Below are 55,736 nucleotides of genomic sequence, written 5' to 3' on the forward strand. Positions count from 1 at the left end.
GGGTTGTTCTGGTAGTAGAGGTGGTAGACGCCGTCATGGAAAATCAGGCCGTTGGGGTCATTGAGCCAGGTGTTCCGGGCGGCATAATGCAGGGCCGGCCGGAAGGTCTCGGCTGTCGTGGCGGTCGAGGTGAGCGTATCCATGAAGTTCCTTTGACAGTCTGTTTTATTTGCTCGCGCCGGCCGTGAGGCCTTCGCGGAGGGTGCGTTGGCCGAAGATAAAGACGACCAGGGCGGGCAGCATGGACAGGATCACGCCGGCGAGAACCACGGATATGCTCCCGGTGCCGAGGTTGCCCTGGAGTGTGACCAGCCCGAGGGGAAGCGTGAAGTTCTGTTCGCTGATTGTGAGGATCAGTGGCCGGAAGAACTCGTTCCAGTGGAAGTTGAAGGCGAGGATCCCGACGATGGCCATACCCGGAACCGCCAACGGTGCATAAACGGAACGGAAGATCCGCCACGGTCCGGCACCATCCAGGGCGGCGGCCTCCGCAAAATCATTGGGAAGGCCCAGGAAGTATTGGCGCATCAGGAACGTGCCGAAGGCGGTGGGAATGGCCGGCAGGATCAAGGCGAGCAGGGTATCTGAGAGACCCATCCCGCGGATGAGCATGAACACCGGGACGATGGTGACCTGCGCCGGAACCATCATTGTGGCCAGCACCAACGAGAAGATGGCCTTCTTGCCACGGAAATCCAGGCGGGCGAAAGCGTAACCGGCCAGCGTGGCGGAAGCCATCTGGCCAAGCGCGATCAGCCCGGTCACCAGGGCGCTGTTCAGGACCAGGAGGCCGACGTTGATCTGCCTGAACACCTCCTGGTACGCGGTGATGTCCGGGTTGATGGGCAGGAAGGACGGCGGCAGGTTGAAGGATTCCGACGGCGTCCGCAGCGAGGTGGAAAGGGTCCACAGGACAGGGCCGAGGGTTAACGCAGCAGCCACCGCCAACGCCACATACCTGCCGACAGTTCCTGCCGCGGGCAGGCGGCGGCTGCGGTAGGGCTTGTGGGTGGTTGGCGTGCCGGTGGTGGAACCGGAATGCTCGCCGGTCCCGGTGTGCAGGGTCTGGCTGGACATGAGGGGCCTCACTGGTAGAAGACGAAGCGGCGGCTAAGGCGGAATTGCAGGGCGGTGACGGCAAGGATCAGCACGGTCAGTACCAGGCCGATGGCCGAGGCTTCGCCGAATTCCAGTTGTTGGAACGCGGATTCAAAGATCACCATGACTGCGGTGCGGGTTGAATCCCCCGGACCTCCGTTGGTCAGGACGTAGGGCTGGTCGAAGACCTGCAGTGCACTGATGATGGCCATGACAGAGGCGACGAGGACCGTGGGGCTGATCAGCGGAAGGGTGACGTTGCTGAACTGCTTCCAGCCTGTGGCACCGTCCAGGTTTGCTGCCTCGTGCAGTTCCTTGGGGACGTTGGTCAGGGCGCCGAGGAAGAGCAGGAAGGAGAATCCGAAGTTTTGCCAGACATAGACCAGGACGACGACGGCGGCGGAGGCCGTGGGACTGGTCAGCCAGGGCACTGCGGGAATGCCGACGAGTGACAGGAGCCAGTTCACCACGCCGAACTGCTCATTGAACATGTACCGCATGAAGATGGACACCGACGCGGCGGACAGCACCAGGGGGAAAAAGAAGGTGGAACGCAGGAACACCCTGAGCCAGGACGGCATCCTGGCCTGGAGCATGGAAGCCAGGCTGAGTGCGATGCCGAGTTCAAGGATGACGGCAACGACGACCAACACGATGGTGTTAAGGAACGACACGCGGACGGTGGGGTCCTGTGCCAGGGAGGCGAAATTGGCGAAACCGACGAACTGGGGTGCTGAAATGATGTCCCAGCGGAAGAAGGCCAGGATCAACGAGCCGACGATCGGCAGGAAGGTGAACAAGGCCATACCCAGCAGGGTGGGGGCAAGGAAAATCATCGCCAGCCACCGTTCGACAAATGATTTCCGCGCGGCCGGCGGCTTGACGGCTTGGCGTGCGGCCGTGGACGTGGTGGTCATGAGTTCCTCCTGAGGGCCAGTTCGAGGTCGCGCTGCAGGGTGCCCATCGCTGTCCGTACGCCGGCGGAGCTGCCGCTGACAGCAGTGGAAACGTTTTTCATCAGGGCAGTTTCGACGGCGGCCTGCTGCGGCGGCGCGGGGATCGGGCCGGACGTGGGGAACCTGTCGAGGGTGTCGTAGAAGACTTTCCAATGCCGGGGCCCGGTGGCGGCGTAAAAGGACTCGTTCACCATGGAACGGCGGGTGGGGGTGGTGTTTGGTTTGGGCATGGCCAGCTGCATCGCTTCGCGGCTGGAGCAGAACTTGACCCATTCCCAGGCTGCGTCCTTGTCCTTGGCTGTGCGCATGATCGCGTAGCCGGCAGCACCGAACTGATGCCGCTGTGTCCGCCAGCGGGGGAAGAACTGAACATCGAACTGGTCGGCGGTCATTCCGGCGTCGTGGAGGCCCTGCGCCCAGTAGCCGCCTGCCGGCGTGGTGCCGATGCGGTTGTTGCCGAACAGGCCGACCAGGGCGTTTCCACCCCCGGATTCAGGACGCACGCCCAGCCCTTCGGCCGCGAGTTCGCGCAGGTAGTCGAAGGTCTCGATCACTCTCCCGTCCTCGGCGTTGGGAGCGAGCCACTGATAGCCGCCTCCGCGCGTCGCCCGGGCAGGGTCCGTGGGATAAAAACCGTCCCACAGCCAGTCCCCGCCTGAAGCCTTGCTCTCGGTCAGGAAGCTGGTGTCGTTGGCGTACAGCCACGGCACTACTCCGCCGAAAAGCCTGTTGGTCCAGTAGTAAGGTGTGAAGTCGGCCGGGCGGGCTTTCCGCAGGGCGCGGAGGGTTGCACTGAAGTCATCCTGCGTCCAGTCGTCCTTCGGCCGGTCAAGGCCGGCCTGGGCAAAGGTGGTGGTGTTCAAGTACATGTTCGCCGCGTTCCAGTCCAGCGGGAGCTGGTACAGGCTTCCCTGGTACATGAAGGCTTCCAGCAGGCTCGGATGAACGTCATCGAAGTAATGGCTCATGTCGGCTGCGTCCCGGCGGACATAACCATCAAGCGGCTCGGCAAGCTTGTCGGCGAACAGCTGGGCGCCCTCGGTGGCCACGTAGACGACGTCCGGAGGTGTTCCGGCGGCCACCATGGTGAGGATTTTGGAAAAGAAGTCTTTCCAGTCCGCGCCCTGGATGGCCTGCACCTGGACCGGAATGTCAGGGTGGGCGGCGTTAAAGGCCTGAACCAGGCCCTGGCGGGCCGCGGCGTCCGCTGAGGTCCCAAGGATGGCGATGTTCAAGGCCTTACTGGCACGGCCGGGAATGTCAGTCCCGGTCAGTCGCGGCCAGGCTCCTACCGTAGCTCCCGCCACGGCGAGTCCCGTAAGGCCGAGCATGGAACGCCGCGTGAGTTGTGCAATTCCGCTGCCGGGCCGCGGCACAGCTGAGGGGGTTGGTTGCCCCGGTGTCTTCTCAGACGTCATTGTCGGCTCCTCCTAACACGTGTCCTGGTGCCGTGCGGCGGTTCCTGAAGGTTCCCGTTGAAGCTGCCGGAGTGCGAGCAGCGGAAACAGGAGTACCGAGAGCATTCCTGCTCCGACAAGTGCTGACGAGATTGCGCTGGAGATGAGCCCTTCGTTCCGGCCGATGGCTGTCACCGCCACGATGATCGGCAAGCCCGTGGCCCCAAACAGAATGATGGCCCGTTTATCGGCCCAGCTGGATCTGGCCGGCGCGGCGAGCAACGACGGCAGCCCGCGGATGACGAGCAGGAGGAGCAGGAACAGGGGGACCAGTGCCAGCGCGGCCGGGCTGGCGGTAAGCGCGCTCAGGTCGAAGTCGATGCCGGTGTCGATAAAGAAGACCGGCACCAGGAATCCGAACGCGATGGCGTCGACTTTCGCCTCGATGACGTGCCGGTCCTGCTCCGGAGCGCGTGCGATGGCGACCTTCCAGAGGACACCGGCGGCGAAGGCGCCCAGCAGCATATCGAGGCCCAGAACCATGCTGAGCACAACAAGCACGGTGAGGATGAACATGATGGACCGGACGGCGAACTGCCCGCTGGTGTGAAGGGTCCTCGTGACCTGGGAGTGGAAGAGGGAGTGGCGTGCCCGTGAGGCGAGATGAATCGCCAGCCCGGTCAGGAGAACAAACCCGAGAAGGACAGCCGTCGCAGGACCCAATTCCCTGCCGCTGAAGAACAGCGAGATCGCCACCAGGGGTCCAAACTCCCCGGCGGCACCAAGCGCTGTAACAGCGATACCCATTGGCGACTTCGATGTGCCGGCGTCGCGAAGGATGGGCAACAGCGCGCCCAGAGCTGTGGAGCATAAAGCGACGCCGATGATCACTGCGGCAGCCGGCGTCGGGCCCAGCACAAAGCCAGCGCCGATGCCGGCCGCCAGGGAGATGACCCAGCCAGCGGAGGCGCGGGTGATGGGCCGGCCGCGAATGGCTGCGAAATCGACCTCATTGCCGGCAACGAAGAAAAGCATGGCCAGCCCGAACTGGGCCAACGTGTCCACGAACTCGGTGGGTTGGATCCACCCCAGAATGCTGGGGCCGAGTACGATTCCCAGGACGATCTCGAACACCACGATGGGCACCTTGACCGCCCGGTCAAGGAAGCGGGCCGCAAGGGGCGCTACAACAGCCAGCAGAGCGATCAAAACCAATGACGTGGACAAGCCCTGCATCAGCGGTACCTCCGGTACCTCGGCTGCTTCAAAGGAAAAGTAATCCAAAGCTACCGCCAGCCTCAGCGACGGCGCCAGAACAGCTTTCGTCCCGGTGTTCGGCGCGCGGTGTTCGGTGCGCTGGGCAGCGCCACCTTGTGGTGGTAGGCCAAGAGGTCCCGTCGCGCTATCGTTTCCCGTAATGCGCGTACCCGGAAGAATTGCCACTGGCGGACGTTCTGCAGTGCAACGCCAGGAAAACTGCTTGCGAAAGGGGGCCGGATGAGTGCTGAGCTGACGAGTGGCGGGTTGGAGTGCCTGTTCACTGGCTCGGTATGGGCGGAGGGTCCCTTATGGGTGCCGTCGTCGCAGACGGTGCGCTGGAGCGACATCCCGAACAACCGCATTCTCGAGTTCAACCCCGCCATGGGGAAGACCCGTGAGTACGGACTCGGGGTCGAATTCACCAATGGCCGAACCCTCGACGCCGACGGAGCTGTGGTGCAGTGCAGCCACGGGCGCCGCCGGGTTGAGCGTGACCGCGGGGGAGCGGTGTCGGGACTGGTTGATTCCTTCCAGGGGCGCCGGCTGAACTCACCCAACGACGTCGTGATTGCACGCGACTCAAGCATCTGGTTCACGGACCCGCCGTACGGGATCCTTCCGGGCACCAAGGAAGGGCACGAGGGAGCGCAGGAGTACGGCGGCTGCTACGTTTTCCAATTCGAGCCCGCTTCGGGCATCGTCACTGCCGTGATCACGGACCTCGTGTATCCGAATGGGTTGGCGTTTTCACCGGACGAGTCGGTCCTATACGTTACGGACACAGCCGGTCCGGCTCACGGCGTGCCGTTGAGAATCGTTGCCTACGACGTGCTCGATGGCACCTGCCACCGCAACGGAACCCTCCTCGAGCTTGAAGAAGGCTATGCCGCTGACGGTTTGCGTGTGGATGCCCAAGGCAGGATCTGGACATCAGCCAGCCACACCGTACGAATCTATTCGCCGTCCTTCGATCTCCTGGGTGCCATCCCGGTGCCCGAAAAAGTATCAAACGTGTGCTTCGGAGGTCCGGACGGCCAAGACCTCTACATCACCGCAACCACGAGTCTGTACCGGATCCGCACTACCACCCGGGATGCTGCCGCGCGCAATTCTTGAGCGCGAGGACCACTGCCGCAGCGGCGCCCGTCGTTTCCACCTAGGCGCTGGGCACCAGCCGGTAGCGCACATGGGTCACCAGGCGCGTACCGCTTACTTCCGTCGGTTCAAGGCTGAGGTTTCCGACGCCGTCCAGCAGCCTCTCGCCCGCGCCCAGGATAAGCGGCGCGATGTGCAGCCGGAGCTCGTTGATCAGCCCGGCGGAGAGGAATTGCCGGGCAGTTTCTGCGCCCCCGGCGATGGCCACGTCCTTTCCGGCCGCAGCCTCCCGCGCCTGGGCCAGTGCCGACTCGATCCCGTTGTTCACGAAATGGAATGTTGTGCCGCCCTGCATCCGCACGGGAGGGCGCGGATGATGCGTGAGCACAAAAACGGGGGCGTGGTACGGCGGCTCTTCACCCCACCAGCCGCGCCAGCCCTCATCCCACGGGCCCGCCCAAGGACCGGCGAACATGTTGCGGCCCATGATGTACGCGCCCGCGGAGAGAATGCCCTTAAGCGCTCCTGCGTTGGCCTCGGGTTCTTCGAACTGCCACCGGTGCAGGTCCTCGCCGCCCTCACCTAACGGGTTGGAGGGACTTTGATGGGGGCCGGCGAGGAAGCCGTCAAGGGATACGGTGAGATCGCAGGTGACGCTGTTCATGACTTCCTTCTGTGGTGGGAGGGATGTTCAGAGCGTGGTTCGATAACGGCCATGCTAAGGGCGTTCGACGGCGGCGGGAAGGCCTGCGTCCGCCGTGCCTGAGCGGGCGGCAGGCAGGATCACGTCGGGAAGTTGGGCGCCGCGCGCTTCGACCAGGCGGACTCCCAGCCAGCGAGGCGGTCGGGTGGATTCGATTGCCTTCCAGGGGATAACCGGGCCACCCTTTCCCATCCATCCCGCGGGCCCTTGAAGGCCTGATCGCGGCGGGGATAGCATTGCCCGCACCTGCCATCAAAGGAGACGGTCATGGGTGAGACACCTTCCGAGGCGCCATCAAAACTGATGGTTGATTTCATCATTTCCCTGGACGGGTACGCCTCGGCCGAGGGATGGCCGGGCTGGTGGGGCCTGGAGGGGCCGGAATACCTGGCCTGGCTCGAGCAGGAAGGGAAGAAGGACTACACCCTGCTGATGGGGGCGAACACCTATCGGCTGATGTCCAGCATGTCTGAGGAGGCCGCGGCGGAAGGCTCGGAGTTTTCCGAGGAAGAGGGAGCCAGCCTCACCGGCCTTGCCGCCGTGCCGAAGGTGATCTTCTCGTCCACCCTGCAGGCGCCGCTGACGTGGCCGAACTCCGAACTGGTGACCGGGGACGCCGTTGAGGCTGTGAAGGAGATGAAGCGGACCGGGACCGGGCCGTTGAGCACTCTCGGCAGCGTCAGCCTGTGCAGGTCGCTGCTGGCGGCCGGCCTCGTGGACAGGTTCCGGCTGGTCGTGTTCCCGGTGATCACAGGCCGCACCGGGCAGGAGCGGATCTACGACGGCTATCCTGACGTTTCGCTGGAGATGGTGGAGAGCAGGACGTTCGACGGCCGGCTCCAGTTGCTCGAGTACGTCCCCAGAGTACTCAGCGGTCCGCCTGGCGTTAGTCCGGCCTGAAGCAAGGCAGAAGAGTGAGCCCTGCCGCGTAGAAGATCGTCCATATGCTCGCGCGCTTATGCCATGGGAACAGGCCAGGGAACTTCATAGGCTTGCACCGTGATGGATGCAAACGAACACAAGAGCCACATAGTCCTGCCCGACGCGCCGCCGGATCAGCAGGCCGTTCTGGAGACAGGTGGCGTTGCCTGCTGGTCCGAACCAGTGTCAATTGACACGTACGCTCCCGGGCAACCGGACCGCTACCCGCTGTTCCTGGACCGGCGCGTGTACCAGGGTTCCAGCGGCAAGGTGTACCCGATGCCTTTCATCGACAGCATCGCGGCGACGAAGGAACCCCGTCTTTGGCAGGCCATTCACCTGGAGAACGAGTTTGTACGACTGATGCTGCTTCCGGAGATTGGGGGCCGCATCCACATTGGGTTCGACAAGACGGCCGGGTATGACTTCTTCTACCGGAACAACGTGATCAAACCCGGCCTGGTGGGGCTGGCGGGCCCGTGGATTTCCGGCGGCGTGGAGTTCAACTGGCCCCAGCACCACCGCCCCGCGACGTTCCTGCCCGTGGAAACCTCCGTGGACAGGAGCGGCGACGGCAAGGTTACCGTGTGGCACAGCGACCTGGACCCCCTGCAACGCATGCGGGGCTCCCATGGAGTGCGCCTTCGCCCGGGCAGTTCCCTGATTGAGGTCGAAGCGCGGCTGTACAACCGGACTGATGAACCACAGACCTTCCTGTGGTGGGCAAACGTTGCAGCCCGCGCCCATGAAAAGTACCAGTCATTCTTTCCCACCGACGTCAACTTCGTTGCCGACCATGCCCGTCGCGCCATCACCGCCTTCCCGGAGGCTGATCGGCCCTACTACGGGGTGGACTACCCGGCGTTGGCTGGAGAGGGCGGGCATCAGGGCGCGGACCGCATCGATTTCTACGCCAACGTCCCGGTCCCCACCTCGTACATGATCACCGACACGAAAGACAGCTTTTTTGGCGGCTACGATCATCAAGCCGGTGCCGGGTTTGTCCACTGGGCTGACCGCAGCATTTCCCCCGGCAAAAAGCAGTGGACGTGGGGGAACGGCCCTGCGGGCAAGGCTTGGGACGCGCACTTAACCGACGACGACGGGCCGTACGTCGAGCTGATGTCCGGCGTCTTTACGGACAACCAGCCGGACTTCAGCTACCTGGCTCCCGGGGAGACCCGCACCTTCAGTGAGTTTTGGTACCCCATCCGGCAGATGGGCCCGGCGCACCAGGCGAACCTCGAGGTCGCCGTGTCGCTTCAGCTGGACAGTACGGGGCGCACGGTCACTGTGGGCGTTTCCAGTACGGCGGATCGGGAGGATGCAAAGGTTGTTCTCAAGCACCGGGACGCAACAGTGCGGGAATGGGCTGCCCGGATCTCGCCGGCCCATCCCTTCACCGAAGCCTTTGAGCTGCCCGAACCGGCAGATGAATCCCACCTCACGCTGCAGGTCGTCCTGGACGGGGACCGGGAACTAATTCTCTGGACTCCGAGGGAACCGCAGGAATGCCGTGAGGAGCCGTGGGTTGCCACTGAACCCGAACCCGCCGCCGGCATGGCAAGCATGGACGAGCTTTTTGTCACCGGAACCCATTTGACGCAGAACCGGCACCCCACACGTTCGCCGCTGCCGTACTTCGAGGAGATGCTGCGCCGGGATCCGCTGGATTCGCGCGCGTCAATTGCGGTGGGAGCCGCGGCGTACAAAATCGGAGATTACGCCCGGGCCCGGAAAATGCTGGAGAACGCCCTGGGCAGGCTCACCCGCCGCAACCTGAATCCGCCCAGCGGGGAGGCAAGCTACCGCCTCGGCCTGGTCCTGGAGCGCACGGGCCGGTTGGAGGAAGCCCGGGAGAGGTTCGGCAAGGCAGCGTGGGACAAGGCGTGGGCGCAGCCGGCGCACCTGGCGCTGGCGCGCCTGGCCCTCCAGTCAGGACAACCAGCCGAGGCACATCGGCACGCCGATGCTGCACTGGCGCTGGACCCGGCCTGCCCCGAGGCGAAGCACCTCCTGTACCTGGCCCTGAACAAAGCCGGGCGGCGGGAGGAAAGCGCCCGGCTCCTGCGGGATATCCTCGCGGCGGATCCACTGGACCCTGTGGCACTGGCGCTGGACGGTTCCCTGGACGCTGCGGACCCGAAGACAGCACTGACAGTGGCCTGCTGGCTCGCGAGGGCCGGTCAGTGGCAGCTCGCGCTTAACCTCACCGAAAACCCCGCAGCCGCCGACGCCAATAAAGTCTTCGGCAATCCCGAACCCCTTCGCCGCTACCTGCGGGCCGGCTGGCTTGAGGAACTGCTGGACCCGGACGCGGCCTCTGCAGAACGTTCCGCTGCCAGGCGCAGTAACACCGCCTATGCCTTTCCATATGGGCTTGACGACTACGACGCGCTTCAACGGGCCATCGAGGCTGACCCGAGGGACAAGGTGGCACACGGACTGCTGGGGTGCTGGCTGCTGGACGCGGGCCGCACCACTGATGCCTTGGCCTATCTCGAAAAGTCCCTGCTGCTCGGCTCAACAGACCCTGTGGTCTGGCGCAACGCAGCCATCGCCAGGGTCAACACCGGAGGAGATCCCGCAGCTGCGGACCAGTACTTGGAGCATGCACTGGAACTGAGCCCGGATGATCCGAGGCTTGTGTTTGAACGGGCAATCCTGGCCAGCCTGCGAGGAGCTTCTGTCGAAGACCGCATCGCTGCCATTGAACGCCACGACCCGGTTGTTCTTGAGCGCGATGACCTGGCGGTGCTCTACGTCAATCTCCTGACCGACGCGGGCCGCGCCGAGGAAGCCCTGGACATGATGTCCGCACGGACCTTCCAGCCTTTTGAAGGCGGTGAAGGAATGGCCCTCGCAGCCTACGACCGTGCTGCCGTCGCACACGCAACCACCCTCACGGAGCAGGACCCGACGGCGGCCATCGCCTTGCTGCGCGCGGGCGTGGATGCTCCCGCCAACCTGGGCGAGGGACGGCACCCGGCGGACAGCATGGCCGAGCGACTGGTGGCGCTGGGGGATGCCCTCGAACTCGCCGGGCACGCCAATGAGGCAGTGGACGCGTGGAAGCAGGCGTGCCAGGAAGGCAATGCGCTCGCCGTGGACCCCAAGCCCACCAGCTGCGAAGACTACTGGCGGGGGATCGCCCACTGCCGGCTCGGCAGGCCCGCGGAAGCGGAAAGGGTATGGCAGAACCTGGAGGCCCGGGCCGACGAGCTGGAATCCGTCCCCTCGGTTCCGGACTACTTCGCCACCTCCCTTCCCGAACTGCTGTTGTTCGATACTGTCACCGCTTCATCCCGAGTTGAGATGGCGAAGTCACTGCGGGAACTCGCCGCCCTGGGACGGGACCATGAGAAAGAGACGGCCAAGCTGTGAGCGAAGAACTGAGGTACCTCGGCTCCGGAACGCTCGACGCCAGCACTGCATCCCTGACGGGAGCGCCGCCGTCGCACCTTCCATCCCGCCTGACCATTACCCTCTGGGACTTTTCCTGGTACACCCGTGCCGAGGACGGCGGCCCATACCCGGATCTGGACGCTGCCTGTGCGAAGGCGGCAGAGCTTGGGTACAACACCATCAGGATCTGCGCCGCACCGCTGCTGCTCTTTGGTGGCTTAGGTCTTGAGGGCCTGGCCCGGGACCTGGACATTGAAGGGCTCGGGAAAGCACCGGACGGCGGAATCTACGGCAGGGGCACCCGCTGGTATGGCGCTCCCGGCGGTTACCGCCTCAACATGAAGGAGCGGCTCCTGGAGCTGTTCGACGCCGCCGCCCGGCATGGACTCGTTGTCATCCTGGCCAGCTGGGAGTACCAGCAGTCCACGGTCTTCGCCCGGTCCCCGCAATGGTTCGAGGCCATAGACGCCGTGCCGCTAAACGACAGGTACCGCGTCCTCGCTGACGCCTGGGACCGGCTCATCAATGCCCTCACCGATGCCGGGCACCGGGAGCGGATCGCCATGGTGGAACTGCACAACGAGGTGGACTTCTCCATCCTGCCCGCGCTTGCCGATGGCGGCAGCGGGCAACTGCACCGGCTCCGGGAGCTCCACCCCGACCTGCTGGTTACCGCCAGCTACGGCAAACCGCCGCACCTGGCCATGCACACCGTCCCTGACGGGCCAGGCGCCGCGCAGTTCCACGTCTACAGTTACGGCGTGCTGGACGCGCTGCAGCAGCAGATCGACATCCGTTCCGAAGGCACGGCCGACTTTCCCAACCCGGCGCTGCGTGCGCTGCTCCGCCCCGATGCCCCCACAGTCGAAGAGTACGGGCGCCTGGCAGAGTGGAAGTACCGCGCCACCGTGGTAACCGACCAGATGTTCTACGGCTACGACTGGATCGATCCGGATGCCTGGGACACCTGGCTCTGCAACGAGTACGGGATTTACCGGGAAGTGATGCGCCGGGAAATCGAGTCGCGGGTCATCGCGATCGCAGCATGGGCCCGCTGGAAGAACGTCCCCGCCGTGGTGGGCGAAGGCTGGATCGGCTACACCCCGCTGCACGGCACGTTCGAGGAAGGCCCCATCGGGCGCGACCTTGCAGAGAGAGGTATCCGCGCGGCGTTGAACCACGGAATCTGGGGCATGGTCCTGTGCTCCAACGCTGCACCCCATCATCCCCTCTGGGCCGATGAGGCCTGGCAACGCCGCATGAACACCCTCATCCTCACCGCTCCCGGGAGCTGAAAGAATCCACACATGCGCCTTGAACACAGCACCCTCGAATCACAGGGAATCCACGGGCTTTTGATGGTCACCCACCGGCCCCACGAACTGGCCCTGCAGCTCCCGCCCATGAGCAACACCGAGGACCCGCACAGCAGATGGCGGCTCACCAGCCGTTACATTGAGTGCGCGGGCCGGCCGGCGGTGCCCGTGTCAGGAGAAATCCACTTCAGCCGGCTTCCCCGGGCAAGGTGGGAGGAGCGGCTGCGGCTGATGAAGGCCGGCGGCATCACCGTGGTGGCCTGCTACGTCTTCTGGATCCATCACGAACAGATCGAGGGGGAGGTGCGCTTCGATGGCAACCTGGACGTTGCCGCCTTCGTCCGGGCGTGCGTCTCACTCGGCGTGGATGTAGTCCTGCGCTTGGGGCCTTGGTGCCATGGCGAGGTCCGCAATGGCGGCTTTCCCGACTGGGTGCAGGCGGCCGCCGTCGAACACCGCACGAATGACCCCGCCTACCTGGCGATGGTGGAACGCTGGTTCAACCGCCTCGGCGGGGAGTTGGGGGGCCTGACCGGGGCGGACAGCAACGTCGTCGGCATTCAGCTGGAAAACGAACTTTACGACCAGCCCGGGCACATCGCCGAGCTCAAGAGGCTCACCCGGGCCGCGGGTCTCAGTGCCCCCATCTGGACAGCCACTGCCTGGGGTGGGGCCGACATCCCCGAGGCCGACGTCCTGCCGGTCTTCGGCGGCTACGGTGACGGCTTCTGGGTGGACGCCGACGCCCCTTGGGACCCGACGTTCCGGCAGCACTACTTCTTCAGCCACGAGTGGGACGACCCCGGCATCGGTGCCGACCTCCGCGGGCACTTCTCGGGCAGTGACGCCGCACCGCCGCGGTCCCCGTCCTCCCTCTACCCGCCGGCCACCTGCGAGCTGACGGGAGGCATGGCCACGGCCTACCAGCGCCGGCCATGGCCCAAGGGCAAGGACGTGGCCGCCGTGGCCAACAACAAGATCGGCAGCGGCTCCGGCTGGCAGGGCTATTACATGTTCACAGGCGGAATGAATCCTTCAGGCGGCCTGCAGGAGTCGCAGGCAACGGGCTACCCCAACGATCTTCCGGTGTTCGACTACGACTTCCACGCGCCCATCGGTGCGTCCGGCCGGCTGGCACCCAGCTTCGGCCTCCTGCGCAGGCAGCACGCTTTCCTGTCCGCATTCGGCGACCGTCTCGCCCCCATGCCGTCCACCCTCCCGGACCAGGTACCTGCCGGCGTCGAGGACTCGGCGACGCTTCGCTGGGCTCTGCGCAGCGACGGGCAGTCCGGGTTTGTGTTCATCACCTGGCACCAACCCCACCTTCCACTGCAGGATTACCCGTCGGCGCAGTTCAGCCTGTCGCTGGGGGAGGACACGGTAACCTTTCCCGGCAAGCCGTTGGCGATTCCCGCAGGAACGATCGCCGCCTGGCCCGTGAACCTCGAGATTGCAGGGGTCCGGCTGCGCTGGGCAACGGCATCGGCGCTGACCCTTTTGGGGCCGGAATCCTCACCGGCCCTGGTCCTCGCTGCCGAAGCCGGAATCGAGCCCCAGGTTTGCCTGCCGGAAGGAACGGAGCTTGAGGGCCCCGTTTCTGCCCTGGGCGGCAACACCTACGCGATTGACGCCACGCAGCCGGCCGCCCTCACGGTGAAGTCCACTGAAGGCTCCCTGGCCATCCTCGTCCTGCCGGCTGAGCTGGCTGAGCAGGCTTGGGTCCTCGATACCCCGCGCGGCCGTGAACTGGTTCTGTCAGCGGACCCGCTCTGGGTAGGTGCCGACGGACTCCTGGCCGGCAGGTCGCAGGGATCACCTTCCGCCCGGCGTTTTTCCACTGCGACCTGTCAGTTCCACGACGTTCAGGTGACAGCGCTGGTACCTGAACGGGCGCGGCTGACCCTACCAGCCGAGCTGGTCCGGGCCGCCGGGCCCGTTCCTGCTTCCTTCGGTTCACTCGCCGGCCGGGCTGCCGCACCCACGGGGGGAGCCATCGAGGAACTGGCCGAGGTGTACCGGCTTGACCTGACGACGGCGGCGGCGTCCTTTGATGGCGAGGGACACTCTGAGCTGGAGATCATGTGGGCCGGGGACGTTGCCCGGCTCCTTGTTGACGGGCGCGTGGTTGCCGACCGCTTCTGGGACGGTTCGCCTTGGGTCCTCCAAGCGCACGATGCCGGCATCCGCCCCGGGTCTGAGGTCCTGCTCCAGATCCTTCCCCTCCCGAAGGAGGCGAACGTGGGGGTGCCGCTGGAGGCCCAGCGCAGGCGTGACGCGGTCGACGGCGACCTGGCCGCCTTGGACAGGGTGGAGCTGCTTGTGTGGACGGGCTGGACGGAACAGTCATCCTGACCCGGCATACACTGAGCCTTTCAACGGAGGGAGCGCAGGTGGAACGGGCAACGGGCTTCCAGAACCAGCGGCTCGTGGTGGTCCCGCGGCCGCTGGTCCGGGACGCGCTCACCCGTCCCGTTACACGGCGCCTCATGGTCACCGATGCGGGCGTCTTTCCCGTCGCAGAGGCTCATGGGCGGCACCGTCCCTCGGGCGCCGAGGAAACGATCGTCCTTCTTTGCGTCGCGGGGAAGGGGTGGGTGGAAACCGCCGGTTCCCGGTTCGACGTCGGCAAGTCGACCGCCGTCGTTCTTCCAGGCGGTACGGGGGAGGCCCATGCCTACGGTGCCTCCAGCGAGGACCCATGGACCATCTGGTGGTGCCACGTGTTCGGCTCTGATGCTGCCGAACTTGTTGAGGAATCCGGCGTGCGTCCGGACCGGCCCATCATCCCGCTGGTAGCCGTGGACCGGCTGACGGCCATGTTGGACGAAATCATTTCCGCCCTGGAACAGGACCAGTCGCCGGCCCGCCTGGTTGCCACGGCAGGAATGGCCTGGAAACTCCTCGCAACCCTCGCTGTAGAGCGCCGCCTCCCTGAGCAGGGGACGCCCCTCCAGCAGGCCATGAAATTTTTGGAGGAGCGGGTTGACGGCAGCATCCGGTTGCCCGACTTGGCTGCAGTGGTGGGTGTCTCGTCGTCGCAGCTGAGCAAGCTGTTTAGGGAAGCTACTGGTGGGGGAGTGCTGGCTCACCACACTGCCCTGAAGATGGCCCGGGCGAGGCTTCTGCTGGATACGACGGAGCTGACGGTCGCCCAGGTGGGACGCGAAATTGGCCTCTTCGACCAGTTCTACTTCTCCCGCCAGTTCCGCCGGATGCACGGGGTAAGCCCCAGTGGATACCGGGCGGAACGGAAGGGCTGAGACCTCCCGCGGCGCCACACCAACTTCTTGATGGTGCTGGTTCGCCAGCCCTTGCCGTGTGCCACCGTCCGCCTGCCAAGGGCACAATAGGTGCCATGGCTGATTCTGAAGCGGTGACAACCCAGGGCTCGACGGTTGAGGAATGGACGCAGGCGTTGGCAGAGTCCAAGGGTTCGCCGGGCGGAGGGGCAGGGACGGGGGTCATGCTTGCCATCGCCGCATCCCTGGTGTCCATGGTGGCGGGCTACACCAAGCCACGCGACGGCAGGGGCGGGGAGCTCGCCGACATCCACGCACGTGCGCGATCGCTCCGTGAGACCGCCCTTCGACTGGCCGACGACGACGCTGCCGCCTCCGAAGCGTTCGGCGCGGCGTTCCGGCTGGCACCTGGGCGGGAGCGTGATGACGCCATTCACGCGGCGTCGGTTAACGCCGCGAAGGCTTCGGCCCTGCTGGGCGAACGGGCGATGGATGCCATCGAAGACCTGGGCTGGCTCTGTTCCCATGGAAACCCTGCGCTGATCGCCGATGTGGTTGTCGCTTTCGGTGCCCTCCGGGCAGCGGTGGCCGGGGCGCGCACGAACGTCAGTTTTGACCTCGCAACGCTGCGATCGGCTGGCGCCTCGCTTGAACAGATCCGTGCGGAACATCCCAGTCTCTGGGCGACTGTCCAACAGCTGAACACGGCACTCGACCGCATCGACGAGCTGACAGCCGGAGTGGATCACCGCGCCGCCCCAACTGACACTGACGCCTTGGAATAGCTCCGGCACGCAGAGTCAGAGAGGACTAACCGGTTTCGCCCCGGCGAAGCGCCGCCAGGGCTTCGGCCAAAGGCATGCGCAACGCAGGGCCGTGGCCGGGAAGCACCACCGAGGCATGGACGCCGTCCAACCGTCGGATGGCTTCCAGGGCGGCGTCCGGGTCCGAGTGGTACATGCGATGGAGCATCTGCGGCCCTGTCTTTCGGGTCAGCGGATGGCTTGAGGCAAAGGAATCTCCGACCGCGATTGCTCCTGCCGTTGGAAGGAGGACCGCGGCGTTCCCGGGCGTGTGCCCCGGTATCAGGATGGCTTCCGGACGGCCGGGCAGGCGTCGCAGCGTCGCAGCGTCCCACGCCCGGGCCCGCGTTGCCGGCCGGGCAGTGAGCGCTCCGGCTTTGACGACGTGGACCATCCACCGGAAAACCCGGGGGCGCCACGCACGGACGAGGACCTGGCCGAACGTGACCTGGTGCTTTTCCTTGCCCTGGACGTGGGCCAACTCCTCCGGCGAGCAAAGGATGGGGGTGCCGTACGTGCCGGAGAAGTGGGCAGCAGCACCGGTGTGGTCGACGTGGCCGTGCGTGATGAGCACGGCCCGGGCATCCGCCGGCTGCAGTCCCAGGTGCCTGATGGATTCCAGCACCAGGGGGCAGTCGGCGGGGTAGCCGCTGTCGATGAGCATAAAACCCGACCTGTCGCGGACCACGGTCCAGTTCGAGGCTGGTCCCGCAACGAGGAAGACACCAGGCGCCTGCTCGGAAACGCGGGAGGAAGGATGCCAGCCGGAGGTTGTGGAACGCACTGGCCCATCGTAGCGGCCGCTCCCGTTCATAGAGCTGCGTCCGTCACCTACACAAGGGGCCAGGGGTAACGCATTCCGGTGGGGTCCAGCGGCAGCACGCAATCCCGCAGCACACGCTGCGCGCGCCGCTGCAGGGCGGCCGCTTCGGCGTCGTCCAGAAGCTGCGCGACGCCGGGCGGGACGCGTTCCACGAGCGGGCTGATGTCCTGCAGCAACGAGGCAGGAATGGGTTCGCCCGCGAAATCCCAGATGACGGTGCGCAGCTTGAAGCCGGCGGAGAAACACAGCCCATGGTCGATGCCCCATACCCGCCCGTCATGTCCGCGCAAAATGTGTCCGCTTTTGCGGTCCGTGTTGTTGCTGATGAAATCGAACAGGGCGATACGGAAAAGGGCGTCGTGGGTTTCCGGCGATTCCTCGTACAGGGTGAAGTAGTGGTCCCGGTAGTCGCAGGGCACGAACCATTGCAGCGACCCAATTCCCAAGGGAGAGTCGTCCCGGATCACTGTTGGCGGCACGAGCCCCCATTGCAGGTAATCGCTCAGCAGGTACGCAGCGCGCTCGCGCCGGTACAGCCCGGGCTCAAAATCGGACAACGGCCGTTCTCCGGCCTCCGGCTTGTAGACAGCATGGGCGGAGTCGTCCCCGGAGGAAACCCGCACAAGGAACGTGGCGTTGCTGCTCCGCGGGATGCGTGCCAGCAGTTCCACCCGGCCTTCGGTGAGCAGCGTCAGTTCCCGCCCCGGCACCGGCTGTTCCTGTTCATCGACTGTCCCAGCTATGCCCGCCGCGTTTCACTGCGCCCTCAGTCCGCTCAGGGGCTCGGACGTTGAATTCACCATGAGCACCGCGGGCGCCTGGCCTTCGACATGGGAGATGACGGACACCGAGCCGGGGCTGATCACGATGCGCTGGAAAAGGTCAAGGGGGGTGCCCAGGGCGTCGGCAACGGCGGCCTTGATCGGGTCTGCGTGGGAGAAACATACGACGGCGCCTCCGGGGTGGGCGGTGCGCAGCACCTCGAGTGCCGCGACCATCCGCGCCTGCATCTCGGTGAAGCTTTCCCCGTTGGGGAAGCGGAACGTTGATGGACTCTGCTGGACGGCCTGCCACTGGGGCAAAGCGGCGAGTTCTGCGAGCGCGGCCCCTGTCCAGTCGCCGAAGTCGCATTCGAGCAGCCCGGGCTCTTCGTTCACCTCCAATGCGGAGCGCACTGCGGCGGGCTCTGCAGTTTCCCGGGCCCGCTCCAAAGGCGAGGAATAGATGGCGTCCACCGGAAGCCCGTCGAGGCGTTCGGCCACGCGTTCGGCCTGCACCCGGCCCCGCTCGGACAGGTAGAGCCCCGGCGCCCGTCCCGGCAGGACCTTTCCGGTGGTGGGTGTCTCCCCATGGCGCACCAGGAGGAGGAGGGTGCGCTCCGGTCCCGCTGGCGGTGGCGGCGGCGTGGTGGGCGTTGCTGCGATCATCCGTATCAGGGTATGCCCGGAAACGGCTGCGGAACGCAGATGTTTGCAGAAATCCCTCGATTCACAGCACAGGAGGGGACTACCGTGGAGTGGTGACTGATCGACCCGATATCTTCACCGTTGGCGAACTGCGTGCGGCCGGGCACGTCCAGAAGGACCTGCGCCACGAGATCCGTGACAACCTGCTCGCCGCGCTCGCCGCCGGCCGCGATCCGTGGCCCGGGCTGTACGGCTTCAGCAGGACCGTCCTTCCCCAGCTCGAGCGCGCCTTGATAGCAGGCCACGATGTGGTGCTGCTCGGCGAACGGGGGCAGGGCAAGACCCGGCTCCTCCGCACACTGGCCGGGCTGCTGGACGAATGGTCACCGGTGATCGAGGACTCGGAACTCAACGAACACCCGTACGAGCCGATCACGGAGCACTCCCGCGCCCGCGCCCTCACCGAAGGCGACCGGATGCGCGTGGCATGGCGCCACCGGTCGGAACGGTATGTAGAGAAGCTCGCCACGCCGGACACCTCCGTTGCCGATCTTATCGGCGACGTCGATCCGATGCGGGTGGCCGAGGGGCGCCGCCTTGGGGATCCGGAAACCATCCACTACGGCCTGGTCCCGCGCTCCAACCGCGGCATTATCGCCATCAACGAACTGCCGGACCTTGCCGAGCGGATCCAGGTGTCGATGCTGAACGTGATGGAGGAGCGCGATATCCAGATCCGCGGCTATGTGCTGCGGCTGCCGCTGGACGTGCTGGTCGTGGCATCGGCCAACCCGGAGGATTACACCAACCGCGGCAGGATCATCACGCCGCTGAAGGACCGGTTCGGCGCCGAGATCCGGACCCACTACCCGATAGAGCTGGCCGACGAAGTGGCGGTGATCCGGCAGGAGGGGCAGCTGGTGGCCGATGTCCCGCCCGTCATCCTTGAGATCCTGGCCCGTTACACCCGCGCGCTCCGGCAGTCCCCGGCGATCAACCAGACCTCCGGGGTGTCCGCACGGTTCGCCATCGCCGGCGCGGAAACAGTGGCCGCAGCAGCGCTTCGCCGGGCCAGTGTCCGCGGCGAGGAGGAAGCCGTGGCCCGGATCGTGGACCTTGGCACAGCGGTGGACGTCCTCACCGGCAAGATCGAATTCGAGTCGGGGGAAGAAGGCCGCGAGCAGGCGGTCCTGGACCACCTCCTGCGCACCGCCACCGCCGAGGCAGTGCGGGCGCACTATCAAGGCATCGACCTCGGTCCGCTTGTCGCTGCGCTCGACGGCCACAGGACCGTGACCACCGGAGAACATGTCACGGCGCAGGAATTCCTGCAGAACCTGCCGTCCCTCAACGGATCGGGCCTGTACGACGAAATCAGCGGCCGGCTCGGCGCAACGAACGAAGGGCAGCGTGCAGCTGCCATCGAACTCGCACTGGAAGGCCTCTACCTCGCCCGGCGGATCTCGAAGGAGTCCGACGACGAGGAAACCATCTACGGCTAGCAGGAGAACGCCCAGCAGCAGGCCGAAGGCAGCAGGGCGGCGAGGACAGGAACCGGAGGCATCATGGGCATCCACAACCACTCCGCCAGGTACGGCCGGTACACGGGCGGGCCTGACCCGCTCGCGCCGCCGGTTGACCTGGCGGAGGCACTGGACGCCGTCGCCGAGGACGTCATGGCCGGCTACTCGCCCCGGCACGCCCTGCAGGAGTTCCTGCGGCGCGGCGGCCGGAACCGGGAAGGCCTCGATGACCTCGCCCGGAGTGTCCAGCAGCGCCGCAGTGAACTCCTGGGCCGGCACCGGCTGGACGGCACCCTCAACGAGGTCCGGAAGCTGCTCGAAACGGCCGTGCTGGAGGAACGCAAGCAGCTTGCCCGGGACGCCATGATGGACAACACCGATCGGGCCTTCCGGGAGATGCAGCTGCAGAACCTGCCCCAGTCCACGGCGGCAGCCGTCAACGAGCTGGCCTCCTATGACTGGCAGTCCAGCACTGCCCGGGAGGCGTACGAGCAGATCAAGGACCTGCTGGGCCGTGAGGTCCTGGACCAGCGGTTCGCCGGGATGAAGCAGGCACTCGAGAACGCCACGGATGAGGACCGGGCGGCGGTGAACAGCATGCTGCGGGACCTCAACGGGCTGTTGGACAAACACCGGCGCGGCGAAGACACCGATGCGGACTTCCAGGACTTCATGGCCAGGCACGGCGGTTTCTTTCCGGAGAACCCCCAGTCCGTGGAGGAACTGATTGATGCCCTCGCCAAGCGTGCGGCCGCGGCGCAGCGGCTCCTGCAGTCCATGTCTGACGAACAGCGCGACGAGCTCATGCGGCTCTCGGCCCAGGCTTTCGGCTCGCCGGACCTGATGGCCCAGCTTGATCAGCTCGATTCCAGCCTGCGGGCCCTGCGCCCGGGCGAGGACTGGTCCGGATCCGAACGCTTTGAGGGCCAGGAGGGCCTGGGCCTGGGTGACGGCACCGGCGTGCTCCAGGACATCGCCGAGCTGGACGGGCTGGCCGAACAGCTGTCCCAGTCCTACAACGGATCAAACCTCGGCGATCTGGATCTGGATGCCCTTGCCCGCCAGCTCGGCCAGAATGCCGCCGTGACCGCCCGCACCCTCGCCGAGGTGGAGCGGGCCATGCAGGACGGCGGCTACCTGCGGCGGGGAGCCGACGGCGACCTGCGGCTGTCCCCGCAGGCCATGCGGAGGCTGGGCAAGTCCCTGCTGCGGGACGCCGCCAAGCAGCTGTCAGGCCGGCAGGGGCGGCGGGACACGCGGGTGGCCGGCGCCGCCGGGGAGCAGACCGGTTCCAGCCGCCAGTGGGAGTTCGGGGACGCCGAGCCCTGGGACGTCACGCGCACCCTGACCAACGCGATCAGCCGTACCGCGGCCGACGGCGGGAACCCCGCCGGGGGACTGCGCCTAACCGCGGCAGACATCGAAATCAGCGAAACAGAGGCACGCACCCAGGCCGCCGTCGTCCTGCTCGTTGATGTGTCGTTCTCCATGGCCGCCGAGGGGCGGTGGGTGCCCATGAAGCGGACCGCCCTGGCCCTGCACCACCTCGTCTCCACGCGGTTCCGCGGGGACCGGCTGGAGCTGATCACGTTCGGCCGCTACGCGCAGGCGATGGACATCGGCGAGCTGACGGCACTGCCGGTCCGCCGGGAGCAGGGAACCAACCTGCACCACGGACTGCTGCTCGCCGGGCGGTTCTTCCGCCGGCACCCGTCCATGCAGCCTGTCCTCCTTGTGGTGACCGACGGCGAACCCACCGCGCATCTGCTGCCGGAGGGCGAGCCCTGGTTCTGCTGGCCTTCGGACCCGGAAACCATCCGCGTCACGGTGGCAGAGCTCGATCGCCTGGGGCGTGCCGGGGTGCAGGCCACGTTTTTCCGGCTCGGCGATGACCCCAGTCTTGAGCGGTTCGTCCAGCGCATGGTGCGGCGGGTCAGCGACAGGGGAGGCGCGCGCGACGTCGGGGGCCTCGGGGCCGCCGTCGTGGGGGAGTACCTGCGCGCGCACTTCCGGGGGCGTGCCTTCGGCGATGCCGACTGGGCGTCCTGAATATCCTGACCGGGGATGTTGTTGTACGGCGGCTTCAGGAAAGGGCCTGCCCCGGCAACGTGAGGATTTCCGCACCGTCGTCGGTGATGGCGATCGTGTGCTCACTGTGGGCCGTCCGGCACCCTGTTGCGCTCCGGAGCGTCCAGCCGTCGGGATCGGTGACGAGTTCGGCGGTGTCCGCCATGACCCACGGCTCCAATGCCAGCAGCAGCCCGGGCCGCAGCGTGTATCCGCGGCCGGGCCGTCCGGTGTTTGGCACGTGGGGGTCCTGGTGCATTGTTGATCCGATCCCATGGCCGCCGAACTGCGTGTTGACCGGGTAGCCTGCCTCGCTGAGGACGGAGCCGATGGCGTGGGAGATGTCACCGATGCGGGCACCGGGGCCCGCGGCGGCTATGCCGGCATACAGCGCGCGTTCGGTCGCATCGATCATCGCCACGCTCTCCAGGGGCTTTGAGCCGCCAACGATGAAACTGATGGCTGAGTCTGCAGCGACGCCGCCTTTGGAGACGGCGAGGTCGAGCGTCAGCAGGTCGCCGTCGGCCAGCGTGTAATCGTGCGGCAGTCCGTGGAGCACGGCATCGTTGACGGCGGTGCAGATGTAGTGGCCGAATGGCCCGCGCCCGAAGGACGGTTCGTAGTCCACGTAGCAGGACTGCGCTCCAGCCTCGACGATCATGGCCTTTGCCCACCGGTCGACGTCCAGGAGGCTGGTGCCCACCGTGCTGCGGGCCTTCAGCGTCTGCAGAATGTGGGCGACCAGGGCACCGGCCTCCTTTGCCCGGCCCAGTTCGGCGGAGTTCAGGATCTCAATCATGCGGCACCTTTCCCACGCACTAATAGCTGTCCCGCCATTATCCTCAATCCGGGAGTTGCTCCGCGGACGCTCAGGGGCGCGGCTCCTCGGCCGGTCCCTTATCCGGTTGCTCCGTTGACGCATTGGCTTCGTCCGCTGCGGCGCCCTGCCGCCGGCTGGCAAGGAGGAACGGAACCGCGAGGCTTTGGAAGATCCCCGCCAGGGCCAGCGACATGGGATAGCCGTACAGGTCGGCGCTCCTGCCGAGCACCGGCTGCACCACAACGCCGCCGCTGGATCCCATCAGCGAGTCAAAGCTCAGCACGGTGGCGCGCTGCTTGGACGGAATCATGTCGTTCACGTACGCCTGCCGTACCGGCATGGCGGCGGAATCGATCACAGCCCACAGCGTCAACAGGACCAGGGCAACCCAGAACACGCGGGCAAACCCGAGCACCAGGAGAATCACGGCACTGATGCTGCCGCTCAGGATCAACACGGAGGTGCGTTTGCGGAACAGGCGCCGGACATAGGGTGCGAGCCAGCCGCCCACCACCTCCGCGCCCGCCACAATGGCCGCCGCAAGCCCGGCAACAGAATAGGCGCGGGGGTCGCCAAAAAGCTCCAGCAGGTACGGCTGCAGGGCATAAAAGACATAGATTCCGACGCCGGCGCTGAAGGGGGCGGCCAGCATCACGTACCGTACGGGCGGGATTTTCAGGCCGTTCTCGATCGAGGCGGTCAGCACTGCCCGCGTTGCGCGCAAAGGGTGCGTCGAACGCTCTGGGGTGAACCCGACGTCGTGCATGAGTCCAAAGGCCACCGCGAACATGGCCAGCAGCACGCCCACCCGCACCAGGAAGGGCACACCGAGGTCCGTAGCCTGGGCGATCACGCCACCGGCCACCGAGCCGGCGAGCATCGCCACGCCCGCGACCATCTGCCCGCGCCCAAACACCGCCTCCAGCCCGCCTTCGTAGCCGGAGTAGCGCAGCGCATCAACAAGCCAGGCCTCAACCGCACCGGAAAAGAAGGTGAAGCCCAGGCCAAGCAATACGGACACGACTGCCCACCAGGCGAACGGGGCGGAGAACTGCCACAGCAGGTAGTAGAGGTATGTGGATCCGGCCAGGGTCACGGTGCCGAGCAGGAATGACGCCCGGCGGCCCCAGCTGTCCGCGACCACGCCGGTGGGGACCTCGAAAATTACCATTCCGACCGTGAAGAAGGCGTTGGCGGCGAAGGCCTCGAAATTGCTGAGGCCCGCGTCCAGCAGGAACAGCGTGTTGACGCCCCAAATGAACGAAGCCGCAAGGGTATTGCCCAGCGTCAACGTCAGGTAGATGCGCTGGATCCTTCGGGCTGCGGCGTTCATCGGTTCGCTGGCCCGGCCCCTCCGTGCAAGGAACACGAGGCCATTCTCACCCCGTTCAGGCTCCCGGTGCCAGAGCCCCCAACAAACCGATCCTCGGCGGTCCACGGAGCAACCTGGAACAGGTCAGCGAATCCACCCGCTGTGCTGCCAACCGTCGCCTCAGCCGGTGGTGCCGGTATCGTCGTGTGCGGATCCGACAGGTTTGGATTCGGGTGACCCGCGCTGGCGGAGGTAGATGGACAGGACAACCATGGACCCCACGGCCAGGAACTCCGACTGCCAGTTTTGGAGGGTCCGGTTCCAGAAGTCGGGTGAACCGGCGTACTCGAGCCACGGGACGGGATCCTGGAAGTTCCGCAGCTGCTCTTCGTTGTAGGCCGCGTGTCCGGTCAGCGACTGGACGAGCCAGGACAGGACGAAGATTAGTCCCATGGTGGCCGCCAGCGAGTTGGAGAATATCGTCAGGCGCCAGCCGCGGACTCTTGCCCAGGCAGGGGATTTATCGTTGGCGTGCTCGCCGACCAGTTGTTCTTCATCGGATTCAAGCCCCTCCTTGCCCGGCTCCTTGGACTCCGGCGACCCCTTCTGGACCAGCCAGATCGTTGCCACGATATAGAGCAGGAACTGAAGGTACTCTGACTGCCAGTTCTCCGATACGTCGACAGCGAAGCTTGAAGAGGTCAGGTATTGCGCGAAACTGATCTCGTCCAGTCCAGCGGCGAGTTGCTCTTCATTGAAGACAGCCTGCCCCGTGATGGCCTGCCCCAGGACCGCGAGCAGGAAAATTCCTCCGAAGAAGAGACTCAGTCCATTGTTTTTCAACCCGTTTTTCACTTCAGGATCCTTATCCGCGGACCAGCCCGACGAACGCCATGTACGCCAGCCCAGCGAAGATGAGGATCAGGTAGAGAAGGAAGGACCACCGCATTCTTATGTGCCTCCTACTTCGCACGAGTATGGGGAATCTCCCCTGGGGGTGCATCCCGCGGCTGTGACTCGCCAAGCCGAGCCGGAGGAGGCCATAAAAACCACATCGCCCTCGAACTCCACCAGAGCCTCCCGCCCGTACGCTTCGGTCTTCAAAAGCGTCCCTGCTGCGGGCAGCTGCAAGGATTCCAGGCCGGATTCGCAGCTGCCGCCGTTCTGCTCTGCAACCTGCTGGCGCGTATCGGGCTGCAGCAATGCACAGGCAGTGGACCAGTCAGAGGACCTTACGGCTTCGTGGAAGCCCTGTGCCGTTGACGACGCGCCCGTAGTATCCGGGGCGCAACTGGTAACGGCGGCCATAACAAGCAGGCAGGCGACGGCCGGCAGCGGCCGGCGGAGCCTTTCGATACTGAACCTGGACGGAGCCCTTGCGTTCACGTACCCTCCTTCGGACGTCGCTGCTGTGATGAACTTACTGCAGAATCGAAGGATGGGAACAGCACCCGCCCAGCGGCAAGACGCACAACTCCCACGAGGAGTCCGTTCCGTGTCAGGATCAAGGTATGCCTGACCGCCTGATGCTGCTGGACACTGCCTCGCTGTACTTCCGCGCCTTTTACGGCCTGCCCGATTCCATCCGCCGCGCGGACGGGACGCCGGTCAATGCCGTCAGGGGTCTGCTGGACATGATCGCCAGGCTGACCACGGACTACGGGGCCACCCATCTCATCGCGTGCTGGGATGACGACTGGCGGCCGCAATGGCGTGTGGACCTCCTGCCCACCTACAAGTCGCACCGCGTCGCGGAGGCGATGACGGATGCCCCTGATGTGGAGGTTGTGCCGGACGCCCTCGAGGCGCAGCTTCCCATGATCCGCCGCGCGCTTGGCCTGGCCGGAATCGCCATTGTCGGTGCCGCTGACCACGAGGCCGACGACGTTGTGGGCACCTACGCCAGCCACGCCGACCTCCCTGTCGACGTCGTCACCGGGGACCGCGACCTCTTCCAGGTCTGCGATGACGCCCGCCAGGTCCGGGTGATTTACACCGCGCGCGGCATGAAAAACCTCGATGTCATGACCGAAGCGGCGGTAGTGGGCAAGTACCGGGTGCTGCCCCAGCAGTACGCGGATTACGCCACCCTTCGCGGCGACGCGTCGGACGGCCTGCCGGGTGTGGCCGGGATCGGGGAAAAGACAGCAGCATCCCTGCTCCTGAAGTACGGCACCCTGGAAAACCTCCTCGAGGCAGCGGCGGACCCGAACGGCGGCCTGTCGTCACCTGTCCGGGCCAAGCTGGAAGCTGCCGCCGATTACCTGGTGGCCGCGCCCGCCGTCGTACGGCTTGTGCGGGACCTCGACCTGCCCTCCCTCGAGGAAGCCGGCGCCCAACTGCACCCCGTCACCGGCGGGGCCCGCGCCGAACTCGAAAGCGTTGCCACCGAATGGAACCTTGGCGGATCGGTCAGGCGGCTCCTCGACGCGCTGGACCGGACCCGGCCCAGCTGAGACCTTGCGGGCGCGGCCACCCTTGGCCTGGAAGCAGCGGCGAAACTGCCTAATTCTTGAGCAAAAGTGACATGGTGGGCTGCCCTCCCTGCCGTTAGGGTGGCTGCAGTGGTTCAAGCAGCCGGACCTCTCAATTGGGGGATTGGAGTTGCTCATGGCTGACGGCCCGGATAAGCGCGGCAAAACCAAAAGGGACCGGAAGAAAAGCGGTCCCGACGACGCAGTAGTCGATGCAGAGGATGCGGAGCAACAGGCGGACGCCCCCGCCGCCGCCCCCGATGTGGAACCCCGCAGCCCACGCCTCTACGGCTACGACCCTGACTCCTGGCCGGAGCAGCGATAGTGCTGTCTTCCAGACGTAGGTTCCCGGCCGGCACCGGCAGCAGACAAGCAAACCAGGGCATGGCTAAGCTTGGTGTGTCCGGACGTTCAGCCTGCTGACGAAAGCGCGGTGAGTGCAATGCCGAAGACGGGAAAGAACGACCACGCCCGCAAGGACGAGCTTCCTTCGACCCTTCAGCGCTCGGACCAGAAAGCGCAGGACACGTTTGCCAAAACCTACGATTCCGCCATGGAGTCGTATGACAACGACGAAAGCCGCGCTGCGCGGGCCGCCTACGCATCACTGAAGCACAGTTACGAAAAGGTGGGGGACCACTGGGAGCCGAAAGAGAAACGCGGGCCCTCAGACCAACGGGCCGAAAAGGGAGCCGGGGCAGCCGAACCCACCGCCGGCGGCGTGGACGCCAACGCCTCCAAGAAACACCTGCTGGAGCGCGCCCGGGAACTGGATATCCCCGGCCGTTCGACCATGGACAAGGACGAACTCGTCAAGGCGCTGCAAAAGGCCAACGAAGCCGCCACCCGCAAGGCACGCGAAAAGTAAAACAACCAGGCAAAGACGCCAGGAGGTTCGGATGTCGGTCAAAGGCACCAAGGACGCAGCAGGTCCTGCAGGGCGGGGCGGGCCGGAAGGGCGCCAGGGCAACGGCACTGCCGGCATCACCCCGCGGGACCCCGCCATGGTTCGAAACGTGGCACTCGTTGGCCGGTCCGGTGCCGGCAAAACCACTCTCGTCGAGGCCCTGCTTGAGGCTAACGGCATGATCACCAGGAAAGGCTCGGTGGTTGACGGGACCACCGTAAGCGACTCCGATCCCGCCGCCATCCACCAACAACGCTCGGTGGCCCTGTCAGTGGTCCCGCTGCCTGTGGCCGGAATGAAGATCAACCTCCTGGACACCCCCGGCTATCCGGACTTCATTGGCGAACTCCGCGCCGGCCTTCGCGCCGCGGACGCCGTCCTTTTCGCCGTCTCCGCCGTTGAGGGGGTGGATGCAGGCACCACGGCAATCTGGCAGGAGTGCCAATACCTGGGGATGCCGCGTGCCGTGGTCATCACGCGGCTCGACCATCCCCGGGCTGATTACGACGCCGTCCTCGCCGCCTGCCGCGCGGCGTTCGGCGACACGGTGCTTCCGTTGTATGTCCCTGTACGCACCGACGGGGAGGCCACGGGCCTCCTCGGCCTGTTGTCCGGCACGGTCTTCGAGTATTCGCCGGGGACGTCCGGTGCCACGGCGCGTACCGGCGAACCCCAGGAAATCGAAGCAGCGGATGCTGCGCGGGCCGAGCTCATCGAGGGGATCATCGCGGAAAGCGAAGATGAGACGCTGATGGACCGTTACCTGGGCGGGGAGGACATCGATGCCGACGTCCTCATCACGGACCTGGAAACCGCCGTCGCCCGGGGGTCCTTCTTTCCTGCGGTGCCCGCTTCGGCGCTCACCGGGCTGGGCACGGCTGAACTTCTGGAGCTCCTCACCAAAGCGTTTCCGTCGCCGCCGGAGCGGAGCCTGCCGCGGGCAACAGACCTTACCGGAGCGCCGGTCCGCGCCCTTGCCTGCAACCCGGAGGGGCCTCTTGCGGCTGAAGTGGTGCGCACCACGGTGGACGCCTTCCTGGGCAGGGTCTGCCTGGTCCGGGTCTTCTCCGGAACCCTGCGCGGTGACACCCCGGTACATGTCAGCGGACACGGGCTGGCGGACCGCGGCCACCAGGACCACGACACCGACGAGCGCCTCACCCACCTCTATTCGCCGCTGGGCGCCAACCTCCGGCCCGTGCCCTTCTGTGTCGCCGGCGACATCGCGGCGGTAGCCAAGCTGGGCAGCGCGGAAACCGGGGATACCATCTCGGCCAAGGACCAGCCACTGCTGCTGGCCACCTGGGAGATGCCCGAACCGCTGATGCCGGTGGCCATTGAAGCCGATTCGCACGGCGACGAGGATGCCCTGGCCCGCAGCCTGGGAAAGGTGGCCGCCGGCGACCCCACCCTTCGGGTGGAGCGGAATGCGGAGACCCACCAGCTCATCCTCTGGTGCATGGGAGAGGCACACGCCGAGGTGGTGCTGGACAGGCTGCGTGACCAGGGCGTAAAGCTGCACACCGTGGACGTCGTGACGCCGCTGCGGGAAACCTTCTCAAGCCGCGCTGCCGGGCACGGCCGCCACGTCAAACAGTCCGGCGGCCACGGCCAGTATGCCGTCTGCGACATCGAGGTTGAGCCCCTGCCCAGGGGCACCGGATTCGAGTTCATCGACAAAACAGTGGGCGGCGTGATCCCCGGAACCTTCATATCATCCGTCGAGAAGGGCGTACGTGCCCAGATGCAGAAAGGCATTGCGTCCGGCTTCCCGGTGGTGGATGTGCGCGTGACCGTGGTGGGCGGCAAGGCGCACAGCGTCGATTCCTCGGACGCAGCCTTCCAGGCAGCCGGTGCCCTTGCCTTGCGGGAGGCGGCGGCAGCGGGCAAAATCCAGCTGCTGGAGCCTGTTTCGTCAGTGGCGATCAGCGTCCCGGACGAACATGTGGGGACGGTAATGAGCGACCTTTCCGCCCGCCGCGGCCGGCTGACGGGCACCACGTCCTCCGGCGGGGACCGGACGGAGATCACGGCGGAAGTGCCGGACCAGGAACTCTTGAAATACGCGGTGGAACTCCGTGCTTTGACAGCGGGAACCGGCACCTTCAACCGCCAGTACCTCCGGCACGATCCCGTACCAGGCAACGTGGCGGCTGCCGGGGCCGGCAGATGACGCTGCGCCCAAGCGGAGTTAGGGCGCCTGGGACGCCGGCTGCTCCACGTTCCTGGGCGTGATGGTGAGGGAAGCCACCTGCTCCAGCCTGGGGTGCAGATGGTCACCGCCCTCCACCACGCCTTTCTGCCACCACAGGTCCAGCCCTTCAGGCGTCACTTCCAGGCATGCCAGGTTGTTGTCGAACCACGGACCCTTGATGCCTGCCCATGTGTAGGGCGGGTCCGGCACCCTGGCAGAGCGCGCCGCAAGGGCCCCCAGGGATTCGGCGAGCCCGTAGGACAGGATGGCCGTAACGGACCGCATCAGGCGCGGCAGCGGGTTACGGATGGGCGAGCAGACAACTTGGATAATCCTGCTCCCTGTTGCCCGCCGCACTTCCGAAACATAGGAAAAGTGGACGTCGCCGGAGAGGAACATAACCGTCTCAGGAGCGCTCCCGCGTTTGCCGTCGGCGACTTCGGCCGCCATGATGGCCACGTGCCGGAAGCTTTTCTGGAACGCCGCCCAATGTTCCAGGTCGAGGGCCTGGCGCAGCTTTTCGGCTGCCTTGGCGGCCCGGCTTCCCCAGGCGCCCTCGGACACGGCTTCGTTCCAGGATTCCATGTGGTGCAGGCCCATCGGCAGGAGGAACGGCAGCGACGTGGCGATGAGCAAGTGGCGGAAACCGCCGCGCATGTTCTCGTCGAGCCAGCCCATCTCTCCGTCATCCAGCAGCGCCCGCCGGTCCGGGGAAAGGTCCCGGGCGGCGCGCGAGTCCAGCACAATGAGCCTTGTATCGCCGAAGTCGCGGCAGAGGCTCCACCGGTAGGTCTCGGGGTTGCTGTCCGCACGTTCCACGAGTTTGTCCAGCTCGTCGCTGAGGTCCAGCTCGTCCGGGCCGGCGTGGCGGGCCACCCGCTGCCACAGGGCATCCTGGGCACGCTCCTGCGGGGAGAGGTTTCCCAGATGCTGGTAGACCCAGTACGAAGCCAGCCCCGAAACCACCCGCTCCTGCCACCACGGGGTGGTTGCCATCTTCTGCTTCCACGTCCGGGAGGCGTTCCAGTCGTCCCGGATGTCGTGGTCATCAAAGATCATGGCGCTCGGCAGCGTGGACAGCAGCCACCGGTTGGCCGGGTCCGACCACGCCAAATAGTAGAGGTGGGCGTACTCCTCGTAGTCCTTGAGCTCCTTCCCGGGCGGTTCCTTGATATCCCGCCTGGAACGGATGAACTCCTGCATGTGCTTGCTGGTGGAGTCCGCGTAGACCTGGTCGCCCAGGAACGCCAGCAGGTCCGGCCAGGGAGTGCCGTCGTCGGAAGCCATCCGCAGGGCGTAGGCGCGCAGGGAGTCCACGCCGTGGCTTCGGTTTCCGGAGGCATCGTGCGGGACGCTGGTGCGGCAGGAACCGAAGGCCAGCCGAAGGGGCCTCCCGGGAACCAGGGTGGCTATTTTCGACGGCGGCAGGCCGGATTCCGGATCGGGCCACACCCTGGTCCCGTTGACCTGGAGAGTGTAGGGGGTGACGGTTCCCGGTTCCAGCGCCGCCACCTCCACGAGGGCGTAGTGGTGGCCGTGGACAGCGAAGGTCCGGGCGGTCCAGGATTTTCCGGCCGCGTGGACGGTGACTTCGGCGGAACCGCGCGTCTCCACCCAGATGCTCGCTGAGGTTTCATCCACGTACCGCATCATGGGGCCGAGCACCAGGGGCGACATCATGAATAAGTTGTACCCGCTCCGCGGCGGCGGCGCCATGGTCAGGAGCTGAGGGTGCCCCTGACGATGCTGACACTGGAGTGCGCGGGATTGCCGTCGAGCGGCTCATCCGAGATGTCGACGATGGGGTAGCCGGAGAGGTCGAGCCCTGCCGGAACGTCAAAGCGGCCGGATGACGAGTTCATGATCCCCAGGCTGACCAGCCGGGAAAGGTCCGGGGCAATGAGCCAGACTTCCTGGTAACCGCGTGCCTCCGTCTTGTCCAACTGCACTTCGATGGTCCGCGTCCCGTCGCCTGCTTCGGTCACGGTGGCCGATCCGGTGGCGGAGAACTGCTCCAGCGGTTCCAGACGGGCAGAGGCGAGCGGAACCGGGGCGACCATCTGGTTGACCGCGACCACAACGCCGGTGGTGATCACGACGGCGGCCGCGGCGGCTGCCAGCCAGGTCGCCGGCCGGCGAAGCCAGGTGACGTTGTTGCTTCCTTTAGCAGGCTGGGGTTCAACAGGCTCCGCGTTTGCGGGGCCAAGCGGATCCGCCGCAACGGCGTCGGAAAGTCCCAGCTTCCGGTGGATTCCTTCCCATACGTTCGGTCCCGGGCTCTCCAGGGAACTGGCGTCGGGGGTGGTCCGGACGGCGTTGACGGCCCGGCGGAGCGCGGCGTACTCGGCTGCGCACTCAGGGCAGGAACGAAGGTGGCTGCTGCTGCCCGCGTCCACAGGCTCGTCCAGGGCGAACAGGCTCAGGACTTCGGGGTCAAGGTGCTGCATGATCCACCTCCAATCGGTGTCTCAGGTGGCTAAGGCTGCGGCGGATATGACTCTTGACCGTACCAAGGGGAAGGTTCAGTTGCCGTGAAATCTGGTCGTGGGTCAGGTCGTCGTAAAACGCCAGGCGCATAATCGAGCCCTGGGGTTCGCCGAGGCGGTCAAGCTCCCCGTCCAGCAGCAGCCTGTCGGCAAGGACTTCAGCGGACGATGAGGCGGCGGCGTCCTCCGCCCCGGGCTGAAGACCAGCAGCCGCGAACACTTTGCGGTTTTCACGGGCGGACGCGCTCAGGGCATCGGTGACCGCGTTCCGGGTGATCCCGACAATCCACGCCGGCAGTTCCGCCTTGTAGGGGTCGAAGGTGGACCGTGACTTCCAGACGCGGATGAAGACTTCCTGGGTGACGTCGTCGGCTGCGCTCCGGTTCCGCAGCGCCCGGAGCGCCAACGTATACACCAGGGGAGAGAACTGGCGGTAGGCCTCGGCCAGGGCAGTTTCGTCGCCGGCAGCAAAGGAATGGTCGTATTGACGGTCCCATCTCCCAAAGCCGGAAGGCCCGGAAGCAGCGCTGCCACCACGCTGCCCGTCGCCGGAAGGCGGCTGGCTGGAAGGTGCCACATCGGCCTCCTTCCCCACCTCGGCGTTGAGCGTCAGGGCTGCGGAGCGGCTCATTCCAGTTCCGCAGTGACAATGACATTGTCACTGTAGTCCTGTTTGTCGTCCAGCCAGCGGCCTCCGCAGGTGACAATCTTGAGCTGGTGGGGCCCGTCGCGGCGGAAGAGGGAACCACCGTCGAACTTGTCCTTGGCCATCAGCTCAACGGAGCGCACGCGGTAGTTCAGGGCCGGTGCGCCGTCTCGCTCGATGGTGACGCGCGTGCCGGCTGTAAGGCCGTTCAGCTGGGAGAGGGGAGCCAGGTCCGAGGTGGTATCCACGTGGCCCGCCACAACGGCTGCCCCGGCTGCTGCTCCGGGGGCCGGTCCGTGCCGGTACCAGCCGGCCTGGTCGAAGGCTTCAGGAATCTCCATGGCCCCATCCGGAGAAACACCCACTTCCACGATGCCCATGTTGATGGTGGTGCCCTCGACCGTCAGGGAGCGTGGTGCCGGGTCCTTGGGCGCAGCCGGCATCGGGGTGGCCTGGCGGACTGGAACATTGGGCGGCGCAGCGGGTGTGCTTGCAGGTGCAGGTGCGGGTGATGATGCGGTGGCGGCAGCGGCTGCTGTGGTGGGGGCAGGGGAGGCCGCTTCCGTTGGTGCCGGTGTGCCGCATCCGGACAGCAGCGCCATCACGGCAAGGACGACGGCGGCCACAATAGTGCGTGCCTTCGCTGCGCTGCGCCCGGTGGCCATTTGCACCTCGGGGCAGTACCGGAACTGTTGGTCCGTCGTCGTGCTTTCCATGGGGACAACCTCCTCTTGTAAACGCTGCCCAAATGCTTAAATGCTCCGCCTCCTGAATGGAGAGCGGAAGGGACGGGCCCGGCCGGCCGGCGAAGAATGCCGGCCGGCCGGGCCCTCGGTGCCAGGGCGTCGGTCTGGTCACCGTGCCTGGCCTTGCCGTGCAGCTAGTTCACCCTGCGGAGGGCAGCCGAGCGGGAAACCGCGACCGCGCCCAGCAGGAGTGCGATCCCTGCAGCCCCAAATCCGGCGACTGCCATGGCCTGTCCTGCGGCGCCAGCGTCAGCAGCACCCGAGCGTCCGCCCGGGACTGCTCCCGGTGCTGAATGCAGGCCTCCAATGGTCTGCACTGCGAGCTGCAGGTTCTGGTCGGTCAGGCTGCCCCAGGCGTACACGATGGTGTGCGTGCCTTCGGCGACTGTCACGTCAGCTGGGCCAATGACGGGCTGGGTGGTTCCCGCCGCTGCCACAGCTGCCGGGATAGTGCCCGGATCCAGCGTCAGTGTCTGTTCGTTCGGGTTGGCCAGGTTGGAAATGACGGCGGAACCGGCGGCCAGGACGTCGACGGCGGGAGCGGCGGCGGTGTGCCTGACTGTCAGTTTGCCCTTGCCGGGTTCAATCTGCGAGGCGTCGTTGGTAAAGAGGTTCGCGGTGGGCTTGCCGGCGGCGTCCAGGTTGGCCACGGCGGTGTAGTTGCCGTTGGCGGCGAGGGTCACGTTCACCGGGCCGATCACGGCGGCTGATGCGTCTGCTGCATCCGCGGCAGTGATGGCGAGGGCGTAGTTTCCTGCCGGAAGAGCCAGCGGTCCGGCAAGGGTGCCGGGAGTAAAGTCGTCCAGGGTCCGCTCCCCATTGACCCAGACGTCGACGGTCAGGCCGGGCACTCCGTGCAGGACGGACAGCTGGGCGTCGCCTTCAGCCGCCTGGGCCGGGCCGGCGAAAGCCAGTGCTGCCGCGACTGCCACTGCTCCTGATGCAAAAATGCTGGTGCGCATGATTTCTCCTTCTTCGGCCCGCTGGGCGGGCGGTTTTTGCTTACACCCCTACTACCGGCGGCAGTGCCCATCCGGATGCACATGCATGAAAAAAACTTTGAAAAAGATTCCGCCGGCCCACGCTCCATGACGGACGATGTACCGGTATGACCCTCCGTGTCGGTCCGCGTCCGCACGTTTCAGAGCGGTTGAATCCTGGGAGCGGCTGATGGTTTGGTGAGGTGACGATCCAACGAGAGGGCCACGCCATGACAGTCACAGCAGATCTTGCTCCCCGCCGGCTTCGCGACATTTTTGGAACTTTCGCCACCGGTTTGACCGTGATCACCAGCGCCACGGAAGGTGGCCCGGCTGGATTTACCTGCCAGTCGTTCGCGTCGTTGTCCCTCGAACCTGCGCTTGTGACCTTTAGTCCGGCGAGGACGTCCAGTACCTGGCCGGTACTGCGGCAGGCAGGGTCCTGTGCCATTAATATTCTCCCCGCAACGCACCAGCATCTCGCGGGGCAGTTCGCCAGGTCGGGAACGGACAAGTTTGCCGGTGTGGGCTATTCGGCCTCGCCGTTGGGCAACCCCGTCCTTGACAATGCCCTTGCCTGGATCGACTGCGAACTCCATGCGGAGTACGACGGCGGTGACCACACTATTGTGGTTGCTGCCGTGAGGCACTTGAGCGCCCGGGAGGACGCCGAGCCGCTGTTGTTCTTCAGGGGCCGGTACGCCGGGCTTGCCCCCGCTGGCCGCGTGCTTGAAGCGGCCAGCTAGGCATAGGTTCTGTTGGCGGCGCCGCCGTGCCGGGCCAGCGCTCCCGGCGGCTGCCAATCAATATGAGATGAACGCGACCAGTTCGCCCACCCGGTCCTCGGGGTAGTTGCGGGCAATGTCCGCCTGGCTCAGAACCCCCACCAGGTCGTGGCCATCGATCACCGGCAACCTGCGCACCTGATGGTCCTGCATGGTTCGGATTGCTTCTTCAATCGAATCGTCAGCGCCGATGGTGACGGGTTTTCCTTCACCAAATTCTCCGGCTGTGGCCGTGCGTGGATCCCCGCCCGTTGCCAGGCATTTGATGACGATGTCCCGGTCTGTCAGCATGCCCTTGAGCCTGTTGTCCTCGCCGCAGATTGGGAGTGATCCCACATCGAGTTCCTTCATTTTCCGGGCTGCTGCCTCGAGCGTCTCCTTCTCGCCCACGCACTCTGCGCCCCCGGTCATGATTTCCCGCGCCGTTGCCATGATCGTCTCCTCCATCCATAGTGCCGTGCCCTGCCATGCCCTGCCGTGTCTGCGGCGGGGTCGGGTGGCCCTTCGGGGAGTCGTTCGTGGTTGACAGCTCCGAAGAGCTGGCCGATGGAAAAATGCTAAGACTACTGACTATTTGTGTCCAGATCTGCGCGGGCCCGGGCGGCAGTTTGGTGTAGGCGGGCCCTGGTAGCCGGTGATTTGTGCGGGCTGGAGTTCTTGCGTCACCGCGATCAGGTAGTAAGCTTGCTGACCAATACTAGTAAGCTTGCTGATTAATTGAGGTTAGGAGTAGGGCCATGGGCACAGTTTTTTCTGCCGCCACGGCGCTGGCGGTTACCGTTGCCGGCGCAGCCGCGGCTCTGAGTGCCCCCTTTGGCGCTGCCGGGAACGGGGGCCAGTACCTGGCCGGTCACGTGCTGTTGGGGCTGGGCCTCGGTCACTCAATCGCCATCCTGCTGCGGATGGCAACCCGGCGCCTGATAGCCCGCCGATCCGCACGCAAGGAGGCAGTTGTCACTGCGCCGGAGCCGGCTCAGCTCGCCACGGTTACCGTCCTGCCCACCAGGCCGCCGGCCATGGCACCGCTGCGGGGCAGGCATGCCGCCTAAAACGCAGCCGCTGCGTGAAGGCACAGAAGGCGCGCCACCCCTGAAGCGCCTCCGCGCCTGGCAGGCCGCCTGCGCCCTACTGGCAGTTGCCGGGCTTGCCGCGGCGCTGTATGCCGCCTCCCCGCTCGCGCGGCCGTCGGATTCGGACGAAGGCACGCTCCGGGGGCTGCAAATCAGGGTGCTCACCATCAGCCAGGCTGCAGCCGAAAACCGCATGGACGGTGCCCTTGCCGCGCTGGAGGCGCTGGAGAAAGACCTGAACGACGCCGCCAGCCAAGGCCTGATCTCGGTATCGAGGTATCGCGGCATCGAGGCAGCCCTGGACTCCGTGCGTGGGGAGATTACCGGCCAGATTGCAGCGGTGTCGGCTGCCGCTGCTGAAGCCCCAACGGCGGGCACCGCAAGCTCCTCCTCGGCTCCGGAACCCGTGCAGCAGCCCGCGCAGGTTGTACCCCAGCCGCCCCTGATCGTTCAGGCACCCGCCCCTGAGGTGGTTCCCGTCCAGGAGGAACCGGAGTTGCCGGAGCCCGCAAAGGAAGCCAAAGGAAAGGGCAAGGGGCCAGGGAAGCCCTGAGAGAACTTCCGGGCACAATGGACGGATGACTTCTCCAGCCGGGCAGCAGCAGACTGCCGGCAAACCCTTTGACATTGCAGCCATCGGCGCGGGCCTGGCCTTCGCCAGCTCGGCCCGGGCGCTGACGGAAGCCCTCACCGGCGGCGACGACGGCGGCGACGGCCCGCGCTCTGCCGTCGTGCAGGCGCCGCCGGGAACCGGTAAGACCACCCTGGTTCCGCCGCTGCTCGCGAACCTTCTGGCGCCGGGCACCGGGCGCGTGGTTGTCACCCAGCCCCGCAGGGTCGCTGCCCGTGCCGCCGCGCGCCGGCTCTCGGTCCTGGACGGCACCCGGCTGGGCAGCCGGGTTGGCTATTCGGTGCGGGGGGAACGGCAGGCCGGATCCGAAACACTCATCGAGTTTGTGACGCCCGGCATCCTGCTGCGCCGCCTGCTCTCCGACCCGGGGCTGGACGGTGTGGGCGCGGTGATATTGGACGAGGTCCACGAACGCGGACTTGAGACGGACCTGCTCGTCGGCATGCTCGTCGAAGTGCGGGAGCTGCGCGGTGACCTCACCGTCGTCGCCATGTCCGCCACCCTGGACGCACCCCGCTTTGCCGCCTTGCTCGGCAGTGGCGACGGCGGGGCACCCGCTCCCGTCGTGGACTGCCCCTCGGTACTCCACCCCCTGGAAACGGAGTGGCGGCCTGCTGCAGTGCCGCGCCTGGACGACAGGGGAGTGACGCCCGCGTACCTCGATTTTGTTGCCGCCACAGCTGCGGAGGAGCTCACGCAGGCGCTGAAGGGTGACAGCTCCACCGATGCCCTTGTTTTCGTTCCCGGCGCGCGGGAGGTCTCCCGGGTGGCGGTGGGCCTCCGCCGCCGGCTGGGTCCGGCCGCGGACGTCCTGGAGCTCCATGGCCAGGTGGGTTCAGCGGAACAGGACCGCGCAGTTTCGGGCCGCACACCGGGCGGCAGCCCCAGAATCATTGTTTCCACCGATCTTGCCGAATCCTCCCTTACCGTGCCGGGTGTCCGGCTTGTCATCGATTCAGGGCTCACCCGGGAGCCGCGGCGCGACGCCGGCAGGGGGATGAGCGGGTTGGTGACCGTTTCCTGCTCCCGGGCCTCCGCCGATCAGCGTGCGGGGCGGGCAGCCCGACAGGGTCCCGGGCGGGTGGTCCGGTGCTATGACCAGCAGGCCTTTGGTGCCGCCCCTGCCCATGTGACGCCGGAAATCAAGGTGGCGGACCTGACCGGCGCTGCCCTGCTCCTGGCATCCTGGGGTGCCCCGCGCGGAGAGGGGCTCGCGCTGCCGGACCAGCCGCCACAGCAGGCCATGGACGATGCCATGGAGATCCTGCGCGAACTTGGGGCGGTGACAGGCGAGGACCAGGCCACCGGCATGGGCAGGCTGCTGGCCACCATACCGGCGGATCCCCGGCTGGCCCGGGCCCTGCTCGACGGGGCAGCCGCCGCGGGTCATCTGCCGGCAGCTGAAGCGGTGGCGCTGGTCGCGGGTGATTACCGCGCTCCCGGCGCTGACCTGCCCCGCCTCCAGTCCCAGTTGCGAAACGAAACCGGACCGGAAGCACGCCGCTGGGCGGAGGATTCCCGCCGCCTGGCAGCCCTTTCGAAGCAAGGCGCGCCGACTGCTTCGCCGGCACAGCCCGCCCTGCCCGGGAAGGTCACCGGTGCAGCCGTGGTGGGCGCCGTCGTCGCACTCGCCTTTCCTGACCGCGTGGCACGAAGGGTGGACGGCGACATTCCAAACCGCTATCTCCTTTCCTCGGGTACCCGTGCCGGGCTGCCGGCCGGCAGTTCGCTGTCCGGCCATGAATGGCTGGCCGTGGCGGAAGTGACCCGCGCCGGCGGGAGGGACGCCGCCGGAACCGGCGCGGTTATCCGCTCGGCAGCGCCGCTAGCACCCGAACTGGCGGAAGCTGCTGCGTCGCACCTTTTGACCGATGCGGTCGAGGCGGAATTCACCGAGGGCCGCCTCTCTGCCCGGAGGGTGCGGCGCCTGGGGGCCATCATCCTGGCATCCACGCCGGTCCGCCCGTCGCCCGCCGAGGGGCGCGCGGCCGTAGCGGAAGCCCTGCAGCGGGGAGGGCTGGGCGTCCTTGACTGGTCGACGGCGGCAGAGGCGTTGCGCCGCCGTCTCGCCTTCCTGCACCGCGGGCTGGGCTCGCCGTGGCCGGACGTTTCGGACCAGGCGCTGCTGTCGCGGCTGGGGGACTGGCTGGGACCGGAGCTGGAAGCCCTCGCCGGCGGAGCGGCCGCACGCTCCATCAGCCTCGGCGACCCGTTGCGCCGGTTGCTGCCCTGGCCCGAGGCGGCCAAACTGGACGACCTCGCCCCGGAGTGGCTCGAGGTGCCCAGCGGGTCCCGGGTGCGGATCGATTACCCGGATGTTGCGGACCGCACTGCCCGGCCGGTGGTGGCGGTCAAGCTGCAGGAGTGCTTTGGGTGGGCGGAGACGCCGCGACTGCTCGGCGGCCGTGTACCGGTCCTCTTCCACCTGCTCTCACCGGCCCGGCGACCGCTTGCCGTCACGGACGACCTGACATCGTTCTGGTCCGGCCCCTACGCGCAGGTCCGGGCCGAAATGCGGGGCCGCTACCCCAAGCATCCCTGGCCCGAGGATCCCTGGACGGCTCCGGCCACCGCACACGTCAAGCGGAGGAAGTAGCCGCCCAAGCGGCGGATTCCGGCTCCACGGAGTTCAACGTGAGATCTCCGATACACAGTTGAAACCTCGCGGCGATGGACTGAAACATCCCGTGGATAAGCTCGTTTGCACCTGGACGGCGTTGTCCACACCCTCACATTAAGGACGTGCAGATGTTTCTCCTCAACAGCCTCAACCTCTTGCTCGACGGCCAGCGGAACGATGACAGCCGGTCCCACAGTGGTAGCGATGGACAGTCCGATTTTTCACAAGGTCAGCTGACCTCCGCCGCCTGGGAAGGTTGGTGGCAGGACGACGCTGCATAGCAGCTGTCCCCCTGGCGGCCGCTTGAGCGCTTGGGCAGGCTGTCGTGGCTGGACGTTCGCTGTCAGGAGTGGCCGCGGATAAAGGCAACCACGGGTTCGGCAAGGGAAGCACCCACCTCATCCGCCGAACGCTTAAACCCGGCGACGACGAAAGAGTGGTCACCGCCCTCCATCCACTGGAGAACGGCATTGGTCCCGATCCTCGAGACCACGCCCGTCAGGATCTCCGGTGTTGCGAAAGTGTCCCGGCTTCCCTGCAGGAACAACATGGGCGTTGTCAGCCCGTACAGGTGTTCATCCCTTAGCTTGTCCGGTTTGCCGGGCGGATGCAGGGGATAGCCCAGGTACAAAAGTCCTGCCGCTTCCATCCCGTCGGCCACCGCCATGGAAGCCATCCGGCCCCCAAAGGACTTGCCGCACGCCCAGATCGGGCCAGCGTCGTTATGGGCTGCTGCCTGCTCCGCCGCCGCGGCCATCGCAGCACGCCAGGTGGCGACGGCGACGGGCGGCCGGTCGGGGAATTTCCGGCCCGCTTCCCGGTAGGGGAAGTTGAAGCGCAGCGTTGCGGTCCCCAGCGTATTAAGCGCCGCCGTGAACCCGCGGAGGAAGGGATGCTCCATCCCGGCCCCCGCCCCGTGGGCCACCACAACCGTTGCGGTCGGATCATCCGGGCGGGCGTACGCAGCAGAGACATTGACGCCGCCCACTGCGAGGGTCAGGGGCACTTCTGAGCCAGGCATGCCTCCATCATGCCGGACCCGGATCCCCAAATCTCAACGCAGACAGCAGCCGGGGTGTACGTTGTCCCCATGGCGAGCGAACAGACCACCATTACCGTAACGGGCCCCGACGGCGAGCGCGAGATGCGCATCTCCAGTCCCAGCAGGGTGCTCTGGCCTGACCTGGGACTCACGAAACTCGACCTCGCACAGTATTTCGCCGATGTGGGGGAGGCGTTCATCACCGCTAACGGCGACAGGCCGGTTGCCCTGCAGAGGTATAAGGACAACGTTGATGGCGAAATGTTCTTCTCCAAGAACCCGCCCAAGGGCACCCCGGAGTTCATCCGGGCGATGAAGGTGGTTTTCCCGAGCGCCCGTTCCCATCCCATGCTGGTCCTGGACGAACCGGCCGCGGCCATCTGGGCGGTCCAGATGAACACTGTCGTTTTCCACCCGTGGCCGTCCCGTACCGCGAACACGGACAACCCGGACCAGTTGCGCATCGACCTGGATCCGCAGCCGGGCACCGATTTCGACGACGCTGTCCCGGCGGCGCTGCTGCTGAAGGAAGTGCTGGCCGAGGCCGGGCTTACCTGCTTCATCAAGACCTCCGGAAACAGGGGACTGCATGTGTACGCGCCCATCGAGCCCACCCGCGAGTTCCTTGATGTGCGGCATGCCGTGATTGCTGCGGCCCGGGAAGTGGAGCGCAGGATGCCGGAGAAAGTCACCACCGCCTGGTGGAAGGAAGAACGGGGCAAGAAAATCTTCCTGGACTTTAACCAGGCCAACCGCGACCGGACCATCGCCGGCGCCTACAGCCCCCGGGCGCTGCCGCACGCCTCAGTGTCATGCCCCATCACCTGGGATGAGCTGGAGACCGCGGATCCGAAAAACTTCACGATTCTCACTGTGCCGGACCGGCTCAAGACCGTTGGTGACCCCTGGGCGGACATGCACAACAACCCGGGAACCATCGACACCCTTCTTGAGTGGTGGGACCGGGACCTCAAGGCCGGCCTTGAGGAGATGCCCTTTCCCCCGGACTACCCCAAGATGCCGGGTGAACCGCCGCGGGTGCAGCCCAGCCGTGCCCGAAAGCAGGATTAGCAGCCTACTCGAAGCGGGACGGGTCACCTGTCCCGCGACGGACCACCTCGGCCACGCCGCTGGAGAAGTCCACCACGGTGGTGGGCTCGGCGCCGCAGTCGCCGGCGTCGATCACGGCGTCCACCTGGTGGTCCAGCCGCTCCTTGATTTCCCAGCCCTGGGTCATTGGGTCCTCCTCGTCCGGCATCAGCAGGGTGCTTGAGAGCAGCGGCTCGCCGAGCTCGGCCAGCAGCGCCTGCACCACGCGGTTGTCCGGGATCCTGACTCCCACGGTCTTCTTTTTGGGGTGCAGCAGGCGCCGCGGAACTTCTTTGGTGGCCGGCAGGATAAAGGTGTAGCTCCCCGGAGTCACGGACTTGATGCTGCGGAAGACGTCATTGCCGATGTTCACGAACTGCCCCAGCTGGGCAAAGTCCCTGCAGACCAGCGTGAAGTGGTGCTTGTCGTCCAACTTCCGGATGGACCGGATCCGGTCCAGGGCGTCCTTGTTGCCCAACTGTGCCCCCAGCGCATAGCAGGAGTCCGTGGGGTAGGCGATCAACCCGCCGTCGAGCACAATGCGCACTGCCTGGGTGACGGCACGGGGCTGGGGATCCTGCGGGTGAACGTCAAAGTATCTGGCCATGCACCCGAGCCTACGTCCCCCGCCCCGCCGCCGCACGCATTGGCACCCGGGGCGCAGCCAAAGCACCAGGAGGGGCCGGTGCCCCCTACCCGGCTGCCTTTGATTGGGGCAGGATGTTGTCTGGTTCCATCCCTTTCAGTACAACTCAAGGAGATCCAGCCATGCCCACCACCCTCAACCCGTACCTCGGCTTCCGTGACAATGCCCGGGAAGCAATGAACTTCTATCAGTCTGTTTTCGGCGGTAAGCTGACGCTCAGCACTTTCGGGGAGTTCCAGGCCAGCGAGGATCCGTCCGAGGCGGAAAAGATCATGCACGGCATGCTGATCACCACGCAGGGTTTGGTGCTGATGGGCGCGGACACGCCGAACAGCATGGAGTTCAGTGAAGGCTCGTCCATCTCCATCTCGTTGAGTGGTGAGGATGAAGCGGAACTGCGCGGCTACTACGAAAAGCTCAGCGGCAACGGCGGCCATGTCACGGTACCGATGGAGCAGGCGCCGTGGGGCGACATCTTCGGGATGTGCACGGACCGCTTCGGCGTCGCCTGGCTGATCAATGTCAACAACGCGGAAGCTGCAGGACAGGCAGCCGGGTAATCACCCCAGTCGCGTTTCCTTGAGGAGGGGCGCCACGCAGTGCGACGATGTACGCGTGGAGTCCCTCTTTGAGATCCTTGACGATAAATGGTGGCTCGTCTTCCCCGCTTTGGCCTTTGCCGGTCACTGGGCGAACTCGTGGCGCAAGGCCAGCGACCGGCGGCACCAGCGGAAGGTGGAGCTGTACAAGCTCAAGAACCAGGCACGTGAGGCTGAGAAAGCTTCGGCCGCCGAGGTGGAGTCGCTGATGGCCGCCCATGACGCTGCCAACAAGCGCTGGCTGGATTACGAACTCGACGTGGGCAAGCTGATCGATTTCCCGCTTATGACCGATGTCCGGGAACCCCTCACGGTGGCGTTCCTGCGAGCCAAACGCGAGGCTGACGGCCTGCGGCCGGCAGCGGCGGCGGACATGACCTCCCGCTCCCGCCTCGAGGCATACCGGAAAGCCGTGGACGGTTTCAGCGTGGCTCTGGACGTCGCCGAGCGTGAAGCCAGGCGCATCAGGGACAGCAAGTTCACTGGTCCCGAACGGGAACGGCTGGCCACCGCCCGGCAGCTGCTGAAAATCGCGGAAAACCATGCAGCCACCCCGGCGGAACGCCAGGCTGCCTACAAGCGGGCCCGCCGGGAACTGGACGGCCTTATCGTCCTGCCGGACGTAACCGTGGCGGCGCTCGAAGAGAAAATCGCACCGATGCTGGACCCGGGCGCGCGGCCCTCCAGTTCCCACCACGCCTGATCCGCCGGGAAGCAGCCGTGGCCGCCCGAACGCTCTACCTTGACGTCGACGGGGTCATCTGTCCCTTTGGCCCAGAAGGGAGCACCGGCTGGGGAACGCCCTGGAGCCGTGCCGACGCCGGGCTCCTGCCGGTGGCGTACGCACCCGAACTTGTCACAGGACTCAACAGCCTGGCCGCCATGCCCGGGCTGCGGTGCGTCTGGCTCACCAGCTGGGAGGACCTGGCGCCCCAGTACCTCTGCCCGGCCATCGGCCTGAAAGGTGGCGACTGGCCCTTCCTGACAGCCGACGGGCCCGGAAGCGGACCCGGGTGGTGGAAGCTCCGGGCCCTTCAAGCCCATGTGGAAGAGACTGGACCCGGCGCGGTGGCATGGGTGGATGACCAGCTCGCCTTCGAGGCGGAAGCCCAAGCCTGGGCGGGGATCATGGGCCAGCGTCTGCTGACGCTGTCGCCGGACCCCCGGCGGGGAATCTCGCCCGCGGAATTGGACGCCGTCGCCGCATTCCTCACGGAGCCGGTGTTTTGACCTCCTGCCGAGGACGCGTACGATCGATAAGGTTTCTCGCCGGTTGTGTTAGCCCATCGTGTTAACAGCGCAGGTCATTCCAAGCGAACAGCTGGTGAATTATGCTGTGCAAGGCAGCCGGGGGAAAGAAACTGCTGAACGTCGACTCTGCAGATTGGGCAACAGGTGGATATCACCTTCATGGTGGCGCTGGTCATCGCACTGGCACTATTTTTCGACTTCACGAACGGCTTCCATGACACTGCGAATGCCATGGCTACGCCCATCGCAACCGGTGCCATCAAGCCGAAGACCGCGGTAACCCTCGCGGCCGTGTTGAATCTGGTGGGCGCCTTCCTGTCCACGGAAGTGGCCAAAACGGTCTCCGGCGGCATCATCCGTGAAGGTTCCGAAGGCGTGCAGATCACGCCGGACATCATCTTCGCCGGTCTTATGGGAGCAATCCTGTGGAACATGATCACCTGGCTGAAAGGCCTGCCGTCGAGTTCCTCACACGCCCTGTTCGGCGGCCTGATCGGCGCAGCCATTGCCGGCATCGGTTTCAATTCCATCAATCTTGAGGGCCTCATGCAGAAGGTCATCCTGCCTGCGATCTTTGCACCGCTCATCGCCGGCATCGTTGCCTACATCTGCACCCGCCTCGCCTACGCCCTGACGTCACGGCACGATCCCGAAACCGGCAGCAAGCTCACGCAGAAGCGCGGCGGCTTCCGGACCGGCCAGATCTTCACATCCAGCCTGGTTGCACTTGCCCACGGCACCAATGATGCCCAGAAGACCATGGGTATCATCACCCTCGTCCTGATCGCGGCCGGCACGCAGGCTCCGGGGTCCGGCCCGCAGTTCTGGGTGATCGCCGCCTGTGCCTTTGCCATTGCCATTGGCACTTACGCCGGCGGCTGGCGCATCATCCGCACCATGGGCGCCGGGCTCACGGAAGTTAAGCCTGCGCAGGGTTTCGCCGCCGAGACCAGCACGGCGTCGGCCATCCTCGCCTCCTCGCACCTCGGCTTCGCACTCTCAACCACCCAGGTGGCGTCCGGTTCCGTCATCGGCTCCGGCATGGGCCGCAGGGGAACCAGTGTCCGCTGGAGCATGGTGGGCAAGATCGCACTGGGCTGGCTCTTCACCCTTCCCGCAGCCGGCATCGTGGGGGCACTGACCGCGCTGCTGGTGAAAACCGGCGTGGTGGGGGTCCTTATCGCGGCCGTCGCCGGTACTGCCGCAGTTCTCTTTATGTTCTTCTACTCACGCAAGTCCGCCGTCGGCCACCACAACGCCATCGAGGTGGAGGAAGCCGGCCAGGCCGTGCGCTTTGCCAAAAAGAAGGCGATGGCCCGGGCGCGCGCCAAGGCCAAGGCCCACTCGAAGGCCAACGCCGAAGCGGACACCAATGCTGGGGCTAAGACCAGCGCCGAGGCCAACACCAGCGCCGAGGCTGATACCGAAGCTGAAGCCATGACGACGAAAGATACGCAACGATGAAGTGGTTGGAACTGCTGACCGTGGCCGGAGCCACCCTGGCAGCCGCAGTGACCGTCGTGGTTCTCTACTCGCTGGGCGTTCGGCTGACGGCAATTGCCGGCGACGTGCAGCAGGCCTCGCCGGGGGTGAAGCGGTCCCTTGCCTATGTGTGCTTCGGGCTATGTGGATTGGCCGTGCTGTTTGGCCTGTACCTGATCATTCCGTACTTCTCCGGGTAACGTCCGGTACCCGAAGGAAGAGCAGCCGGGGCGCCGTTGGCGTGACGGCGGGGGATGGCTAGGTGTATTGACCACGGACGTTAGGAACATGCGGCGTGGTTAGGTGACAAAAAGAAGACCTCCAAGTGGAGTGGGGCTTGTCTAGAGTCCGAACCACAAGGAGGTCTTCAATGTCCCATGCTAACGATCAGAGACCGAGCGTGTTGCCGCTTTCGCCGACTGGCTCCATCACTACAATCATCATCGAGGCCACACCTCACTCAAAGGTCAGCCACCGGCCAGCCGCGTCACCAACCTCTCAGGTCAATACAGCTAGGCTGGGGCCATGTCCCGGATTCAGTATTATGTAGCCGCGTCCCTTGACGGTTTTATCGCCACGTCCACAGATGATCTGGGCTGGCTCCTGCAGTTCGATGGTTTTGAGGGCGGCAAGGAAAGCTACGAGACGTTCATGGCAGGCGTTGGCTGCATCGTTATGGGCGGCGGGACGTATGCCTGGCTGATGGAGCATGAGCCCGCAAGCTGGCCCTATCCTGAGACCCCCTGCTACGTCTTCACCCGGCATGAGTACACCGCACCTGCCGGGGCGGACATCACGTTTATTCGCGGGAGTGTCAGTGAGTTCATCGCCGACTTCAAGGCAGACGCCGGAGGCAGGAACGTCTGGGTGGTGGGCGGCGGAGACCTCGCGGCGCAGTTTGCCGACGCCGGCCTCCTGGATGAGCTCATCCTCTCCGTCATTCCCGTTGTGCTTGGAGACGGCAAGCGGCTGCTCCCATTGGCAGGCCCGACGCCGCCACTTGAGTTGACTGCCTCCCGCGCCATGGGCAGGGGGATCGTCGAGCTGCGGTACCTCCTGAAGACGAAACCCGGGGATTAACGACTATTCGTTATCGCGGATCAAGTTGGTGATGCGGGCGGTGGACAGTCGCCGCCCTTGCCCATCCGTCATCACGATCTCGTGTGTCGCAAGAGTCCGGCCGAGGTGGATCGCGGAGCAGGTTCCCGTAACAGTGCCTGCCGCGATGGACCGGTGATGGGTGGCGCTGACTTCGATGCCCACTGCGTGTCGTCCCGGTCCTGCATGCATGCCCGCAGAGAAGGATCCAAGCGTTTCGGCCAGCACCACGTGGGCGCCGCCGTGCAGGATTCCGGCCACTTGGGTGTTTCCCTCCACCGGCATGGTGGCCACTGTCCGCTCGGGGCTCATCTCCAGGAAGCGGATCCCCATCTTCACCACCAACGCGCCTATCCCGAATTGGCCCAGCCAGCCGTGCAGGTGCTCCGGGACCCCGGCGGCGGTGAGCTCGTCGGCGAAGGGGCCGGGCGTGAAATTGTCCATCATGGCAACTAGGCTGGCACCTGTGAGTGAAACAACCAAACCGGCCCCTTTCCCGTCCAACGTCCTGCAGGAGGACAACGCCCCACAAGGCTCAACCGCCCTTGAGGACGCTGCTGTTCAGGACACGGTGCCGGGCCAGGCCGGTGGATCGGTTTCGGCCACTGCCGCCCCTGTGGTTCCCATCACCGGCCAGCCGCGGCTGCTGGTGCTGGACGGCCACTCCATGGCCTTCCGCGCCTTCTTCGCCCTCCCTGCGGACAAGTTCTCCACTGCGAACGGGCAGCACACCAACGCCATTCACGGTTTCACCTCGATGCTGATCAACCTCATCAAGGAGCAGCAGCCCACCCACATCGCCGTGGCTTTCGACGTCTCGGATGAGTCCACCCACCGCAAGGCCGAGTACAGCGAATACAAGGGCGGCCGGAACGAGACTCCCCGCGAGATGAACAACCAGATCGACCTCATTGGCCAGGTGATGGAGGCCTGGGGCATCAAGACCATCAAAATGCCCGGCTACGAGGCAGACGACATCCTTGCCACCCTTGCCGCCATGGGCGAGAAGGCCGGCTTCGAGGTGCTGCTGGTCTCCGGTGACCGGGACGCCTTCCAGCTGATCACGGACAACGTTTTTGTCCTCTACCCGAAGAAGGGCGTCAGCGACATTCCCAAGATGGACGCCGCCGCGATCGAGGCCAAGTTCTTCGTCAGCCCGGCCCGCTACTCCGACCTCGCCGCGCTGGTGGGGGAGACGGCCGACAACCTTCCGGGCGTGCCTGGCGTCGGGCCTAAGACGGCTGCCAAGTGGATCAACCTCTACGGCGGGCTGGAGGGCGTCCTGGAGAACCTGGATTCCATCGGCGGGAAGGTGGGCGACGCGCTGCGCGAGAACGTGGAAGCCGTCAAGCGCAACCGCCGCCTGAACCAGCTGCACACGGACCTGGAACTTCCCGTCACGCTGGATGAGCTGTACGAGCCCCGCCCGGACCAGGCAGCCCTTGAGGACCTGTTCGACCAGCTCGAATTCAAGGCCATCCGCGGCCGGCTCTTCGCCCTGTACGGCGACGACAACACTCCGGCGCCCGAGCGTGCGAGCATCGAGACTCCCGAGTTCAGCACGCCGTCCGGCGCTGCGGAGCTTGCTGAGTTCCTGACGGCGGCCGCGGGCCAGCGCTGCGCCCTCGCCGTCGACCTGGTGCCGGGACGGATCGGGGAGGACGCTGCCGGGCTGGCCATCGTCTGCGACGGCGCCGCTGCGTACATCGACCTCGCCGCCCAGGATGCCGAGGCGGAAAACGTCCTGGCCGCCTGGTTGCGCGAACCCGAAGCTCCGAAGGTGATGCACGGGTTCAAGGCTGCACTCAAAGCCCTGACCTCCCGCGGACTGGAACTTGAGGGCGTGGTGGACGATACGTCAATCTCCGGCTACCTCATCCAGCCGGACCGCCGCACCTACGAACTCGCCGAACTGGCGCAGCACCACCTCAACGTCGGGATCCCCGCCGCCACCGCCAAAGCCGGCCAGCTGGAGCTGTCCTTCGACGGCGACGACGAAGCAGCCGCCGGCGCACTCGTGCAGGCGGCCGCCGTCGTCCTTGAACTGAGCCGCTACTTCGAGGCGGAACTGAAGGAGCGCCGCGCCGAGGAACTGCTGTCCACCCTGGAACTTCCCGTCAGCCGCGTCCTGGCCGACATGGAACTCGCCGGCATCGGAATCGACATGGGCCGCATGGACGAACAGCTCGCCGACCTCGCCAGGGTCATCGACACTGCCCAGGAGCAGGCCTTCGCAGCTATCGGCCACGAGGTTAACCTCGGATCACCCAAGCAGCTGCAGACCGTGCTGTTTGAGGAACTCCAGCTGCCGAAGACCAAAAAAATCAAGTCCGGCTACACCACCGATGCCGCGTCACTGAAGAACCTCCTGGACAAAACCGGCCACGAGTTCCTGGTCCAGCTCATGGCCCACCGGGAAGCCGCCAAGCTGCGCCAGATGCTGGAGTCGCTGAAGAAGTCAGTGGCCGAGGACGGCCGCATCCACACCACCTACGCCCAGAACGTTGCGGCAACGGGCCGGATTTCCTCCAACAATCCCAACCTGCAGAACATCCCCATCCGCAGCGAGGAAGGACGCCGCGTCCGTGGAATCTTTGTGGTCAGCGACGGCTATGAGTGTTTGCTGTCCGCGGACTACTCCCAGATCGAGATGCGCATCATGGCGCACCTGTCCGGCGATGCCGGCCTCATCCAGGCGTACAAGGACGGGGAGGACCTGCACCGGTTCGTGGGTTCCAACATCTTCCACGTGCCCACCGAGGAAGTTACCAGTGCCATGCGCTCAAAGGTGAAGGCCATGTCCTACGGGCTGGCCTACGGCCTCACCTCCTTCGGCCTGTCCAAGCAGCTGGAAATCTCCGTGGACGAGGCCCGCACTCTGATGAAGGACTATTTCGACCGGTTCGGCGCCGTCCGGGACTACCTCCGCGGCGTGGTGGACCAGGCCCGCGTGGACGGCTATACGGCAACCATCGAGGGGCGGCGCCGGTACCTTCCGGACTTGACCAGCACAGACCGGCAGCTCCGCGAGAACGCGGAACGGATCGCCCTCAACAGCCCCATCCAGGGCTCGGCAGCGGACATCATTAAACGCGCCATGCTCGGCGTCCACGCCGAACTCCGGTCGCAGGGCCTGAAATCGCGGATGCTCCTGCAGGTCCACGACGAACTGGTCCTTGAAGTCGCCGCGGGGGAGCGGGCAGCGGTGGAAAAGCTCGTCACCGAGCAGATGGCAGCGGCGGCGGACCTCACTGTCCCGCTGGAGGTCCAGATCGGTGTTGGTCCCAGCTGGTATGACGCCGGGCACTAGGACAACTACGCATATGGCTGACCTGAGCGGGAACTATGAGATCCGTCGCTTCGGCGCGGTGTCAGAAGGCAATGACGGCTATGCCGAGGCGGAGACCTGGGCCAGGGCGGTGGCCTTCGGATTCCACGAGTCCACCCGGACGCCCGAGCACGTGGCGAAGTCCCTAGCCACCTACGAAACGGACGGCCGGGTCTTAACAGGCGTGTACCAAACGGGCCAGGTCGCGGCACATTCGCTGCCCGCCGACGTACCGGTGGCCACCTTTGCCACCTTCCGCAAGAGCCTGAACATCGGTTTTGGCCGGACCCTTGAAACCCGGCTGGTCACCTCAGTGACCGTGCGGACCTCGCACCGCCGCCGCGGGCTGCTGCGCCGGATGATGAGCGAGGACCTGCACCTAGCCAAGGAAGACGGGCTCGCGATGGCCGCCCTCACTGCCTCCGAGGGAACCATCTACGGGCGCTTCGGCTACGGTGTGGCCAGCTTCGAGCGGACGGTGAAGGTGGATACCACTGCCCGGTTCAGCCTGGGGCACCAACCCACGGGCAGCGTGGAGGTGGCAGATCCCAAGGCCCTGCTGCAGCTCGCGCCCGAGGTCTTTGACCAGGTCCACCAGCTCACCCCCGGATCCCTCGGACGGCAGGAGTGGTACCGGCAGTTCGCCTCGGGATCACTCGGCCGCGACGGCAAGGAGGACCCCGCCGTCAAGGTGGCCCTGCACTACTCGGCCGACGGAGCCGTGGACGGCTACGTCTCCTACAAGTTCCTCGGCTGGGACACCGAACCGTACACGGTGGAAGTGGTGGACCTGGTGGCCGCCGGCAACGACGCCTACCTGGAGCTCTGGCAGTTCCTGGGCGCCATCGATCTCGTGGAGCGGGTTTCCTGGGACGAGGCGCCGATTGATGACCCGCTGGCATGGGCACTCAGCGATCCCCGCTGCATCGACTCCTCGGATAGCCGGGACATGCTGTGGCTCCGCATCCTGGACGCCGGCAAGGCACTGGAGGCCAGGCACTACCCGGCGGACGGCCGGCTGGTCTTCGAAGTCCATGACTCCCTGGGCCTCGCGGCAGGAACCTTTGCCCTCGCTGTGGATGGCGGCAAGGCCGCCGTCGAACGCCTGCCGGAAACCGCGGAAGCGGACCTGGCGCTGGACGTCTCGGCCCTTTCCTCCATCTACCTGGGCGCCGTCTGCCCCGTCACGCTGACTGCAGCAGGGCGGATCCGGGAGAAGACGGCCGGCGCCGCGCTGAAGGCCCGGCAAATGTTCGCCGTCGAGCGGGCACCACACTGCCTCACGCACTTCTGACCCGTACACCTGGAAGCAGGGGGCCGCTTTGACCCGTGTTACGGGCAGCGACTAGAATGAACGGGCGTGTGTTACGTGTGCGCAGCTTTGGTTCGCACTTGAACGCCACGCAATCAGGATGACCCGGCAATCCGCCGCGCTCCGCCTCCAGGTCAGTACCCGGAAGTGGTGGTCGCCTGACCAACTAACTATCCACAACGGAGCCCCTACTACATGACCATCACCTCCACCGAGAAGCCCGGTACCCCCGTAGTCGCCATTAACGACATCGGTACCGCTGAGGACTTCCTCGCAGCAGTCGACGCCACCATCAAGTACTTCAACGACGGAGACCTCGTCGAAGGTACCGTCGTCAAGGTCGACCGCGATGAAGTCCTGCTCGACATCGGTTACAAGACCGAAGGTGTCATCCCCTCCCGCGAGCTGTCCATCAAGCACGACGTTGATCCCGGAGACGTCGTCTCCGTTGGCGATCAGGTCGAAGCACTGGTGCTCACCAAGGAAGACAAAGAAGGCCGCCTGATCCTCTCCAAGAAGCGCGCTCAGTACGAGCGTGCCTGGGGCGACATCGAGAAGGTCAAGGAAGAAGACGGTGTTGTCACCGGTACCGTCATCGAGGTCGTCAAGGGTGGTCTTATCCTCGACATCGGCCTGCGCGGCTTCCTGCCCGCATCCCTCGTCGAGATGCGCCGTGTGCGCGACCTGGCTCCGTACATCGGCCAGCAGATCGAAGCCAAGATCATCGAGCTGGACAAGAACCGCAACAACGTGGTCCTGTCCCGCCGTGCATGGCTCGAGCAGACCCAGTCCGAGGTCCGCTCCACCTTCCTCAACAAGCTGGAAAAGGGCCAGGTCCGTCCCGGCGTCGTTTCCTCCATCGTCAACTTCGGTGCCTTCGTGGACCTGGGCGGCGTAGACGGCCTGGTTCACGTTTCCGAGCTGTCCTGGAAGCACATCGACCACCCGTCCGAGGTTGTCGAGGTTGGCCAGGAAGTCACCGTCGAGGTTCTCGAGGTGGACCTGGACCGCGAGCGTGTTTCCCTGTCGCTCAAGGCTACGCAGGAAGATCCGTGGCAGACCTTCGCCCGCACCCACGCCCTCGGCCAGGTTGTTCCGGGTAAGGTCACCAAGCTCGTTCCGTTCGGTGCGTTCGTTCGCGTCGAAGACGGCATCGAAGGCCTGGTCCACATCTCCGAGCTGGCCGTGCGCCACGTGGAGCTGGCAGAGCAGGTTGTCTCCGTTGGTGACGAGCTGTTCGTCAAGGTCATCGACATCGACCTCGAGCGCCGCCGCATCTCCCTCTCCCTCAAGCAGGCCAACGAGGGTGTCGACGCCGACAGCACCGAATTCGATCCTGCTCTGTACGGCATGGCCGCAGAGTACGACGAAGAGGGCAACTACAAGTACCCCGAGGGCTTCGATCCCGAGTCCAACGAGTGGCTTGAAGGCTACGAGAACCAGCGCGCCGCCTGGGAGCAGCAGTACGCTGACGCCCAGACCCGCTGGGAAGCCCACAAGAAGCAGGTTGCCCAGCACGCTGCTGACGACGCTGCTGCCGCAACGTCCGGTGACAGCGATTCCGGCACCACCAGCTACTCCTCGGAGCCTGCTGCTGAGTCCAACGCCGGTGCGGGTACGCTTGCATCCGACGAAGCCCTCGCCGCTCTGCGCGAGAAGCTGACCGGCAACTAATTGCCACCGGCCCGGACTTTCCGGGCCAACGCAACGGACCCCCTTCCCACAAGGCAGGGGGTCTGTTGCTTTAACGGAACTGATGTGCAGCCGTGCTTATGGGCAACCAAGCACCTAAAGTACGACGACGGCGCTCACCGTCCCGTCGTCGTCGGGCGTCAGGACTGCCCCGGCGGAGGCAAGGACGCGCTGGGCGCCGAGGTTTCCCGTGAGGGTCCGGGCGGTAACCTCGGAGATGCCGGCGTTACGGGCCACGTCGAGGACCAGGCGCAGGGCGGCGGTTCCGATGCCCCGGGACCGAAAGCTCCTGCCGAGCCAGATGCCGGTGTCCGCAGCAGCCACGCCGTTGCCGGAGTCAACGCGGCGGAGGCGGATGGAACCGGCAAGGCTGCCGTCAACCAGAATGCCCCACGACTTTTCCCCGGCATCTCCGTCGAGGCCGTGGGCGGCGGCGCGGTGATAACTGTAGAACCACGCCGTGCGCTCCAGGTTCCAGCCCGGGCCGCCCAGCGGGGGCGCCACTTCGTCCGGGGAGGCGTCGCGCTTGGCGAGTTCCAGGAGCTGCTCCAGCACTGCTTCATCCACGTCCACCAGTGACACGTCAGGGGAAGGGGACATCCACCCACTCCGTTCCTTCGGGCTGGAGTACGGCACTGCCCGCGGTGAGTGACTGAAGGCGCTCCGCGGCGGCCGAAATTTCACCGGGCTCGTCCGGCAGCGCCAGCCGCAGGACAGTGTGCTGCACGCCGTAGCTGGTTTCCGCCATCGCGAAACCAGCGGCCCGCAGGTCGTTTTCCAGCCGTCCGGCAGCAGCATGCGGCACTTCCGCAGAGCAGATCCGCAACCTGCTGCGGCGCACCATGGGCGCCAGGGAAAGCGCAGAGGACACTGATTCCGAATACGCCCGTACCAGTCCGCCCGCTCCCAGGAGGATCCCGCCGAAGTAACGCACGACGACGGCGCTCACGTCGCTGAGGTCGGCCAGTCCGGGCGAGGTTTCCCTTTTAGCCAGGGCCTCAAGCATGGGGATGCCGGCCGTACCGGAGGGTTCGCCGTCGTCGCTGGAGCGCTGGATGTCCCGGTCGGGCCCGAGAAGGAAGGCCGAGCAGTGGTGCCGGGCGTCGTGGAACTCGCGGCGGAGGCCGGCCACCAGGTCCCTCGCGGCTTCCTCGCTGTCCGCCCGGCGCAGCACAGTGATGAACCTGGAGCGTTTGATCTCGATCTCGTGGCGGAAGTCCGGACCGGACGCCAGGGTGGTGTAGGTGGTGGTCCTGCTGTCTGGCTCGTGCATCCGCCCCAGTCTAGTTGCGGCATCGGCCGCGGCCCATGAGGGAAGGGGCGGCAAGGGAATAGTGTGGTGGAGTGCTGAAGATCGGTTTGACGGGCGGGATCGCCTCAGGAAAGTCAGTGGTCGCCTCCCGGCTAAGGGAACGCGGAGCAGTGCTGGTGGATGCCGACGCGCTGGCACGGGAGGTGGTGGAACCCGGGACGGAAGGCCTGCAGCGGATCGTGGCTGAGTTCGGCGACGAGGTCCTGGGCGCTGACGGCCGGCTGGACCGGCCAAAACTCGGTGCCCTGGTGTTTGGGGATTCTGCGCGCCTCGCGACGCTGAACGGGATCGTCCACCCGCTGGTCCGTGCCCGCGCCGCGGCCATGGTCGAAGCGGCTGCCGTGGATGCCGTGGTGGTGCAGGACATCCCGTTGCTCGTGGAAACCGGCCAGGGCAGTAATTTCCACCTCGTCCTGGTTGTGGATGCACCTGACGACGTGCGGGTGCAGCGGATGCTTGACCAGCGGGGCATGACCCGGGAGGCCGCCCAATCACGCATGAATGCCCAGGCGAGCCGGGAAGATCGTTTGGCTGCAGCCGACGTCGTCCTCGACAATTCGGGCAGCCTGGAGGACCTGGCGAAGCAGGTGGACGAACTCTGGGACGGGCGGTTGGTACCTTTTGCCCGGAACCTGGCTGCCGGGAGGCGCGCGGCGAGGAATGGCGGGCCTGTCGTGGAACCGTACCGGGAGGAGTGGGCGAAGCAGGCGGCCAGGATCGCGGCAAGGCTGACGACGGCGGCGCCTGCACTCATCCTGGCAGTGGACCACATCGGCTCAACGTCCGTCCCCGGGCTGGCCGCGAAGGACGTTATCGACCTGCAGGTTGCGGTGTCCGGCCTGGATGCTGCTGACACTGCTGTGCCACTGCTGGCGGAAGCCGGTTTCCCCCTGGTGCCAGGCGCCGGGTCCGATACGCCCAAACCGACAGACCCGGATCCCCGGCAGTGGCAAAAACGGTTCCACGCCAACGCCGACCCCGCCCGGCCGGTCAATATCCACGTCCGCGTTGCCGGTTCGCCTGGCTGGCGTTACGCCCTGATGTTCCGGGACTGGTTGCGGGATGACCCGGCGGCGCTCCGGCTGTACGCAGCGCACAAGGCAGACCTTGCCGGGCGTTTTGCGGGCTCGGCCACCACCAGGGCGTATGCCGAGGCCAAGGAGCCGTGGTTCACGGATGTTGCGTGGCCGCGAATGTCCGCC

54 protein-coding genes and 1 pseudogene (1 of these 55 running past the window's edge) are annotated in these 55,736 nt (G+C 65.9%); 30 read left to right on the plus strand and 25 right to left on the minus strand.

Annotated features, from left to right (window positions below; translation table 11 throughout):
- From M8J71_RS09520 to M8J71_RS09540, 5 genes are all read right to left on the minus strand, one after another.
- The coding region (locus M8J71_RS09520; protein WP_256247876.1) for a hypothetical protein at window positions 1–143 on the minus strand (143 nt) is incomplete at its 3' end.
- 22 nt (window positions 144–165) lie between these two features.
- The gene (locus M8J71_RS09525; RefSeq protein WP_256247662.1) at window positions 166–1,077 is read right to left on the minus strand and encodes a carbohydrate ABC transporter permease; all 912 of its coding nucleotides are present in this window, start codon (window positions 1,075–1,077) and stop codon (window positions 166–168) included.
- A gap of 8 nt (window positions 1,078–1,085) precedes the next feature.
- Window positions 1,086–2,015, minus strand: coding sequence for a carbohydrate ABC transporter permease (locus M8J71_RS09530; protein ID WP_256247663.1), 930 nt, complete (start codon window positions 2,013–2,015; stop codon window positions 1,086–1,088).
- Window positions 2,012–3,472: an extracellular solute-binding protein gene (locus M8J71_RS09535; RefSeq protein ID WP_256247664.1), complete on the minus strand. Its 1,461-nt coding sequence runs from the start codon at window positions 3,470–3,472 to the stop codon at window positions 2,012–2,014. The genes M8J71_RS09530 and M8J71_RS09535 overlap by 4 nt, the downstream gene beginning before the upstream one ends.
- 12 nt (window positions 3,473–3,484) lie before the next feature.
- A complete protein-coding gene (locus tag M8J71_RS09540) occupies window positions 3,485–4,735 on the minus strand; it encodes a cation:proton antiporter (protein WP_256247665.1) in 1,251 nt (416 codons plus the stop codon).
- Between the two features lie 213 nt (window positions 4,736–4,948).
- Between M8J71_RS09540 and M8J71_RS09545 the strand changes: the two genes are divergently transcribed.
- Window positions 4,949–5,827, plus strand: a complete 879-nt coding sequence (locus tag M8J71_RS09545; protein WP_256247666.1) for an SMP-30/gluconolactonase/LRE family protein — start codon at window positions 4,949–4,951, stop codon at window positions 5,825–5,827.
- A gap of 40 nt (window positions 5,828–5,867) precedes the next feature.
- On the opposite strand, the gene M8J71_RS09550 is transcribed toward M8J71_RS09545, so the two are convergent.
- Both M8J71_RS09550 and M8J71_RS09555 read right to left on the minus strand, forming a co-directional pair.
- Window positions 5,868–6,470 carry a dihydrofolate reductase family protein gene (locus M8J71_RS09550; protein WP_256247667.1) on the minus strand — a complete coding sequence of 201 codons (603 nt, stop codon included), beginning with the start codon at window positions 6,468–6,470 and terminating at the stop codon, window positions 5,868–5,870.
- 54 nt (window positions 6,471–6,524) lie between these two features.
- Window positions 6,525–6,701: a hypothetical protein gene (locus M8J71_RS09555; RefSeq protein WP_256247668.1), complete on the minus strand. Its 177-nt coding sequence runs from the start codon at window positions 6,699–6,701 to the stop codon at window positions 6,525–6,527.
- A 75-nt stretch (window positions 6,702–6,776) separates the two neighbouring features.
- Here M8J71_RS09555 and M8J71_RS09560 point away from each other — a divergent pair, with 75 nt between their 5' ends.
- The 6 genes from M8J71_RS09560 to M8J71_RS09585 all read left to right on the plus strand — a co-directional run bounded on the left by M8J71_RS09560 (window position 6,777) and on the right by M8J71_RS09585 (window position 16,175).
- Window positions 6,777–7,409: a dihydrofolate reductase family protein gene (locus M8J71_RS09560; RefSeq protein ID WP_256247669.1), complete on the plus strand. Its 633-nt coding sequence runs from the start codon at window positions 6,777–6,779 to the stop codon at window positions 7,407–7,409.
- 102 nt (window positions 7,410–7,511) lie between these two features.
- Window positions 7,512–10,814 carry a DUF5107 domain-containing protein gene (locus M8J71_RS09565; protein WP_256247877.1) on the plus strand — a complete coding sequence of 1,101 codons (3,303 nt, stop codon included), beginning with the start codon at window positions 7,512–7,514 and terminating at the stop codon, window positions 10,812–10,814.
- Window positions 10,811–12,130, plus strand: a complete 1,320-nt coding sequence (locus M8J71_RS09570; protein WP_256247670.1) for a cellulase-like family protein — start codon at window positions 10,811–10,813, stop codon at window positions 12,128–12,130. Before M8J71_RS09565 ends, M8J71_RS09570 begins: the two co-directional genes overlap by 4 nt.
- Before the next feature lie 12 nt (window positions 12,131–12,142).
- The gene (locus M8J71_RS09575; protein WP_256247671.1) at window positions 12,143–14,503 is read left to right on the plus strand and encodes a beta-galactosidase; all 2,361 of its coding nucleotides are present in this window, start codon (window positions 12,143–12,145) and stop codon (window positions 14,501–14,503) included.
- Window positions 14,473–15,411 carry a helix-turn-helix domain-containing protein gene (locus tag M8J71_RS09580; protein WP_256247672.1) on the plus strand — a complete coding sequence of 313 codons (939 nt, stop codon included), beginning with the start codon at window positions 14,473–14,475 and terminating at the stop codon, window positions 15,409–15,411. Before M8J71_RS09575 ends, M8J71_RS09580 begins: the two co-directional genes overlap by 31 nt.
- A gap of 95 nt (window positions 15,412–15,506) precedes the next feature.
- A complete protein-coding gene (locus M8J71_RS09585) occupies window positions 15,507–16,175 on the plus strand; it encodes a cyclodeaminase/cyclohydrolase family protein (RefSeq protein ID WP_256247673.1) in 669 nt (222 codons plus the stop codon).
- A gap of 25 nt (window positions 16,176–16,200) precedes the next feature.
- On the opposite strand, the gene M8J71_RS09590 is transcribed toward M8J71_RS09585, so the two are convergent.
- The 3 genes from M8J71_RS09590 to M8J71_RS09600 are packed head-to-tail and all read right to left on the minus strand — an operon-like array spanning window position 16,201 to window position 18,443.
- Window positions 16,201–16,977 carry an MBL fold metallo-hydrolase gene (locus tag M8J71_RS09590; RefSeq protein WP_256247674.1) on the minus strand — a complete coding sequence of 259 codons (777 nt, stop codon included), beginning with the start codon at window positions 16,975–16,977 and terminating at the stop codon, window positions 16,201–16,203.
- A 47-nt stretch (window positions 16,978–17,024) separates the two neighbouring features.
- Window positions 17,025–17,726 (minus strand): SCO1664 family protein, encoded by a 702-nt coding sequence (locus M8J71_RS09595; RefSeq protein ID WP_256247675.1) that lies wholly within the window; start codon window positions 17,724–17,726, stop codon window positions 17,025–17,027.
- Between the two features lie 45 nt (window positions 17,727–17,771).
- A complete protein-coding gene (locus M8J71_RS09600; RefSeq protein WP_256247676.1) occupies window positions 17,772–18,443 on the minus strand; it encodes an MSMEG_4193 family putative phosphomutase in 672 nt (223 codons plus the stop codon).
- 92 nt (window positions 18,444–18,535) lie between these two features.
- On the opposite strand from M8J71_RS09600, the gene M8J71_RS09605 reads away from it, so the two are divergent.
- A complete protein-coding gene (locus M8J71_RS09605) occupies window positions 18,536–19,924 on the plus strand; it encodes a sigma 54-interacting transcriptional regulator (protein WP_256247677.1) in 1,389 nt (462 codons plus the stop codon).
- Window positions 19,925–19,987: 63 nt separating this feature from the next.
- Window positions 19,988–21,994 carry a vWA domain-containing protein gene (locus M8J71_RS09610; RefSeq protein WP_256247678.1) on the plus strand — a complete coding sequence of 669 codons (2,007 nt, stop codon included), beginning with the start codon at window positions 19,988–19,990 and terminating at the stop codon, window positions 21,992–21,994.
- A gap of 34 nt (window positions 21,995–22,028) precedes the next feature.
- Here the strand turns inward: M8J71_RS09610 and map are convergent, their stop codons facing one another.
- The 4 genes from map to M8J71_RS09630 form a co-directional block, all read right to left on the minus strand.
- Window positions 22,029–22,811 (minus strand): type I methionyl aminopeptidase, encoded by a 783-nt coding sequence (gene map / locus M8J71_RS09615; protein WP_256247679.1) that lies wholly within the window; start codon window positions 22,809–22,811, stop codon window positions 22,029–22,031.
- A 70-nt stretch (window positions 22,812–22,881) separates the two neighbouring features.
- On the minus strand, window positions 22,882–24,165 hold the full coding sequence (locus tag M8J71_RS09620; protein ID WP_256247878.1) for an MFS transporter: 1,284 nt from the start codon (window positions 24,163–24,165) through the stop codon (window positions 22,882–22,884).
- Window positions 24,166–24,324: 159 nt separating this feature from the next.
- Complete coding sequence (locus M8J71_RS09625) at window positions 24,325–24,999, minus strand: DUF6766 family protein (protein WP_256247680.1); 675 nt, start codon at window positions 24,997–24,999, stop codon at window positions 24,325–24,327.
- A 96-nt stretch (window positions 25,000–25,095) separates the two neighbouring features.
- Entirely contained in the window at window positions 25,096–25,530 is a 435-nt protein-coding gene (locus M8J71_RS09630) for a hypothetical protein (protein ID WP_256247681.1), read from the minus strand.
- A 125-nt stretch (window positions 25,531–25,655) separates the two neighbouring features.
- Between M8J71_RS09630 and M8J71_RS09635 the strand changes: the two genes are divergently transcribed.
- From M8J71_RS09635 to M8J71_RS09650, 4 genes are all read left to right on the plus strand, one after another.
- Window positions 25,656–26,600 (plus strand): 5'-3' exonuclease, encoded by a 945-nt coding sequence (locus tag M8J71_RS09635; protein WP_256247682.1) that lies wholly within the window; start codon window positions 25,656–25,658, stop codon window positions 26,598–26,600.
- A 154-nt stretch (window positions 26,601–26,754) separates the two neighbouring features.
- A complete protein-coding gene (locus M8J71_RS09640) occupies window positions 26,755–26,943 on the plus strand; it encodes a hypothetical protein (protein WP_256247683.1) in 189 nt (62 codons plus the stop codon).
- Window positions 26,944–27,060: 117 nt separating this feature from the next.
- Window positions 27,061–27,486, plus strand: coding sequence for a ChaB family protein (locus M8J71_RS09645; protein WP_256247684.1), 426 nt, complete (start codon window positions 27,061–27,063; stop codon window positions 27,484–27,486).
- 31 nt (window positions 27,487–27,517) lie between these two features.
- On the plus strand, window positions 27,518–29,698 hold the full coding sequence (locus M8J71_RS09650) for an elongation factor G-like protein EF-G2 (RefSeq protein ID WP_256247685.1): 2,181 nt from the start codon (window positions 27,518–27,520) through the stop codon (window positions 29,696–29,698).
- 18 nt (window positions 29,699–29,716) lie between these two features.
- Here the strand turns inward: M8J71_RS09650 and M8J71_RS09655 are convergent, their stop codons facing one another.
- From M8J71_RS09655 to M8J71_RS09675, 5 genes are all read right to left on the minus strand, one after another.
- Window positions 29,717–31,399: an alkaline phosphatase D family protein gene (locus tag M8J71_RS09655; RefSeq protein ID WP_256247686.1), complete on the minus strand. Its 1,683-nt coding sequence runs from the start codon at window positions 31,397–31,399 to the stop codon at window positions 29,717–29,719.
- A gap of 38 nt (window positions 31,400–31,437) precedes the next feature.
- Window positions 31,438–32,166, minus strand: a complete 729-nt coding sequence (locus M8J71_RS09660; RefSeq protein ID WP_256247687.1) for an anti-sigma factor — start codon at window positions 32,164–32,166, stop codon at window positions 31,438–31,440.
- Window positions 32,153–32,836, minus strand: a complete 684-nt coding sequence (locus tag M8J71_RS09665) for an RNA polymerase sigma factor (RefSeq protein ID WP_256247688.1) — start codon at window positions 32,834–32,836, stop codon at window positions 32,153–32,155. Before M8J71_RS09665 ends, M8J71_RS09660 begins: the two co-directional genes overlap by 14 nt.
- Window positions 32,833–33,567, minus strand: coding sequence for a class F sortase (locus tag M8J71_RS09670; RefSeq protein WP_256247689.1), 735 nt, complete (start codon window positions 33,565–33,567; stop codon window positions 32,833–32,835). Before M8J71_RS09670 ends, M8J71_RS09665 begins: the two co-directional genes overlap by 4 nt.
- A 164-nt stretch (window positions 33,568–33,731) precedes the next feature.
- Window positions 33,732–34,559, minus strand: coding sequence for a DUF4397 domain-containing protein (locus tag M8J71_RS09675; RefSeq protein WP_256247690.1), 828 nt, complete (start codon window positions 34,557–34,559; stop codon window positions 33,732–33,734).
- Window positions 34,560–34,807: 248 nt separating this feature from the next.
- On the opposite strand from M8J71_RS09675, the gene M8J71_RS09680 reads away from it, so the two are divergent.
- On the plus strand, window positions 34,808–35,323 hold the full coding sequence (locus tag M8J71_RS09680; RefSeq protein ID WP_256247691.1) for a flavin reductase family protein: 516 nt from the start codon (window positions 34,808–34,810) through the stop codon (window positions 35,321–35,323).
- 57 nt (window positions 35,324–35,380) lie between these two features.
- On the opposite strand, the gene M8J71_RS09685 is transcribed toward M8J71_RS09680, so the two are convergent.
- Window positions 35,381–35,794, minus strand: a complete 414-nt coding sequence (locus M8J71_RS09685) for a CBS domain-containing protein (RefSeq protein WP_256247692.1) — start codon at window positions 35,792–35,794, stop codon at window positions 35,381–35,383.
- 305 nt (window positions 35,795–36,099) lie between these two features.
- Between M8J71_RS09685 and M8J71_RS09690 the strand changes: the two genes are divergently transcribed.
- From M8J71_RS09690 to M8J71_RS09705, 4 genes are all read left to right on the plus strand, one after another.
- Complete coding sequence (locus tag M8J71_RS09690; RefSeq protein ID WP_256247693.1) at window positions 36,100–36,411, plus strand: hypothetical protein; 312 nt, start codon at window positions 36,100–36,102, stop codon at window positions 36,409–36,411.
- A complete protein-coding gene (locus tag M8J71_RS09695; protein ID WP_256247694.1) occupies window positions 36,401–36,985 on the plus strand; it encodes a hypothetical protein in 585 nt (194 codons plus the stop codon). Before M8J71_RS09690 ends, M8J71_RS09695 begins: the two co-directional genes overlap by 11 nt.
- Window positions 36,986–37,010: 25 nt before the next feature.
- A complete protein-coding gene (gene hrpB, locus M8J71_RS09700; RefSeq protein ID WP_256247695.1) occupies window positions 37,011–39,659 on the plus strand; it encodes an ATP-dependent helicase HrpB in 2,649 nt (882 codons plus the stop codon).
- A 152-nt stretch (window positions 39,660–39,811) separates the two neighbouring features.
- Entirely contained in the window at window positions 39,812–39,964 is a 153-nt protein-coding gene (locus M8J71_RS09705; protein ID WP_256247696.1) for a hypothetical protein, read from the plus strand.
- A gap of 62 nt (window positions 39,965–40,026) precedes the next feature.
- Here the strand turns inward: M8J71_RS09705 and M8J71_RS09710 are convergent, their stop codons facing one another.
- Complete coding sequence (locus M8J71_RS09710) at window positions 40,027–40,704, minus strand: alpha/beta hydrolase family protein (RefSeq protein WP_256247697.1); 678 nt, start codon at window positions 40,702–40,704, stop codon at window positions 40,027–40,029.
- Window positions 40,705–40,773: 69 nt separating this feature from the next.
- On the opposite strand from M8J71_RS09710, the gene ligD reads away from it, so the two are divergent.
- The gene (gene ligD / locus M8J71_RS09715; RefSeq protein ID WP_256247698.1) at window positions 40,774–41,796 is read left to right on the plus strand and encodes a non-homologous end-joining DNA ligase; all 1,023 of its coding nucleotides are present in this window, start codon (window positions 40,774–40,776) and stop codon (window positions 41,794–41,796) included.
- A gap of 4 nt (window positions 41,797–41,800) precedes the next feature.
- Here the strand turns inward: ligD and M8J71_RS09720 are convergent, their stop codons facing one another.
- Entirely contained in the window at window positions 41,801–42,421 is a 621-nt protein-coding gene (locus M8J71_RS09720; RefSeq protein WP_163163474.1) for an L-threonylcarbamoyladenylate synthase, read from the minus strand.
- Between the two features lie 161 nt (window positions 42,422–42,582).
- Here M8J71_RS09720 and M8J71_RS09725 point away from each other — a divergent pair, with 161 nt between their 5' ends.
- The 7 genes and pseudogenes from M8J71_RS09725 to M8J71_RS09755 all read left to right on the plus strand — a co-directional run bounded on the left by M8J71_RS09725 (window position 42,583) and on the right by M8J71_RS09755 (window position 46,872).
- Window positions 42,583–43,020 carry a VOC family protein gene (locus M8J71_RS09725; RefSeq protein WP_256247699.1) on the plus strand — a complete coding sequence of 146 codons (438 nt, stop codon included), beginning with the start codon at window positions 42,583–42,585 and terminating at the stop codon, window positions 43,018–43,020.
- 55 nt (window positions 43,021–43,075) lie between these two features.
- Window positions 43,076–43,762, plus strand: coding sequence for a hypothetical protein (locus M8J71_RS09730; protein ID WP_256247700.1), 687 nt, complete (start codon window positions 43,076–43,078; stop codon window positions 43,760–43,762).
- A gap of 17 nt (window positions 43,763–43,779) precedes the next feature.
- Entirely contained in the window at window positions 43,780–44,289 is a 510-nt protein-coding gene (locus M8J71_RS09735; protein WP_256247701.1) for an HAD domain-containing protein, read from the plus strand.
- 165 nt (window positions 44,290–44,454) lie between these two features.
- Complete coding sequence (locus M8J71_RS09740; protein WP_308292954.1) at window positions 44,455–45,774, plus strand: inorganic phosphate transporter; 1,320 nt, start codon at window positions 44,455–44,457, stop codon at window positions 45,772–45,774.
- Window positions 45,771–45,992, plus strand: a complete 222-nt coding sequence (locus tag M8J71_RS09745) for a hypothetical protein (RefSeq protein ID WP_256247702.1) — start codon at window positions 45,771–45,773, stop codon at window positions 45,990–45,992. Before M8J71_RS09740 ends, M8J71_RS09745 begins: the two co-directional genes overlap by 4 nt.
- Window positions 45,993–46,203: 211 nt before the next feature.
- Window positions 46,204–46,308 (plus strand): annotated as a pseudogene (locus tag M8J71_RS09750) (IS481 family transposase); the annotation flags it as partial.
- A gap of 9 nt (window positions 46,309–46,317) precedes the next feature.
- Window positions 46,318–46,872, plus strand: a complete 555-nt coding sequence (locus tag M8J71_RS09755; RefSeq protein ID WP_256247703.1) for a dihydrofolate reductase family protein — start codon at window positions 46,318–46,320, stop codon at window positions 46,870–46,872.
- A gap of 3 nt (window positions 46,873–46,875) precedes the next feature.
- Here M8J71_RS09755 and M8J71_RS09760 read toward each other — a convergent pair whose 3' ends face one another.
- Window positions 46,876–47,337, minus strand: a complete 462-nt coding sequence (locus M8J71_RS09760; RefSeq protein ID WP_256247704.1) for a hotdog fold thioesterase — start codon at window positions 47,335–47,337, stop codon at window positions 46,876–46,878.
- Window positions 47,338–47,557: 220 nt separating this feature from the next.
- Here M8J71_RS09760 and polA point away from each other — a divergent pair, with 220 nt between their 5' ends.
- The 3 genes from polA to rpsA all read left to right on the plus strand — a co-directional run bounded on the left by polA (window position 47,558) and on the right by rpsA (window position 53,204).
- Window positions 47,558–50,200: a DNA polymerase I gene (gene polA, locus M8J71_RS09765; RefSeq protein WP_374114834.1), complete on the plus strand. Its 2,643-nt coding sequence runs from the start codon at window positions 47,558–47,560 to the stop codon at window positions 50,198–50,200.
- A gap of 13 nt (window positions 50,201–50,213) precedes the next feature.
- The gene (locus M8J71_RS09770; protein WP_256247707.1) at window positions 50,214–51,512 is read left to right on the plus strand and encodes a GNAT family N-acetyltransferase; all 1,299 of its coding nucleotides are present in this window, start codon (window positions 50,214–50,216) and stop codon (window positions 51,510–51,512) included.
- Window positions 51,513–51,725: 213 nt separating this feature from the next.
- Window positions 51,726–53,204 carry a 30S ribosomal protein S1 gene (gene rpsA / locus M8J71_RS09775; protein ID WP_013600871.1) on the plus strand — a complete coding sequence of 493 codons (1,479 nt, stop codon included), beginning with the start codon at window positions 51,726–51,728 and terminating at the stop codon, window positions 53,202–53,204.
- 114 nt (window positions 53,205–53,318) lie between these two features.
- Here rpsA and M8J71_RS09780 read toward each other — a convergent pair whose 3' ends face one another.
- Both M8J71_RS09780 and M8J71_RS09785 read right to left on the minus strand, forming a co-directional pair.
- Window positions 53,319–53,822, minus strand: a complete 504-nt coding sequence (locus M8J71_RS09780; RefSeq protein WP_256247708.1) for a GNAT family N-acetyltransferase — start codon at window positions 53,820–53,822, stop codon at window positions 53,319–53,321.
- Window positions 53,806–54,495: an IMPACT family protein gene (locus M8J71_RS09785; RefSeq protein WP_256247710.1), complete on the minus strand. Its 690-nt coding sequence runs from the start codon at window positions 54,493–54,495 to the stop codon at window positions 53,806–53,808. The genes M8J71_RS09780 and M8J71_RS09785 overlap by 17 nt, the downstream gene beginning before the upstream one ends.
- Window positions 54,496–54,566: 71 nt before the next feature.
- Between M8J71_RS09785 and coaE the strand changes: the two genes are divergently transcribed.
- On the plus strand, window positions 54,567–55,736 hold the 5' portion of the coding sequence (gene coaE, locus M8J71_RS09790; RefSeq protein ID WP_256247711.1) for a dephospho-CoA kinase. It continues 45 nt past the right edge of the window; the window shows 1,170 of its 1,215 coding nt (coding positions 1–1,170); it begins with the start codon at window positions 54,567–54,569; the stop codon falls past the right edge of the window.

It is taken from the genome of Pseudarthrobacter sp. R1 (genome assembly GCF_024494415.1).
GTDB lineage: Bacteria > Actinomycetota > Actinomycetes > Actinomycetales > Micrococcaceae > Arthrobacter.

What these genes read in the sequence shown, in the direction of transcription:
- M8J71_RS09695 (WP_256247694.1), top strand. Translation starts at nt 36,401, where the DNA reads ATGCCGCCTAAAACGCAGCCGCTGCGTGAAGGCACAGAAGGCGCGCCA.
- M8J71_RS09660 (WP_256247687.1), bottom strand. Translation starts at nt 32,166, where the DNA reads ATGCAGCACCTTGACCCCGAAGTCCTGAGCCTGTTCGCCCTGGACGAG.
- M8J71_RS09530 (WP_256247663.1), bottom strand. Translation starts at nt 2,015, where the DNA reads ATGACCACCACGTCCACGGCCGCACGCCAAGCCGTCAAGCCGCCGGCC.
- M8J71_RS09780 (WP_256247708.1), bottom strand. Translation starts at nt 53,822, where the DNA reads ATGTCCCCTTCCCCTGACGTGTCACTGGTGGACGTGGATGAAGCAGTG.
- M8J71_RS09675 (WP_256247690.1), bottom strand. Translation starts at nt 34,559, where the DNA reads ATGCGCACCAGCATTTTTGCATCAGGAGCAGTGGCAGTCGCGGCAGCA.
- M8J71_RS09670 (WP_256247689.1), bottom strand. Translation starts at nt 33,567, where the DNA reads ATGGAAAGCACGACGACGGACCAACAGTTCCGGTACTGCCCCGAGGTG.
- M8J71_RS09785 (WP_256247710.1), bottom strand. Translation starts at nt 54,495, where the DNA reads ATGCACGAGCCAGACAGCAGGACCACCACCTACACCACCCTGGCGTCC.
- M8J71_RS09620 (WP_256247878.1), bottom strand. Translation starts at nt 24,165, where the DNA reads ATGAACGCCGCAGCCCGAAGGATCCAGCGCATCTACCTGACGTTGACG.
- M8J71_RS09640 (WP_256247683.1), top strand. Translation starts at nt 26,755, where the DNA reads ATGGCTGACGGCCCGGATAAGCGCGGCAAAACCAAAAGGGACCGGAAG.
- M8J71_RS09565 (WP_256247877.1), top strand. Translation starts at nt 7,512, where the DNA reads ATGGATGCAAACGAACACAAGAGCCACATAGTCCTGCCCGACGCGCCG.
- M8J71_RS09680 (WP_256247691.1), top strand. Translation starts at nt 34,808, where the DNA reads ATGACAGTCACAGCAGATCTTGCTCCCCGCCGGCTTCGCGACATTTTT.
- M8J71_RS09755 (WP_256247703.1), top strand. Translation starts at nt 46,318, where the DNA reads ATGTCCCGGATTCAGTATTATGTAGCCGCGTCCCTTGACGGTTTTATC.
- M8J71_RS09545 (WP_256247666.1), top strand. Translation starts at nt 4,949, where the DNA reads ATGAGTGCTGAGCTGACGAGTGGCGGGTTGGAGTGCCTGTTCACTGGC.
- rpsA (WP_013600871.1), top strand. Translation starts at nt 51,726, where the DNA reads ATGACCATCACCTCCACCGAGAAGCCCGGTACCCCCGTAGTCGCCATT.
- M8J71_RS09760 (WP_256247704.1), bottom strand. Translation starts at nt 47,337, where the DNA reads ATGATGGACAATTTCACGCCCGGCCCCTTCGCCGACGAGCTCACCGCC.
- M8J71_RS09585 (WP_256247673.1), top strand. Translation starts at nt 15,507, where the DNA reads ATGGCTGATTCTGAAGCGGTGACAACCCAGGGCTCGACGGTTGAGGAA.
- M8J71_RS09690 (WP_256247693.1), top strand. Translation starts at nt 36,100, where the DNA reads ATGGGCACAGTTTTTTCTGCCGCCACGGCGCTGGCGGTTACCGTTGCC.
- M8J71_RS09645 (WP_256247684.1), top strand. Translation starts at nt 27,061, where the DNA reads ATGCCGAAGACGGGAAAGAACGACCACGCCCGCAAGGACGAGCTTCCT.
- M8J71_RS09720 (WP_163163474.1), bottom strand. Translation starts at nt 42,421, where the DNA reads ATGGCCAGATACTTTGACGTTCACCCGCAGGATCCCCAGCCCCGTGCC.
- M8J71_RS09555 (WP_256247668.1), bottom strand. Translation starts at nt 6,701, where the DNA reads ATGGGAAAGGGTGGCCCGGTTATCCCCTGGAAGGCAATCGAATCCACC.
- M8J71_RS09770 (WP_256247707.1), top strand. Translation starts at nt 50,214, where the DNA reads ATGGCTGACCTGAGCGGGAACTATGAGATCCGTCGCTTCGGCGCGGTG.
- M8J71_RS09705 (WP_256247696.1), top strand. Translation starts at nt 39,812, where the DNA reads ATGTTTCTCCTCAACAGCCTCAACCTCTTGCTCGACGGCCAGCGGAAC.
- M8J71_RS09560 (WP_256247669.1), top strand. Translation starts at nt 6,777, where the DNA reads ATGGGTGAGACACCTTCCGAGGCGCCATCAAAACTGATGGTTGATTTC.
- M8J71_RS09685 (WP_256247692.1), bottom strand. Translation starts at nt 35,794, where the DNA reads ATGGCAACGGCGCGGGAAATCATGACCGGGGGCGCAGAGTGCGTGGGC.
- hrpB (WP_256247695.1), top strand. Translation starts at nt 37,011, where the DNA reads ATGACTTCTCCAGCCGGGCAGCAGCAGACTGCCGGCAAACCCTTTGAC.
- M8J71_RS09710 (WP_256247697.1), bottom strand. Translation starts at nt 40,704, where the DNA reads ATGCCTGGCTCAGAAGTGCCCCTGACCCTCGCAGTGGGCGGCGTCAAT.
- M8J71_RS09525 (WP_256247662.1), bottom strand. Translation starts at nt 1,077, where the DNA reads ATGTCCAGCCAGACCCTGCACACCGGGACCGGCGAGCATTCCGGTTCC.
- M8J71_RS09635 (WP_256247682.1), top strand. Translation starts at nt 25,656, where the DNA reads ATGCCTGACCGCCTGATGCTGCTGGACACTGCCTCGCTGTACTTCCGC.
- M8J71_RS09535 (WP_256247664.1), bottom strand. Translation starts at nt 3,472, where the DNA reads ATGACGTCTGAGAAGACACCGGGGCAACCAACCCCCTCAGCTGTGCCG.
- polA (WP_374114834.1), top strand. Translation starts at nt 47,558, where the DNA reads ATGGCCTTCCGCGCCTTCTTCGCCCTCCCTGCGGACAAGTTCTCCACT.
- M8J71_RS09550 (WP_256247667.1), bottom strand. Translation starts at nt 6,470, where the DNA reads ATGAACAGCGTCACCTGCGATCTCACCGTATCCCTTGACGGCTTCCTC.
- M8J71_RS09655 (WP_256247686.1), bottom strand. Translation starts at nt 31,399, where the DNA reads ATGATGTCGCCCCTGGTGCTCGGCCCCATGATGCGGTACGTGGATGAA.
- M8J71_RS09575 (WP_256247671.1), top strand. Translation starts at nt 12,143, where the DNA reads ATGCGCCTTGAACACAGCACCCTCGAATCACAGGGAATCCACGGGCTT.
- M8J71_RS09725 (WP_256247699.1), top strand. Translation starts at nt 42,583, where the DNA reads ATGCCCACCACCCTCAACCCGTACCTCGGCTTCCGTGACAATGCCCGG.
- ligD (WP_256247698.1), top strand. Translation starts at nt 40,774, where the DNA reads ATGGCGAGCGAACAGACCACCATTACCGTAACGGGCCCCGACGGCGAG.
- M8J71_RS09745 (WP_256247702.1), top strand. Translation starts at nt 45,771, where the DNA reads ATGAAGTGGTTGGAACTGCTGACCGTGGCCGGAGCCACCCTGGCAGCC.
- M8J71_RS09650 (WP_256247685.1), top strand. Translation starts at nt 27,518, where the DNA reads ATGTCGGTCAAAGGCACCAAGGACGCAGCAGGTCCTGCAGGGCGGGGC.
- M8J71_RS09600 (WP_256247676.1), bottom strand. Translation starts at nt 18,443, where the DNA reads ATGATCGCAGCAACGCCCACCACGCCGCCGCCACCGCCAGCGGGACCG.
- M8J71_RS09610 (WP_256247678.1), top strand. Translation starts at nt 19,988, where the DNA reads ATGGGCATCCACAACCACTCCGCCAGGTACGGCCGGTACACGGGCGGG.
- M8J71_RS09665 (WP_256247688.1), bottom strand. Translation starts at nt 32,836, where the DNA reads ATGAGCCGCTCCGCAGCCCTGACGCTCAACGCCGAGGTGGGGAAGGAG.
- map (WP_256247679.1), bottom strand. Translation starts at nt 22,811, where the DNA reads ATGATTGAGATCCTGAACTCCGCCGAACTGGGCCGGGCAAAGGAGGCC.